58 protein-coding genes (1 of these 58 running past the window's edge) are annotated in these 57,671 nt (G+C 34.2%); 37 read left to right on the top strand and 21 right to left on the bottom strand.

What is annotated here, in order from left to right; translation table 11 throughout:
- The 7 genes from IHV10_RS19535 to merA form a co-directional block, all read left to right on the top strand.
- A partial coding sequence (locus IHV10_RS19535; RefSeq protein WP_197133441.1) for a helix-turn-helix domain-containing protein occupies positions 1 to 277 on the top strand: 277 nt, incomplete at its 5' end.
- Between the two features lie 179 nt (positions 278 to 456).
- Positions 457 to 1,176: an alkylmercury lyase family protein gene (locus IHV10_RS19540; protein WP_197133444.1), complete on the top strand. Its 720-nt coding sequence runs from the start codon at positions 457 to 459 to the stop codon at positions 1,174 to 1,176.
- An 86-nt stretch (positions 1,177 to 1,262) separates the two neighbouring features.
- The gene (gene merR1 / locus IHV10_RS19545; RefSeq protein ID WP_197133446.1) at positions 1,263 to 1,661 is read left to right on the top strand and encodes a mercury resistance transcriptional regulator MerR1; all 399 of its coding nucleotides are present in this window, start codon (positions 1,263 to 1,265) and stop codon (positions 1,659 to 1,661) included.
- 15 nt (positions 1,662 to 1,676) lie between these two features.
- Positions 1,677 to 1,946, top strand: coding sequence for a hypothetical protein (locus IHV10_RS19550; protein ID WP_197133451.1), 270 nt, complete (start codon positions 1,677 to 1,679; stop codon positions 1,944 to 1,946).
- Positions 1,943 to 2,239, top strand: a complete 297-nt coding sequence (gene merT, locus IHV10_RS19555) for a mercuric transport protein MerT (protein WP_197133467.1) — start codon at positions 1,943 to 1,945, stop codon at positions 2,237 to 2,239. Before IHV10_RS19550 ends, merT begins: the two co-directional genes overlap by 4 nt.
- Before the next feature lie 23 nt (positions 2,240 to 2,262).
- Positions 2,263 to 2,637 carry a mercury resistance system substrate-binding protein MerP gene (gene merP / locus IHV10_RS19560; protein WP_197133470.1) on the top strand — a complete coding sequence of 125 codons (375 nt, stop codon included), beginning with the start codon at positions 2,263 to 2,265 and terminating at the stop codon, positions 2,635 to 2,637.
- A 21-nt stretch (positions 2,638 to 2,658) separates the two neighbouring features.
- Positions 2,659 to 4,317, top strand: a complete 1,659-nt coding sequence (gene merA / locus IHV10_RS19565; RefSeq protein WP_197133473.1) for a mercury(II) reductase — start codon at positions 2,659 to 2,661, stop codon at positions 4,315 to 4,317.
- Positions 4,318 to 4,727: 410 nt separating this feature from the next.
- Here the strand turns inward: merA and IHV10_RS19570 are convergent, their stop codons facing one another.
- On the bottom strand, positions 4,728 to 5,687 hold the full coding sequence (locus tag IHV10_RS19570; protein WP_197133477.1) for an Abi family protein: 960 nt from the start codon (positions 5,685 to 5,687) through the stop codon (positions 4,728 to 4,730).
- A gap of 327 nt (positions 5,688 to 6,014) precedes the next feature.
- Here IHV10_RS19570 and IHV10_RS19575 point away from each other — a divergent pair, with 327 nt between their 5' ends.
- The 5 genes from IHV10_RS19575 to IHV10_RS19595 all read left to right on the top strand — a co-directional run bounded on the left by IHV10_RS19575 (position 6,015) and on the right by IHV10_RS19595 (position 10,248).
- Positions 6,015 to 6,524, top strand: coding sequence for a hypothetical protein (locus tag IHV10_RS19575; RefSeq protein ID WP_197133480.1), 510 nt, complete (start codon positions 6,015 to 6,017; stop codon positions 6,522 to 6,524).
- Entirely contained in the window at positions 6,521 to 6,727 is a 207-nt protein-coding gene (locus IHV10_RS19580) for a hypothetical protein (protein ID WP_197133483.1), read from the top strand. The genes IHV10_RS19575 and IHV10_RS19580 overlap by 4 nt, the downstream gene beginning before the upstream one ends.
- Positions 6,728 to 7,041: 314 nt before the next feature.
- The gene (locus IHV10_RS19585; protein WP_231619635.1) at positions 7,042 to 7,680 is read left to right on the top strand and encodes a hypothetical protein; all 639 of its coding nucleotides are present in this window, start codon (positions 7,042 to 7,044) and stop codon (positions 7,678 to 7,680) included.
- 743 nt (positions 7,681 to 8,423) lie between these two features.
- Positions 8,424 to 9,260 carry an ArdC family protein gene (locus IHV10_RS19590; protein ID WP_197133486.1) on the top strand — a complete coding sequence of 279 codons (837 nt, stop codon included), beginning with the start codon at positions 8,424 to 8,426 and terminating at the stop codon, positions 9,258 to 9,260.
- 466 nt (positions 9,261 to 9,726) lie between these two features.
- Positions 9,727 to 10,248 (top strand): hypothetical protein, encoded by a 522-nt coding sequence (locus IHV10_RS19595; RefSeq protein ID WP_197133489.1) that lies wholly within the window; start codon positions 9,727 to 9,729, stop codon positions 10,246 to 10,248.
- A 277-nt stretch (positions 10,249 to 10,525) separates the two neighbouring features.
- Here the strand turns inward: IHV10_RS19595 and IHV10_RS19600 are convergent, their stop codons facing one another.
- Together IHV10_RS19600 and IHV10_RS19605 are read right to left on the bottom strand one after the other, a co-directional pair.
- The gene (locus tag IHV10_RS19600; protein WP_197133492.1) at positions 10,526 to 10,765 is read right to left on the bottom strand and encodes a hypothetical protein; all 240 of its coding nucleotides are present in this window, start codon (positions 10,763 to 10,765) and stop codon (positions 10,526 to 10,528) included.
- 1,454 nt (positions 10,766 to 12,219) lie between these two features.
- A complete protein-coding gene (locus IHV10_RS19605) occupies positions 12,220 to 12,999 on the bottom strand; it encodes a hypothetical protein (protein ID WP_197133495.1) in 780 nt (259 codons plus the stop codon).
- Positions 13,000 to 13,468: 469 nt separating this feature from the next.
- Here IHV10_RS19605 and IHV10_RS19610 point away from each other — a divergent pair, with 469 nt between their 5' ends.
- On the top strand, positions 13,469 to 14,314 hold the full coding sequence (locus tag IHV10_RS19610; protein WP_197133498.1) for an STAS domain-containing protein: 846 nt from the start codon (positions 13,469 to 13,471) through the stop codon (positions 14,312 to 14,314).
- A gap of 255 nt (positions 14,315 to 14,569) precedes the next feature.
- Here IHV10_RS19610 and IHV10_RS19615 read toward each other — a convergent pair whose 3' ends face one another.
- Complete coding sequence (locus tag IHV10_RS19615) at positions 14,570 to 14,824, bottom strand: hypothetical protein (protein ID WP_197133501.1); 255 nt, start codon at positions 14,822 to 14,824, stop codon at positions 14,570 to 14,572.
- Positions 14,825 to 15,103: 279 nt separating this feature from the next.
- On the opposite strand from IHV10_RS19615, the gene IHV10_RS19620 reads away from it, so the two are divergent.
- Positions 15,104 to 15,430, top strand: a complete 327-nt coding sequence (locus tag IHV10_RS19620) for a hypothetical protein (protein ID WP_197133504.1) — start codon at positions 15,104 to 15,106, stop codon at positions 15,428 to 15,430.
- Positions 15,431 to 15,541: 111 nt separating this feature from the next.
- On the opposite strand, the gene IHV10_RS19625 is transcribed toward IHV10_RS19620, so the two are convergent.
- Complete coding sequence (locus IHV10_RS19625; RefSeq protein WP_197133506.1) at positions 15,542 to 15,907, bottom strand: hypothetical protein; 366 nt, start codon at positions 15,905 to 15,907, stop codon at positions 15,542 to 15,544.
- A 157-nt stretch (positions 15,908 to 16,064) separates the two neighbouring features.
- Here IHV10_RS19625 and IHV10_RS19630 point away from each other — a divergent pair, with 157 nt between their 5' ends.
- Positions 16,065 to 16,511, top strand: a complete 447-nt coding sequence (locus IHV10_RS19630) for a hypothetical protein (RefSeq protein ID WP_197133509.1) — start codon at positions 16,065 to 16,067, stop codon at positions 16,509 to 16,511.
- 183 nt (positions 16,512 to 16,694) lie between these two features.
- On the opposite strand, the gene IHV10_RS19635 is transcribed toward IHV10_RS19630, so the two are convergent.
- A complete protein-coding gene (locus IHV10_RS19635; protein ID WP_197133512.1) occupies positions 16,695 to 17,168 on the bottom strand; it encodes a hypothetical protein in 474 nt (157 codons plus the stop codon).
- 158 nt (positions 17,169 to 17,326) lie between these two features.
- Here IHV10_RS19635 and IHV10_RS22985 point away from each other — a divergent pair, with 158 nt between their 5' ends.
- The 3 genes from IHV10_RS22985 (at position 17,327) to IHV10_RS19645 (ending at position 20,122) form a co-directional block, all read left to right on the top strand.
- On the top strand, positions 17,327 to 17,449 hold the full coding sequence (locus tag IHV10_RS22985) for a hypothetical protein (RefSeq protein ID WP_255520112.1): 123 nt from the start codon (positions 17,327 to 17,329) through the stop codon (positions 17,447 to 17,449).
- A gap of 1,097 nt (positions 17,450 to 18,546) precedes the next feature.
- Positions 18,547 to 19,116 (top strand): sigma-70 family RNA polymerase sigma factor, encoded by a 570-nt coding sequence (locus IHV10_RS19640; protein WP_231618419.1) that lies wholly within the window; start codon positions 18,547 to 18,549, stop codon positions 19,114 to 19,116.
- Positions 19,106 to 20,122: a DUF4030 domain-containing protein gene (locus IHV10_RS19645; protein ID WP_197133518.1), complete on the top strand. Its 1,017-nt coding sequence runs from the start codon at positions 19,106 to 19,108 to the stop codon at positions 20,120 to 20,122. The genes IHV10_RS19640 and IHV10_RS19645 overlap by 11 nt, the downstream gene beginning before the upstream one ends.
- 258 nt (positions 20,123 to 20,380) lie before the next feature.
- Here IHV10_RS19645 and IHV10_RS19650 read toward each other — a convergent pair whose 3' ends face one another.
- Positions 20,381 to 20,863, bottom strand: a complete 483-nt coding sequence (locus IHV10_RS19650) for a hypothetical protein (protein ID WP_197133521.1) — start codon at positions 20,861 to 20,863, stop codon at positions 20,381 to 20,383.
- A gap of 316 nt (positions 20,864 to 21,179) precedes the next feature.
- Positions 21,180 to 21,503, bottom strand: coding sequence for a MarR family transcriptional regulator (locus IHV10_RS19655; protein ID WP_197133540.1), 324 nt, complete (start codon positions 21,501 to 21,503; stop codon positions 21,180 to 21,182).
- A gap of 505 nt (positions 21,504 to 22,008) precedes the next feature.
- Here IHV10_RS19655 and nagZ point away from each other — a divergent pair.
- The 6 genes from nagZ to IHV10_RS19685 all read left to right on the top strand — a co-directional run bounded on the left by nagZ (position 22,009) and on the right by IHV10_RS19685 (position 28,599).
- Complete coding sequence (gene nagZ / locus IHV10_RS19660; RefSeq protein WP_197133543.1) at positions 22,009 to 23,247, top strand: beta-N-acetylhexosaminidase; 1,239 nt, start codon at positions 22,009 to 22,011, stop codon at positions 23,245 to 23,247.
- A gap of 298 nt (positions 23,248 to 23,545) precedes the next feature.
- Positions 23,546 to 24,883, top strand: a complete 1,338-nt coding sequence (locus IHV10_RS19665) for a spore germination protein (RefSeq protein ID WP_197133546.1) — start codon at positions 23,546 to 23,548, stop codon at positions 24,881 to 24,883.
- The gene (locus IHV10_RS19670; protein ID WP_197133549.1) at positions 24,876 to 25,952 is read left to right on the top strand and encodes a GerAB/ArcD/ProY family transporter; all 1,077 of its coding nucleotides are present in this window, start codon (positions 24,876 to 24,878) and stop codon (positions 25,950 to 25,952) included. The genes IHV10_RS19665 and IHV10_RS19670 overlap by 8 nt, the downstream gene beginning before the upstream one ends.
- Positions 25,939 to 27,009, top strand: coding sequence for a Ger(x)C family spore germination protein (locus tag IHV10_RS19675; protein WP_197133552.1), 1,071 nt, complete (start codon positions 25,939 to 25,941; stop codon positions 27,007 to 27,009). Before IHV10_RS19670 ends, IHV10_RS19675 begins: the two co-directional genes overlap by 14 nt.
- Positions 27,010 to 27,289: 280 nt before the next feature.
- A complete protein-coding gene (locus tag IHV10_RS19680) occupies positions 27,290 to 28,210 on the top strand; it encodes a L,D-transpeptidase (protein ID WP_197133555.1) in 921 nt (306 codons plus the stop codon).
- 188 nt (positions 28,211 to 28,398) lie between these two features.
- Positions 28,399 to 28,599 carry a hypothetical protein gene (locus IHV10_RS19685; RefSeq protein ID WP_197133557.1) on the top strand — a complete coding sequence of 67 codons (201 nt, stop codon included), beginning with the start codon at positions 28,399 to 28,401 and terminating at the stop codon, positions 28,597 to 28,599.
- 514 nt (positions 28,600 to 29,113) lie between these two features.
- Here the strand turns inward: IHV10_RS19685 and asnB are convergent.
- Positions 29,114 to 31,015, bottom strand: a complete 1,902-nt coding sequence (gene asnB / locus IHV10_RS19690; protein ID WP_197133559.1) for an asparagine synthase (glutamine-hydrolyzing) — start codon at positions 31,013 to 31,015, stop codon at positions 29,114 to 29,116.
- Positions 31,016 to 32,321: 1,306 nt separating this feature from the next.
- On the opposite strand from asnB, the gene mntA reads away from it, so the two are divergent.
- The gene (mntA, locus tag IHV10_RS19695; RefSeq protein WP_197133706.1) at positions 32,322 to 32,729 is read left to right on the top strand and encodes a type VII toxin-antitoxin system MntA family adenylyltransferase antitoxin; all 408 of its coding nucleotides are present in this window, start codon (positions 32,322 to 32,324) and stop codon (positions 32,727 to 32,729) included.
- A complete protein-coding gene (gene hepT, locus IHV10_RS19700; protein ID WP_197133561.1) occupies positions 32,719 to 33,132 on the top strand; it encodes a type VII toxin-antitoxin system HepT family RNase toxin in 414 nt (137 codons plus the stop codon). Before mntA ends, hepT begins: the two co-directional genes overlap by 11 nt.
- Before the next feature lie 203 nt (positions 33,133 to 33,335).
- Here hepT and IHV10_RS23145 read toward each other — a convergent pair whose 3' ends face one another.
- Together IHV10_RS23145 and IHV10_RS19705 are read right to left on the bottom strand one after the other, a co-directional pair.
- Entirely contained in the window at positions 33,336 to 33,419 is an 84-nt protein-coding gene (locus IHV10_RS23145; protein ID WP_370629682.1) for a putative holin-like toxin, read from the bottom strand.
- A 98-nt stretch (positions 33,420 to 33,517) separates the two neighbouring features.
- Positions 33,518 to 34,378 carry an STAS domain-containing protein gene (locus tag IHV10_RS19705; protein ID WP_197133563.1) on the bottom strand — a complete coding sequence of 287 codons (861 nt, stop codon included), beginning with the start codon at positions 34,376 to 34,378 and terminating at the stop codon, positions 33,518 to 33,520.
- Positions 34,379 to 34,548: 170 nt separating this feature from the next.
- Between IHV10_RS19705 and IHV10_RS19710 the strand changes: the two genes are divergently transcribed.
- The 5 genes from IHV10_RS19710 to IHV10_RS19730 all read left to right on the top strand — a co-directional run bounded on the left by IHV10_RS19710 (position 34,549) and on the right by IHV10_RS19730 (position 41,515).
- Positions 34,549 to 36,015 carry a flavin monoamine oxidase family protein gene (locus IHV10_RS19710; RefSeq protein ID WP_197133565.1) on the top strand — a complete coding sequence of 489 codons (1,467 nt, stop codon included), beginning with the start codon at positions 34,549 to 34,551 and terminating at the stop codon, positions 36,013 to 36,015.
- Positions 36,016 to 36,215: 200 nt separating this feature from the next.
- Positions 36,216 to 37,724: a spore germination protein gene (locus IHV10_RS19715; RefSeq protein ID WP_197133567.1), complete on the top strand. Its 1,509-nt coding sequence runs from the start codon at positions 36,216 to 36,218 to the stop codon at positions 37,722 to 37,724.
- 14 nt (positions 37,725 to 37,738) lie between these two features.
- A complete protein-coding gene (locus IHV10_RS19720) occupies positions 37,739 to 38,845 on the top strand; it encodes a GerAB/ArcD/ProY family transporter (protein WP_197133569.1) in 1,107 nt (368 codons plus the stop codon).
- Positions 38,842 to 39,957 (top strand): Ger(x)C family spore germination protein, encoded by a 1,116-nt coding sequence (locus IHV10_RS19725; RefSeq protein ID WP_197133571.1) that lies wholly within the window; start codon positions 38,842 to 38,844, stop codon positions 39,955 to 39,957. The genes IHV10_RS19720 and IHV10_RS19725 overlap by 4 nt, the downstream gene beginning before the upstream one ends.
- Before the next feature lie 1,081 nt (positions 39,958 to 41,038).
- The gene (locus IHV10_RS19730; RefSeq protein ID WP_197133572.1) at positions 41,039 to 41,515 is read left to right on the top strand and encodes a hypothetical protein; all 477 of its coding nucleotides are present in this window, start codon (positions 41,039 to 41,041) and stop codon (positions 41,513 to 41,515) included.
- Between the two features lie 206 nt (positions 41,516 to 41,721).
- Here IHV10_RS19730 and IHV10_RS19735 read toward each other — a convergent pair whose 3' ends face one another.
- On the bottom strand, positions 41,722 to 41,934 hold the full coding sequence (locus tag IHV10_RS19735; RefSeq protein WP_197133573.1) for a helix-turn-helix domain-containing protein: 213 nt from the start codon (positions 41,932 to 41,934) through the stop codon (positions 41,722 to 41,724).
- An 855-nt stretch (positions 41,935 to 42,789) separates the two neighbouring features.
- Here IHV10_RS19735 and IHV10_RS19740 point away from each other — a divergent pair.
- On the top strand, positions 42,790 to 43,251 hold the full coding sequence (locus IHV10_RS19740; RefSeq protein ID WP_197133574.1) for a hypothetical protein: 462 nt from the start codon (positions 42,790 to 42,792) through the stop codon (positions 43,249 to 43,251).
- A 63-nt stretch (positions 43,252 to 43,314) separates the two neighbouring features.
- Here the strand turns inward: IHV10_RS19740 and IHV10_RS19745 are convergent, their stop codons facing one another.
- Positions 43,315 to 44,166 (bottom strand): STAS domain-containing protein, encoded by an 852-nt coding sequence (locus IHV10_RS19745; protein ID WP_197133575.1) that lies wholly within the window; start codon positions 44,164 to 44,166, stop codon positions 43,315 to 43,317.
- Positions 44,167 to 44,646: 480 nt separating this feature from the next.
- Here IHV10_RS19745 and IHV10_RS19750 point away from each other — a divergent pair, with 480 nt between their 5' ends.
- Positions 44,647 to 45,747: a tyrosine-type recombinase/integrase gene (locus IHV10_RS19750; RefSeq protein WP_197133576.1), complete on the top strand. Its 1,101-nt coding sequence runs from the start codon at positions 44,647 to 44,649 to the stop codon at positions 45,745 to 45,747.
- 179 nt (positions 45,748 to 45,926) lie between these two features.
- Here IHV10_RS19750 and IHV10_RS19755 read toward each other — a convergent pair whose 3' ends face one another.
- The 5 genes from IHV10_RS19755 to IHV10_RS19775 form a co-directional block, all read right to left on the bottom strand.
- Positions 45,927 to 46,643, bottom strand: coding sequence for a proprotein convertase P-domain-containing protein (locus IHV10_RS19755; protein ID WP_197133577.1), 717 nt, complete (start codon positions 46,641 to 46,643; stop codon positions 45,927 to 45,929).
- Positions 46,644 to 47,008: 365 nt separating this feature from the next.
- The gene (locus IHV10_RS19760) at positions 47,009 to 47,947 is read right to left on the bottom strand and encodes a nucleoside hydrolase (protein ID WP_197133578.1); all 939 of its coding nucleotides are present in this window, start codon (positions 47,945 to 47,947) and stop codon (positions 47,009 to 47,011) included.
- Between the two features lie 39 nt (positions 47,948 to 47,986).
- Positions 47,987 to 48,169, bottom strand: a complete 183-nt coding sequence (locus tag IHV10_RS19765; RefSeq protein WP_197133580.1) for a hypothetical protein — start codon at positions 48,167 to 48,169, stop codon at positions 47,987 to 47,989.
- 174 nt (positions 48,170 to 48,343) lie between these two features.
- The gene (locus IHV10_RS19770; protein WP_231618417.1) at positions 48,344 to 48,700 is read right to left on the bottom strand and encodes a helix-turn-helix domain-containing protein; all 357 of its coding nucleotides are present in this window, start codon (positions 48,698 to 48,700) and stop codon (positions 48,344 to 48,346) included.
- Between the two features lie 718 nt (positions 48,701 to 49,418).
- On the bottom strand, positions 49,419 to 49,871 hold the full coding sequence (locus tag IHV10_RS19775; RefSeq protein WP_197133582.1) for a hypothetical protein: 453 nt from the start codon (positions 49,869 to 49,871) through the stop codon (positions 49,419 to 49,421).
- 316 nt (positions 49,872 to 50,187) lie between these two features.
- Here IHV10_RS19775 and IHV10_RS19780 point away from each other — a divergent pair, with 316 nt between their 5' ends.
- Together IHV10_RS19780 and IHV10_RS19785 are read left to right on the top strand one after the other, a co-directional pair.
- Entirely contained in the window at positions 50,188 to 50,559 is a 372-nt protein-coding gene (locus IHV10_RS19780; protein WP_370629679.1) for a helix-turn-helix domain-containing protein, read from the top strand.
- Between the two features lie 450 nt (positions 50,560 to 51,009).
- Positions 51,010 to 51,858, top strand: a complete 849-nt coding sequence (locus tag IHV10_RS19785) for an STAS domain-containing protein (RefSeq protein ID WP_197133586.1) — start codon at positions 51,010 to 51,012, stop codon at positions 51,856 to 51,858.
- A gap of 89 nt (positions 51,859 to 51,947) precedes the next feature.
- Here the strand turns inward: IHV10_RS19785 and IHV10_RS19790 are convergent, their stop codons facing one another.
- From IHV10_RS19790 to IHV10_RS19800, 3 genes are all read right to left on the bottom strand, one after another.
- Entirely contained in the window at positions 51,948 to 52,397 is a 450-nt protein-coding gene (locus tag IHV10_RS19790; RefSeq protein ID WP_197133588.1) for a hypothetical protein, read from the bottom strand.
- The gene (locus IHV10_RS19795; RefSeq protein WP_197133590.1) at positions 52,369 to 53,163 is read right to left on the bottom strand and encodes a ParA family protein; all 795 of its coding nucleotides are present in this window, start codon (positions 53,161 to 53,163) and stop codon (positions 52,369 to 52,371) included. Before IHV10_RS19795 ends, IHV10_RS19790 begins: the two co-directional genes overlap by 29 nt.
- 851 nt (positions 53,164 to 54,014) lie before the next feature.
- A complete protein-coding gene (locus IHV10_RS19800; RefSeq protein ID WP_197133592.1) occupies positions 54,015 to 55,805 on the bottom strand; it encodes a hypothetical protein in 1,791 nt (596 codons plus the stop codon).
- Positions 55,806 to 56,216: 411 nt separating this feature from the next.
- Between IHV10_RS19800 and IHV10_RS19805 the strand changes: the two genes are divergently transcribed.
- Both IHV10_RS19805 and IHV10_RS19810 read left to right on the top strand, forming a co-directional pair.
- The gene (locus IHV10_RS19805) at positions 56,217 to 57,401 is read left to right on the top strand and encodes a DUF3800 domain-containing protein (RefSeq protein ID WP_197133594.1); all 1,185 of its coding nucleotides are present in this window, start codon (positions 56,217 to 56,219) and stop codon (positions 57,399 to 57,401) included.
- Between the two features lie 198 nt (positions 57,402 to 57,599).
- Positions 57,600 to 57,671, top strand: partial view of a hypothetical protein gene (locus IHV10_RS19810; RefSeq protein ID WP_197133596.1) — the start only. The gene runs 237 nt beyond the window's last position; 72 of the gene's 309 nt are visible here — the first part of the coding sequence; it begins with the start codon at positions 57,600 to 57,602; the stop codon falls past the right edge of the window.

Consider the following 57,671-nt stretch of genomic DNA (forward strand, 5'->3'; position numbering starts at 1 on the left):
AGAGAATCCATACAGCCAATTCTTAATTACTGTAATGGCTGGTGTTAACCAATTAGAACGAGATCTTATTCGTATGCGACAACGTGAAGGGATTGAGTTAGCTAAGAAAGAAGGAAAGTTTAAAGGTCGTTTAAAGAAGTATCATAAAAATCACGCAGGAATGAATTATGCAGTAAAGCTTTATAAGGAAGGAAACATGACCGTAAATCAAATTTGTGAAATTACAAATGTATCTAGAGCTTCATTATATAGAAAGCTATCAGAAGTGAACAAATAGCTAAACGAAATCATCCTTAATTTTTCTGTGGCGAAGCTCTGCTTCATGGATGTATAACGGGAAGTTTAAGAAGATAACAATAAATCACACTTGACCCTGTACTATAGTACAGGGTTTATCCTATATAAGACGAAAAATTACTGCAATATCATTGCAGATTAAATAGAGGAGGAGTCAACATGAATCAAAATCATATGAATACTTCGTTAAAGGACAAGATGTTACAATCACTTGGTTTGCCGGTAGGAGGATTTGAGGAAAAAATACGTTTATTGTCTCCTTCAGAGAATAGTATCCGTTTAGACATTCTTCTTTCCATGGCTGAGGGACAAATCCTCAACATCAATGATTTAACTGAAACAAAGGAACAAATTGATATCCAATCTTCTCTTCAGCGCTTAAGGGAGTTGGATTTAATTCACTGGGACCAAAACTCTGGAAATGTGACTGTGGCATATCCTTTTTCAGGAGTTCCGACACCACACCGTGTTACATTGGCTGGAATGTCGCCAGCTTATTCCATGTGTGCGATTGATGCCCTTGGCATTCCATCGATGTTTACGGATGCGGTGATTGAATCAGAATGTGCATTTTGCGGTGAAAAGATCACCATCAATGTGAAAAGAAACGTACCTGTTGCCAATCCTGATACCGTGGTTGTAGGCTTGGGAACAACGGATGCTGCCGATACCAACGCATGTTGCGATTCTTCTTCCGGACCGAATGAGCCGACACCTGTTGCCACCAGTTGTTGCCCAGCCATTCAATTTTATTGTTGTGAGGAACATTGGCAAAAAGCAAATGAAAAGAATTCAACAACAGCGAAAGACAAACTGACTCTTGTGGAAGCCTTTGAGGTTGGCGCTGCTGTTTTTGGCGGAACTCTATCTGGCCTCTAAGGCTGAGTAGAAACTCATAAATGAAGTACACTATATATTGACTCTGTACTTAGGTACGGGGTTTATACTATATGTGAGGTGAGCGTATGCAATTTCGTATCGGAGAATTGGCTGAGAAGTGCAGCGTTAACAAGGAGACCATTCGATATTATGAGCGTTTAGGCTTAATTCCAGAGCCTGAACGCACAGAAAAAGGATACCGAATGTATTCCCAACAAACGGTCGATCGATTGTATTTCATAAAACGGATGCAAGAATTAGGATTTACCTTAAATGAAATTGATAAATTGCTAGGTGTTGTTGATCGCGATGAAGCGAAGTGTCGCGATATGTATGATTTCACTGTTTTGAAGATAGAGGACATTCAACGTAAAATTGAAGATTTGAGAAGGATAGAAGTAATGCTGATGGATATTAAAGAAAGATGTCCCGAAAACAAAGATATTTACGAATGTCCCATTATTGAAACACTGATGAAGAAATAAGAGGTGAAACAGAAAATGAAAAACATATTTAAAAGCTCAGGTTGGTTTCTTGTCGCACTCATTACATGTCCGTGTCATCTGTTTCTACTACTTCCGTTGATTACAGGAACAGCACTGGGTTCATACTTCACGGAATTTAAAGACGTTATTTTTATCTTGATGGGTCTGTTGTTTGTCTTTGCTCTTTTCAAGGGTTGGAGAAAACTTGAACCAGAAACAAAAAAGGAAACCAAGAATGGTACAACAACACATGATTGTTGCAGCATGGAGAGGTTCAAGTCATGAAGGAAAAAGTTTCACAAGTAGCAACTGTGTTTTCAGCCTTTGTTATGGCGGGTTGTTGCCTGGGTCCACTAATCTTGATTCCCCTTGGACTCACTGGGTTTGCAGGCGCAATCGCATTCTACTCGTTGAAGTATCGGTTATTGTTCAGCATCGTTACCATTGTCCTCCTTGCGTACTCCTTTTATATGGTTTATGGAAGAAAGGGCAAAAGGAAAAGTTCGGTCATTGGCTTATGGATTACAACGTTCCTTGTTTTCGTCATGTTTCTTTTCTTATTTTTACTTGAAAGTTAACTATAAAAAATGGGGTGCTTTATATGAGAGTACAGATAATCAGGAATATGATGGTATTATCCCTTTTACTGGTGGTTAGTGCATGCAGTAACGAACAAGAAATCCAAAAAACTGAAGTATCCAAGAGTGAAGTGAAAACAACTGCTATGAATTCAGAGAAGGATGTAAAAGCTATTACTGAAGCTGAAACGAAGGGGACATTCATGGTTATGGCAGGGATGGATTGCTGCCCGCCATCAGTTGTAGAAGATGCCGTTGCACAGGTAGAAGGTGCTGGCAAAACAGCCGTTAAAGTTAATGGAAGGACCGCGAAAGTAACGGTTTCTTTTGATGATACGAAAACCAATCTAGACGCAATTAAGACGGCGGTTTCAGACTTAGGTCTTCCCGTAGAGTAAAAGGAAAAGAGGTAATTTAACATGAAAAAATATCGAGTGAACGTACAAGGAATGACCTGTTCGGGTTGTGAAGAGCACGTTGCTGTTGCTCTTGAAAATGCCGGTGCAAAAGCCATTCAAGTCGATTTCCGACTCGGAGAAGCCCTGTTTGAACTACCGCATGATGTAGACGTGGATATTGCGAAAAAGGCGATTACAGACGCAAAATATCAACCGGGTGAAGCAGAAGAAATACAAGCACAATCACAAGAAGAGGAAGATGTAAGTTTAGTTTATCAAAGTAACTATGACTATGATTACGTCATTATCGGTTCAGGTGGAGCAGCATTTTCATCTGCGATTGAAGCAGTTGCTCTCGATGCAAAAGTTGCACTGATTGAGCGTGGAACAGTGGGTGGAACGTGCGTTAATGTTGGCTGCGTTCCTTCTAAGACCTTATTAAGAGCTGGGGAAATCAATCATTTAGCAAAAAATAATCCCTTTATAGGATTACACACTTCTGCTTCAAATGTTGACTTAGCCCCATTAGTAAAACAAAAAAATGAATTAGTCACCGGAATGCGAAATGAAAAATATGTGAATTTAATTGATGATTATGGTTTTGAAATAATAAAAGGTGAAGCAAAATTTGTAAATGAAAATACAGTTGAAGTGAATGGCAATCATATCACGGCCAAAAGATTTTTAATAGCTACAGGTGCTTCTCCATCTGTTCCTAAAATTTCCGGATTAGACGAAGTAGATTATTTAACAAGCACTAGTTTATTGGAATTGAAGAAGGTTCCAAATCGTCTTACCGTTATTGGTTCAGGATATATCGGCATGGAATTAGGGCAACTTTTTCATAACCTCGGGTCAGAAGTCACTTTGATTCAAAGAAGCGATCGGTTATTAAAAGAGTATGATCTTGAAATTTCAGAAGCCATTACTAAAGCCTTAACCGAACAAGGAATTAATTTAGTTACAGGAGCAACCTATGAACGGGTTGAGCAAGATGGAGACATAAAAAAAGTTCATGTTGAGATAAATGGTAAAAAGCGAATTATTGAAGCAGAACAATTACTAATTGCCACTGGAAGAAAACCAAATACAGAATCATTAAACTTACATGCAGCAGGTGTTGAAGTTGGTTCCCGTGGTGAAATTGTCATCGATGATTATCTTAAAACGTCCAATTCCCGAATTTATTCGGCTGGAGATGTTACTCTCGGCCCACAATTTGTTTATGTAGCTGCTTATGAAGGTGGACTCGCTGCCCGTAATGCAATCGGAGGACAAAATCAAAAGGTGAATTTAGAAGTAGTGCCAGGTGTCACGTTTACTTCTCCATCGATCGCAACTGTTGGATTAACTGAACAGCAAGCAAAAGAAAAAGGATATGAGGTAAAAACTTCGGTTTTGCCGTTAGATGCTGTTCCAAGAGCACTTGTTAATCGAGAAACAACAGGTGTTTTTAAATTAGTAGCAGATGCGAAAACATTGAAAGTTTTAGGGGCCCATGTGGTAGCAGAAAATGCAGGAGACGTAATTTATGCTGCTACATTAGCTATCAAATTCGGTTTAACCGTTGAAGATCTACGAGGGACAATGGCTCCATATTTAACAATGGCAGAAGGATTGAAATTAGCTGCCCTTACGTTTGATAAAGATGTATCAAAATTATCCTGTTGTGCTGGTTGATTTAGAAAGTGAAAGTAATGATGGATTTGAAATTGAATATATAAATGAAACATCAACAAAAACACAATATAGTTTGTCCTCGTGAATATGCAAACATAAAAAAAGATTCAAGCTCAACAATGGAAATGTAAATCAATGAATTGCTGGAAATATTAACTTCATATCATTCTTAGTCCAATAGTGGGCACTTTTATGAAGGAACTAAAGCCTAATTTCTTGGTTGTAAGCAAGAAATTAGGTTTTTTCATTTCGTTTTCCTTAACGTTGTAAATCCGCATTTTCCTGACGTTACCCCGGATAACACCAAAAAGAGAGTATAGCATATAGCCATACTCTCCCCACATATGGAATATTTGGATTTGGGCATTACCCACGCCTTCCGGTGGTATATTTTAGTTGTACGCTATTTTTTAAAATTTATGTATATTATCGTATAACGTCTCCCAATTTTGGGGTAAAATATTTAATATATATATATTGAATTTAGTTTTACCAATTAGCTTTTTTAAATCATGTTTTAATAGTTCACTATCAACTGGGTCTAGGACTTTTTTTAAAGCATACATTCTTGAAAACAAGTCTGTATCATTTGGTAATGTTGTTACTGAATCAAATGTTTTATCAAGATGTACAATTGAAGATGTTTTTCCTGTTAACATATTATGATGTGAACAGGTATTCCTTAGATTTCTAATTGCAGAAATCCATGTATCCATATTCTTAGTATCCAGTTTGCTCATTTTTCTTGGAGAATTCGGATAGCCATAACTTAAAACTTCTTTTTTTAAATCTAATCGTAAATACGCATAAATATGTTCTATAGTACCATAGTCAAAATATGTGAAGGCTGTCCAAGCAGGTATTCTTTTTCTATATCTTGGTCCACCTCTTCTATAGTCCTTCAATTCAGGATATTGATGTGGTTTGGAAATTAATCTATTTTCAGCTTTTTTTAAATCTTGATAGAAGCGAGGATACTTTGCTTTATATCGATTTCTTTTAATCTTATCACTTTCACCCTGTGAAGGGGTGTAGGAATTAGAATCTAAATAAAAAGTAGGATCATTTAACTTTAATGATACTGCATTTGCAATATGGTTTTTTATTTGCAGTTCAGCTTTTTGAGTATATTTGAAAAACACAACTCTTAAAGCAACATCAAAATCATATAAATCAAGCAATAAATCTTGATCAGGCTTTGAACGTAAAACTGGTGTATAAGATAAAAGGTATTTTCCATATCTACTAACTCTAAAATATCCTTCTTTTTTTAAAACACGTCTCATTTTAGTTTTTTGCCTAAATATTACATATGTTTTCATTAATGTTACTTGATCTTCTAATGTTAATGGGGTATCTAAATTTGACATAATTTAACTCCTTTGGAGCAAAAAAAAAGAATGGTATACCATTCTTAATCCCGCAAATGGAATATTTGGATTAAGGCACTACCCATGCCTTCCAACGGTTACTTCTAGTATAATTAAGTTTTTATTACTCGTCAATATATGTGCGGGGCAAAAGTTATATAAAGTGGACTCATAAACACGTGAAACCAACAAAAATGAAAAGTAAATTCTGCGCCATTTTTTTGGTGTTTTTTTATTGCATAATTTAGTTATTTTTTGATCTTGTGTATACATTGTATACGAAATGATGTATCCTTAATGTACACAATGTATACAAGGAGGAGACTCATGAAACATACCACGAAAAAGATTGTAGATGTTTTTCCGGATTTAAGAATGCATTTTGATAAACGTTCTTATAACGATGATGCTGTTCTATCAACGCTGGAACCGGTGAAGCGAACGTTTTTACAGCTCGGAGGTTTTTTTGAACAGCCGGAGGAGGAGTTTAATCTTGCTCTTCTGTATAAGCATCTAGATAATGACTGGCTTGAATTTGCCCTGGAGTTAATAACGGAATATTTCAGAAAGGATACGTATTTGATTCAGAAGCCAACGTATTCTTTGATTCGTGAGGGATCTCACTACAAAAGCATGAGTCAGTTTGCGGACTACTTAAGTGAACAAGGGCTGCGGTACGATCGACAGAAGTTAAATTTATATTTTGAACGCGGGAAAGTACCCCATCCCGATCTTGTTGTAGGCGGAGTGAAGTATTGGTCCGATGAGACGGTTCAGACATATGCAGAACAAGAGATAAATCGAATGGGATCCATCCAACAGGAGGCAAAAAAATGACACTTGTTCAATACAATCAACGCTATGAAGAGATTATTCATGCCGACTGGCCCCAGAATAAAAAGGACAAAAAATTGGCCGAGCTCATGACAGAAATGGAGCAGGTGTACCAGATTCCCATGTTAAGAAATGAAGAATGGGAAAGAGAAAACAAACGAGTGATTGCCTTGTATAGAAAAGTGAGCTTATCAAGGTCCTTTTAATAAAAATAAATCGATCACCGGATTTACCGAAGATCGAATGTTTATCAGCAGGCGGTATTACGCCTGTTTTTTCTTTTTGTTTTTGAGCGGTATGCCCCTTTTTTCACTTTGTTCAATCGCTTTTTTTGCTAGTACCTGTGCTTCTTCTTTCGACATTTTCATTTCTTTTTCCCCTTTGCTAGTACTCTTAATAAAAGTATGGACGGGTTTTTGAAAATCTAAACATATCTATCCCCCATCCCCCATATATATAAAACAAAGTCTAGGACACTCTGACACTGTCCTAAGTGAACATGCGGAAAAGAGGGGTAGGAATGGAGAGAGTAGAGGGTGTTATGACGAGGAACAGGAAGAAAAGATCAGATGCAAAACGCGACATCAAGCCGACAATTTCTAGCAATCTTAAAGATTGTATATATAGCTTGTCTTATATCACACATACACCTGTAAAGGACGTAGCTGTTCTTTTGTGTGAAAAGGGGTTAAGGTCAAGAAAAGTCATTGAACACTTATCGCACTACTTCAGACGAGATTACCAATTCATGAGTACGGTGTTTATAGGGGAATGGGGAAGAGAATCGTTGCAGCGGAAATACCAACCAGGAAAAAACGAACGGATCACAGCGCGCTTCTCCCAAACGTCTTATGAGGATATTTACGTTTTATCTTCTGCTTTGGATGTTACGCCGTCCAAAGCAACAGCTTTGTTGTTGGATGCCAGTATACGCAATGTGAACTTGTTGAATGCTTTTGTGAAAGTATCCCTTCAGGAACATTTGGACGAGGCAAGAATGAAGGAGCTTAAACATGTGCTGAAATACATCAATAAAAATAATCCTTACAGCGAGGAGATATCTTGGTTTACCTTGATGGATATGATTTTTCAAGATATGAAAGAAAAAGCAGGTGATGTGAAAGGGATGGTTTCCCACTGGTTAGAGAAGTACAATTGATTGCAAACGTTTAACGATTCGTAGGAGCTGCATTGAAGGATCGTTTAGATTAATTCAGATATCTGAGGACTTATAAACTGGTGATTAGAGAGAAGGATGAATCCTTCTCTTTTTTTTGCTTTAAGCAAAAAGATTTGTTGTCATGACTGTATTCGCCTTTAGGCGGAAATTTGTCTTGAGAAAAGGATTTTGAACGATTTAAAACCTTTTCTTGAGCGGCTGCACGACAACCTGTAAAAAAGCAAAGAACGCTTTTTAACAGGCTGTAACGTGTCGCTGACGGCACTAAATGGCTCGATAACCACTGCTTGTACGGCTCATCCTTCGCCTACAATCTGTAGGTTCCTGATCCATTTGCCATTCTGGCCGTACCGCACGAGCCGTAAAACCTTAAACGAATAAAACCTAAAGTGGAAAGCAGCCCTACGGCTGCTATTGAATAAGATTTTGCCCTTTGCCTTCCGAATCGTACAATCACACAATCCGAGCTAACCTTCCAACAGGTCGAGCCTCCTAGGCTTTGCCCTCAACTTGCTGGAAGCTAAGTCGGATAGAAAACAAGTCAAGGGGCACAAAACTTTTTTATTAAACGCGCTTCGCAATATAAAAAACTTTTCCGCTAAGAGTTCCCTTGACTCCTTCTCTATGCTCATTGTTCGTTTCTCCTGTCAAAGGGGCAAAATCCTTCCCTTTGGGGAAAGCTTCCGCTTCGGAAGGCAAACATCAAAAGGAGGAAAAGCGAAATGAAAAAAAGCGTGTATGAAATCGTTACAGAGAAGGTCATGGAAGAGCTAGAAAAAGGAGTTGTACCTTGGCGCAAGCCTTGGATTAACGGGGGTGCGGTCAATTGGAAAACGCAAAAGGCGTATAGAGGAATCAATGTTTTTCTTTTAGAATCCGGAGAATATGCGACATATAAACAAATTCAAGAAGCTGGTGGAAAGGTAAGAAAAGGCGAGAAGTCGCACATCGTGGTCTTTTGGAAGTGGCTAGAGAAAGAAGATGACGAAAGTGGGAAAGTCGAAAAAATACCTTACCTTCGGTACTACCGAGTATTTGAGATCAATTCCCAGGTGGAGGGGTTGGAAAGTAAACGAAAAGAAACGTCATTCGATCATGATCCAATTGGGAAAGCTGAAGAAATTTATAAAGACTATATCAACGCTCCCGATTATACATTCTACTCAGGAAAAGCCGTTTACTATCCAACGCTAGATAAAATTAATTGCCCGCCATTAAAGGATTTTCCGAAAGTCGAAGAATACTACAGTACCTTGTTTCATGAAATGGTCCACAGCACAGGGCATAAAAATCGGCTAGCTCGTTCAGGAGTGACCACTCAAGATGTAGCATTTGGGGACGAAGTATATTCCAAGGAAGAATTAGTGGCGGAAATGGGGGCAACAATGCTTTGCGGTGTTGCGGGTATTGACAACAACACCATTAGTAATAGCGCTAGCTATATCCATTCATGGCTAAGGTCGTTGAAAGAAGACAGTCGTCTTGTGGTTCAAGCAGCTGCACAAGCCCAAAAAGCAGCTGATTACATTCTAGGAGAAGAAGAAACTGAAGGCGAGTAAACAGCAGTAACCTATACCATCACAAGCACAAAGGATCGGTCATCTTCCTGTCGATTAAGGAAGATGACCTTTTTAAAAAAAATCAAGCTTCTATTATTTATTTCCTAGTAATTCCTAGAATGGCCAACTGGGAATTAAAACGGAAAAAGGAGGAAAGATGATGATCGTAAGAAAAGAAGGACATTTTTTAATTCGTAAGGATGGAAGTAGTTATTATCGTGATACCGAAAAAGAACAAAGGTAGGATCATTTCTTCATTTAAGTCGAGCAACTAACTATTTTTAAGCAAGATTACCAAGAGAACGTGAGGTGTACCTAACTAATAAATTGTTAAAATAGTGAATAAATGGTGTAATTTAGATAGTTAGAACGTATAGAAACAGGTAAATTTCAATGATATAAGTCATAAGCACTGAGTTATAAATAGGTGCTTATACGTTCAAACATTGAAGGGAGTAAAGTTGATATGAAAAATCAAAGTGTGATGACTTGTCCTTATTGTGGTAGCGAACTGGTGCAGCAGCAGCGAGAATACTATTGTAATTTTTGTGTAATGAACGTTCCAGAGACGCTTGTGCAACGCAATCATGCAAGAATTTCAGTTCGTGTAAGAGATTTTGCGCTAGAAGTCTATCTTGAGAGGACAACGCCTGAAATAATGACACTATCGACCTTCGAATTGCTTAGTTTATTGAAATATGCACGAGCTGAAAGAAATTCGTTATATCGCTATCTTAACACCTTTTATAAGGCTCGCAAGCACGGTAATACGGATGAGTTTAAAGAGTCTGAAGAATACAGTGGAACGGAATATGAAAAAATTACGCGTAAAATGTTTGTTCTAGAAAACATTATTCGTCAGCGGTTGGGGTATGTTCCGCATCGAATCACGGAAGGATATTTGGCAAAATACGTAGACTACATGAAAAAGGATAAGCATAAACCAATGGTAATCCGCCAGCAGAGAAATGAAGAAATGAAAGCGTGATGTTTTTTCTTCAAAACCTGGGGGGAATTAGGTAAAGTACTCGTAAATACTCTTTGTGCTTGAGTATTGTATGTTACTGAATAGCTCCGGTTGATCTCCGAAGTTATTTGATTGCATCAATAGTGTTTAAATGGTCAAAAGTATTAGGTGTTCAACATGCAGTTTATTAGAATAAGACCAAAGTAAATTGAATGACAATAAAAAAACGACCAGATTCTTCTGTTCGTTTACTTTGAGCTTTCTTTAGCAATCGCCCCCAATCGTGCAATAACTTACTTTAAAAATCGTCCATATTCCAGTTCCATTTTGCATTGATAGTATCTAAAAATTCTTCGATTTGTTCTTTTGATAAATCCTTTTCCCCAGTTAACTTATTAGCGTAAGATTGTAAAATCCAAGTTTCACCATAAGGTTTATCAGGTGCTTTCCATCTCACACCAAACCTATAATCATTTCCATCAATTTTTACTTCAACTGATAATATATCTATATGAAGAATAAAATCTCTCATTTCCATTACTCTCAAGCCTCCTTGTTAATTATCGTGCTTGTTTATTTAATAAATTCCTTAAAAAGTACGTTAATCCTTCATGGATTAACGTCCCTATAATCGAACAGTGTGATGCATTATAGTTCTGTTAAATAAGGGCTTGTTTCAATACAAAAATTATCAAGCCACAAACTACCGTTACTCCTAGGAATGTCCCGAAAATAAATACGGGTGAGACTGATCTTCTGAACTCCACTTCTTTGGGAAGATTATTTACACTCTCCCACGCACTATCTATATCTGGGACATATCTTTTGGTCTTTATGTATCCAACTACCAACGTAATTAGAAAATAAATCAAATGAACAATAACAGAACCTATAATTGCTTGAATTATTGTACTCAATCCTTCACACCACCAATATAGAATTATATTTAGTAAAAGCTGTATTTCTATAAAATTTATTCCATTAAACTTCCGATTGCTGAATAACTGATATTTCCATTTTAACATAGTTGTCCCATCTACCATTTTTAGCTCTTTTGCCAAAAATGGATACTGAAAGTATTGATTCACACACCATTCAACGCGCTTCTGCTTTCGTCATTTTAATACTGGCCTCCCCTTCCGGTAACCCGAGTATGGACAACGGTAAAACATATCTTTTCCCCATCCAAAATATAATACATAGAAATAAATCTAGGACACTGTCCTAAACAAAAGTAGAACCCAATAGGGAAAAATTAAGGGGAAAGAGGCATTGGAAACCAAAACGAGAAAGATTCGCTCTGGCAAAAAACGAGACGGTCAAACCGACACTATCTAGTCATCTCAAAGATTGTATTTTTCGCCTATCCTACATACGCCGGTAAAAGATGTGGACGAAACATTATGTGAAAAAGGACTGCAATTGAGGAACGTGCTGGAATATTTATCTCAATTCTTTCGGTGAGACTTGCAGTTTGTTAAGACCGTTTTATATGGGCGATTGGTGCCGGGAATCATTATAAAAGAAAGTACAATCAGGGAAAATGAGAGGATCACTATTCGATTTACAAAAGCATCCTATTCCCTGTCTCGTGCATTGGACGCGACTCCCTCGAAAGCGACAGCTTTATTGGATGGATAAATATAAATAATGATTTTTAGTTAGAAAAGGATAACCTTTTCATTAGAAAATTTTGACGTGAAACCCACTCTATTAAATGTTTTCTATATTTCTAAGTCCTTGATAATTTATAAGTAACGGCTTTTTTCTTTTAAATAACCAACAGATACATGAATTTAAAATGAACCTACTATTTTACTAAAATAGTAGGTTCATTGAGCAGAAGTGTAAAACCTTCAAGCAATACTTACATATAAGTAGAGACATTGGCTGTTCGTTTTTTGTTTTAAATGTTTTTTTTTGTTTTATGAGCTTACCGACATCATCAAAGAAAATTCTTAAATTTTACAGCCTTAATTCAACGTCCTTACATCATTGGAATACTCCTGGTGAAGTGTTTACATCATCCTCGTAGTTACAATCCTTTTCCATCGAATCTAGATAATGCTTCCATGTATCAGTTAATACTGTTTTATAATTGATAATAAAATTTTCTATAAATTGAATTTGCATCGAGGTGTTTTGTGAGTAGAATTGCGGGGAGTTTTTAAGCATGTATTTCAATATATGCCAATTACCCGTAGTCAACCGTTTAGGATTATCAGTCTCCAAAATAGTTATTTCATATAAATAATCTCTAACTTCTTCTTTAATAGTATTTAAACTACATACCTTATTCAGCATTGGACAAACATTCAGTTCAATTCCTTTATTAATGTACTGAAGGGGAACATCTGAATGAATGTCATATCGTTTAAGTTCAAACTGATTGAGATTAAGCTGGTTACGCAACTCAGAAGGTATCGTAACGTATTTTTTTAAAGTATTAAGCATTCGATATTTTACCACCCAAGGTGTTCTTAATTGTGTGAATAGCTCTCTCGAAGAAGAGATTAGTTGGGTCTTTTCGTCATAAAGCTTTAAATTACAGATCTGACATTGGTTTTCATTTTCATAATAGAATGCTTGATAAGGTAAGTATCCATCAATTAAATTGTACCCGTCACCATTTTGTTTTGGTGATACTGTAAGCCTTGAATTGAGAAAATCATTTGCTTTATAATATTTTAAATTTTTCTTTAAAGTAAACTCTGAAGGTTTGTAATAATAAAACAAGTCAATATCTTTTAAAGGGAGTAATATCCTGATCATAGATGTCATCGCCTCCTAACTCTCTTTAACGTATGTGTTAGGATAAATGTCCTATGACTATTTAGAAAGTGTGAATTTCCGATAAGTGTTCTATAAACTAACTTTCGCTTATAACATGCTAATTTCATGCAATTGAAATGCTTTGAAGTGTTTGAAAGATGGAAAGAGTGCCTCATTTGGTCACGAACGGATGCCGAACGATTTAATTTATATCTGAGATAAAGAGTGTCCGGAAGCATAATCCAGGAGTTGTTCGAGAGAATAGAATGTTAAGATGAAAGAAAATAAGCCCCCCTGGGGAAGAGGCTGAAGCTTCCTACTAAATAAATGTTAAAGGCTGCAAATTTTTCTTATCAGGTCTTTTCTAATTTAACGTTAACTCTAGCCATACACTTTGATAACGATTTAAATAGGCAACCTATAATTGGTAGAGTATACTAATTAAAGCAGAAGAAAATAGGGGGATATTATGAAGAAAGAAATAGAGCTTCTTGGAGAAATTATTTTAAACCGTAAACATGAGATAGCAGAGCAGGTGCATTCGGACAGGATGGCTGAGGTAGTTTTGACAGAACAAGAGAGGAGAGAGTTTGAGTTGATAGAGCCCAAAATCATGGAACTTCGGGCTTCGTTCATCACTCTATTTGGAGAAGCGTTAGTTGATTTTCATAGGGAAGAATCAATTGAGAAAATCGCCCGATGGGGAAGAGAGACTGGGGAATACCTGTTCCAATTAGGTGCACCTCTTGATGAAGCGTTAAAAGATACTAGCTTTTACAGAGAATACATATGGAAAGCGATTAAAGAAGAAGTGATTAAGAAAGACATGTCTACTTCAACGATCTTTGAAGTTATTGATACGCTCGATCCTCTTCTAGACCATGCCGTTTATTGTTTTAGTTTAAACTATGTCCAGTCTTATCAAAAAGTCCTCGAACAGGCAAAGTCTGCGTTCTTAGAACTATCCATTCCTGTAGTGCCATTAACGAAAGGGACGGGAGTGTTACCACTGATTGGAAACATCGATACAGAGCGAGCTAAGCTGTTGATGGAAGAGACGATGAACCAAGCTATCAAATTAAATCTACAGAATCTAATCATTGACCTATCCGGAGTAATGTTTGTTGATACGATGGTGGCTGATCAGCTGTTTAAAGTCGTAGAAGGGCTATCTTTACTAGGGGTAAAGACTGTAATGACTGGTATTCGTCCAGAGGTCGCACAAACCATGGTTGCATTGGGTCTGAACATGCATAAATTGAATATAAAAGGTAATCTCCACCAAGCATTCAATGAAATACAAATGCATAGATAAAAGCATCTGACCTGAATTAATAATCCGAAGCTCATAAGAACACCTCTTCAGACTTACGAAGAGGTGTTTATTTGATCTATTCGTTAATTGCTGCCATTCTTCCGAAGTTACTCATCTTTAGTATTTCTTTTCGCTCTACAAAAAGCTTAATATAGGTTTGTTCAATAAGTTCCATAATAAAAGCGTTAATCCTTCTTTGGATCAACGCACCCGATTGTTTAATAGTAATACTTAGTTGGCAAAGTATGATCTTATCTAGAGTTCTCGAAAAAGTTTCCTTTGTTTCATATAATCAACAGCCTTTGTTTTATTCTTTTGCTTCAAAATATGTTCTTCTTCGTTTTTTTCTCTATAATAAACATTGAATTTATCTTTAGAATGGATATCTTCCGATATAGCAATTTTAACTGCACAATGTGGCTCTTTGGTATGAGTGCAATTAGTAAACTTACAGCTTCTAGATAAATCTATTATGTCTTCAAATACAAAATCAAATTTATTTTCATTCATTTTACAAACCTCACTCGATCTAATTAAGTTATGTCTTCTGTTATTCCACAATCCTGCACGTTTGTTCAATAAGTTCCATAATAAAAGCGTTAATCCTTCTTTGGATCAACGCACCCGATAGTTGAAGAAAAAACTTATAAATTGAATAAGTATAATTTATGGTGCTTATGATATAAGAAAGAACAAAATAAGGAGGTGACTACACTGTCCAAGATTTTCAAATCGTTTACCCTATTGTTAAGTCTATTTCTTTTATCATCTTGTAACTTGATTGATTTAATGAATGTTAAAGGTGAAAAAATTTGGGTTACGGGACATCAAAATGAAAATAAAACGCTTAAGATAAACTCAGTAACAAAAAATGATAAGCAGCTAGAAATATACTCAATTATAGATGTATATAATAAACAGGGCATTTTTGAGTACACCTATATATTCCAAATGCAAGGAGAAAAAGAAAAAGGGATTACTATAAATAGTGACAAACCACTTACTATTCTTACTAAAAGAATCGGCTTAAATGACAACACTAAACTAAAATTGAATCAGAATGAAAGAAAACAAGTGAAGAAGTATGTCTTTTCAAAAATGAAATTACTGCAATGATTTATTTTCCCATAAATTACTCCTTATTCCAAAATCCTGCACGTTTGTTGAATATGTCCAATAAAAAAAGGATGCTTTTCCTTCCTAAAGAACAAGCCCGAAAGTATACAGTTACTTGAATAAAGATTTTAGTCCTTCAGAAACAATTACTACATCCTGAATTTCATATTTATCGTTAGGAGTTAAGTTAAGTAGAACCATTTTTCCATTATCAAACTCTAACAGCTGATATGTTTTATAAGTTGTACCCGCACTCATTAAGTCATTGATCTTTTTAAAATCTTCATCCTTCATTTGTTTCTTTCGGCCTTCGGCCAAAAGAGTTCTAACAAGATCGTAATTTTTAACACTAACTGCTTGTTTGAATGCTAATCCTACATCAACAGCCTCTTTTTTAGTTACTTCATTATAAATATTAATCCCTAACACGAGATTTAGACACACAGATAAAACAATTACAATGCTTTTGAGATTCATATTTCCACCCCTTTAATTAAAGGTATTTAAACCCTAAACTTATAATTACTATTCGTGTTCGAATCCTTTTTTACTGTAATTGCCCCGTTACAAGACAACAATAATCGAAACTAATACTGCTTTGTTTTTTGGGGACAATACCTTTGAGGTGGTTGAGGTGATTAAAAAGGCATTAGTATCTATTCTTTTCTTCCAACTAATTTCAACAAACGCTATTGCTCAAACGAATCAAAATCAGCAAATACAAATATTCGATTTAAATAAAGGCAAGGTTATAAAAGTTGTACCGATGAAAACGGATTTACAACAAGAAGCAGAAAAGTTTATTGAAGGCATAACAGGCGTATATGTTAAATATAATCCTATTCCCAAGAAAGGATACGTGATTAGGATGCCACTTGAACCTACTATTAGGGTTGAAAATCAATGGCTTGAAGACCTTGTTGATGAGGTATCAATTCTATATTCGGATCAAGAAAAGCCGTACATTATGGTATTTGACGAAGAAAATAAAACGTATTTCTTTACGTTCGAAGGGAATACAGATCATTTATTGCGTTTATTGAAATTTAATCCTCAGGTCAAACATGAATATTTTAAATAGGTTTGTGTTAAGTCAACCTTAAGATATTTTAAGCATACCAGTTTTTTTTAACTAATACCTAGCGTCTTATAAAAGCCTTCATTTCCAGTGGTGGAGATCTCAATACATGAGAAATATCTACATCGTAACCGCCTGCGTTAAAAATTCATCGGTTCGGAATAAAAAGAAGCATGTTGACATCTTCTAGTAATAGAGGTGATCAACGTTTTTTTTATGAACTAGAAAGAAGCTCAACCTGTTTATTTCATTCCTTTGAGCGAACACCCACAGCATAAGTGAAATACTGCTCATTACAAGTAATGCTATTGGCAACAAGAAAAACCAGTCAGGATGATAATGATGGACGATGGTGTAGTGGCCAACACTAAATCTTTCCGTTACATAAAAAAGCTCAGTGATGAGGTTTCTTTTTTGTGTTACCCACTCATCTTCTTTAAAGAAGTAAAAGGATTCTGAAGTGTGAAATTTCTCGTTCATCGCACTTACCATTCCTTTAATTTCAGCCAAGTCTCCGTCAGAAGGTTTACTCACTTCAAGGCGTTCCAGAAAATGATTCCTATCTAATTGGTATTTATCACTCATTGAATCAGCAACACGCAAGCTTATTATGCTTGTAACTAATAAGAATAAGGAGCACCAAAACAATTTTGTTTTCAATTTGCATCTCCCCTTTCATCGTTTTTTCTATTTGTACTTCTCTTTGTACTCGATCATTTCCTTCTGTTAACTATACACAATCATTATGTAAGGATAGGACTAGTTCTCTTTTTTTTCATATAGTAGAGTAAAAAAACTAGTTGTTAGGAGGGTTTTATATGAATCATCGGTTAAATCGAATCATTCTCTTAATGACCGTCATGTTTCTTTTCTCAGTGTACCTGTGGAGTTATGCACCCTCCGAATCTGCTCCTATTTATCTGTTGACTGAAGAAAAGTAAGAATTCATAGAAAAGCATGAGTTACGTAGTGCGATAATTGTTATTAAAGATATCTACCTTACAGATAGTATTAGCAATCATAGACCTAGAAGTTATGTATAATCGACTATTCCTAACTTATTAAAGTGAGTGATAAAAATTGGTGGATGACTAGCGTTGAGAGCGTGAATATGTATAGTATAGTGTATTGATATTGATATTTATATTGATATTCTTTTATTATATAGCACCGTTAACATATATGTTGAATTATGTTCATTTAAATATTAAGTCCTTTTATTGAATTGACATTCTAAGAGATCGGAAAAAAAAAGAAATGAGAAAAGGGGAAACTTAAGGCGAAGAGGAAAAAGAAATGAAGGTCCTTTACGGGTTCTGATATGTAAATGTGTTTGACGTATCAAATACGGATGGTGAAGAGCTTACCTCCCCCCGATGTAACAACATTGACGGGGATTGCTGCAGGAATGGAAATGTTTTGTTCTTGAAAATATCATCATTCGTGAACGTATGGGATATTATCCTAAAAAGTTAACGGAATCCTATTTTCAAACCATGGTAGAACGAACAGAAGAATCTACTAAGAAAAATATGATAATTCAGCAACCTAAACCATCAGAATTCAATTCAAAATAGTAATAAATTATTTAATGACATATGCTTATATGTTGTTGATGTTGAATTCTCATTCTGTTTGGTACTTGCTATTCTTTAAAAGAGTGTTTTTGATTTTATCAATGCGTAAATAAAATCGTATAGAAGTAGCAAAGGATTTTTGCGTTCTTCTGTAAAAATCATTTAGCCTTTATTAAAAAGGAGACACAGTTTTGCGCCATTAGAAAGTACACTTATTTGAGCGATGTTGTTTTAACAACATTTTATTTTTTCTATACTAAATGATCGCATGTGGTTGATATATACTCTTTTATCTTCTATTGATCATACTATATCCTCCTAGGAGACTAAATACTAAAAACAGCGTCACCCGGTGTCGGAATAAAGTGGCTTCTGTCTATTAATTTATATGAATCAACTTTTGAGAAACCGTCTGGTGAAAGTGTCGTCTAATAATGTATAGAAAAGGAGGGACGACGATTTTGATTAATAAAAAGAAACATCCAGCTGAAGAAAATCAGACCACATCAGAATTTGCAGATCAAGATGAACTTTCTCTTCTGATGAGAGAATACGGACAAAGAGTATTATGGCTTTCTTACTCCTATGTTAAAGACAAAAATTTGGCGGAGGATATTACCCAAGATGTGTTTCTAAACTGTTATGAAAAACTAGGAACGTTTCGTGAAGAATCATCAATCAAAACATGGATCTATCGAATCACGACGAACCGGTGTAAAGATGTGATGAAATCAAGAGTATATAAATATAAGAAAGTAACCCAGTCCTTATTCGATCAATTTGTTTCGAAAGATGATACACCAGAAGTCGTTCTAATGAGAAAGGCGGAAGAAAAAGAGCTTTCGTTAGCCGTTCTTGCATTACCTCTAAAATACAGAGAGGTCATCTTTCTATATTATTTTGAGAACTTAAAAGTTGATGAAATCAGCAAGTTATTATCAATAAATGCCAACACGGTAAAAACAAGACTGTTCCGAGGCAGAGAGCTTATCAAGCAGATGTATGAAAGAGGTGAGGAGAATGGAAGATAAATTGAAAAAGCTGAGAGGAAGTATGAAAGCTTCTATTCTCAATGACATCACATTTGATGAGACTTTAGAGCAAAAGATACACGACCGTTTAAAAAAGCGAACCATTAAAAAGAAAAACCAATTCCTCTATACAATGAGTGCAGCTGTTTTACTGTTTGCTTTATTTATCGGTTCAGCCTTCGTTTCACCTGCAATGGCAAAAGTGGCATCTAAACTTCCTTACTTAGGACAGTTCTTTGAAACAAAAGACATCGTTATGGTCATGCATGAAGACTTCGTAGATAAAGGGTATAAGGTCGCGAGTGTAGGTGTTTCATATCAAGGAAAGAAAGAAGTATTGATCGTGATAGATGGGTCTTCTTCCTATTTTGACAAGGTAAAAGGTGGTGTGGAATCAACAGCATCAGAGCTTTTGAAGAGTAGAGATTATGATGCTTATTCGGTTGTGGTATCAAAATATGAAAATGATAAGGATGAAACAACTCCAGAACAGGAAGAGAGATTCAAGAAAGAAAGTGAGCTGTTTACAGCTCTTGATGGTGTATATAAAAAATACCAACTGACGGGGCTTAGTCTTAACTCTGTTAAAAAAGTGGTAGAAGTCGAGATACCTGATACAAATACAAAAATGTCTGAAATTGAGCAACAAGTTCAAAGTGTGATAAGAACAAAGACAAATAAGATATACACTGTAAAATTCAAAAAAGTAAATATGAAAAAAAGAGACCAAGATAGAAGATGGGCAGAAATTCTAGGCTTGGTCGGAGATGAGTTGATGGGGAAAAAAGTGTATAAGGTTACCGGATTAGGGTACTCCGTATATCCATCGCCAGAGATTATCTTCAAGACTTCTTTAAAAGAATCTGTTCCTGAAGCGGAAAATCATGCAAAAGAACTGGAGAAAGTTATTGAAGAGTTTCTGAAAACAGAAAAAATGCAAGCGAAAGTAAAAGGAGATTCATACAAGATAACAATTCGAAGTGAAGACTATAAGAAAATTAATTAGTTTTGAAATGGAGTTTAATTGTTACACAATATTATTCAATTTAGCAGCATCGTTCTTTTGGAAAGATGTTAATCAAGCCATCAAAGACATCATTAACATATATGTTAATGATGTCTTTGATGTATAATTTATTTATTTATAAACACATAAAATTACCATGTGACCGACTTCAGAGGGAACTTATTAAAAAGAGCTCTGATTTAAAACAGAGTCTCTAAAATAGTAAGATTCATTCAGTTACAGTAAATTAAATGCCCCCTACTTATTTAATGGGAATTCAGCAACTTCTTTAAGACCATCGAAAATAATAACCGTACTGTCCGTAGCATATTCTCTTACTTTTACTAAGTCAGTATTTTTTTTAATTTCGTATTCTACACTAAATAACACCTTTTTTTGCGTCCTTAGATCACCATTAGAAGACCCTCCAACTGGATTCAACTTAAATGTTGAAGATTTCGGGAATCTGCTCATTACTGAAGATAGTTTTTTTCCCGGAATAACTGCAATCTCCATGGAAGGCTGAGGATAGTAATGTCCACGGAATTCTGGATGTTTTAAACCTTTGGATGATGGCGTGTTATTAGTGATTAGAAAATCATACCTTAACACGTTGGGGATACTTAAAACATTGATTTCAGACTTTAAGATCTTATACTTATTTTCAGATGCATCTACTTTTATCCAAGTAGTATGAACAACAATAGTAATTATACATATAAAAAAAATCAGTTTTTTCATAGGTCCTCCTAAAATGAATAATCGTTATAGAATAACCTAGTTAAGTTTCTCTTAGCATCTTATGGAAGTTTATTTCTAATGATTTTCATTGTGAAATCATTGTATCCGGCTCTTTCCACCAAACATAGCTGCCATAAAAAAATAACCCACCCTGCTGGCCGCTGGTGATAGGTTACTGTTTCGTATCTTCTATTTATTTAAACCACCGCATTACTTACACAAGAGTCGTAATAAGGGTATCGGTAGGTGGCCTATGCTCTCTTTTATACTGTTCTATCTAATTCAATTATAAACCATTTTTCTATTTAAAGAATGTTTATTTTGGATAGAATCTGGTTGAAAAAATCCTTTCTTCTAATGTTATTATATCTTCTCTTTCCTTCATGATATTTTCAGTCTTTTTCTTAAGCCATATAGCTTTTTCTATACCTAATTCTGACAAGTTTATGCTTACACTTCTCCGATCAAGCGGGTTGTACTTTCTTTGTATTAATTCTTTCTTTATTAGTTTAACACTGAGAGCAGATATAGATGGTTGCCTGACATTCATTTTTAGTGCTATTTCAGTAACAGTCATGTTTTTATAAGTTAACACCGGTTTACCTAATACATCTTCTTCTACAAAGTTAGAATAGTTCAACCCACTTTATTGATTCCTTTGTGGTTCAATTTAAAGATATAAGTAATGCGTTTACATATATCGAATAACAAATTGATACGCCTATAATGCCTATGTTAAAAAGATGTCTTATATTCACGACAACCAGCACTATCAGTCAAATAAGTTAATTAGGAATTTTTCAGGAAGGTCATTGTTCTCTTCGTTTCTAACAAGAAATCGAATCATTTAACCCAAGGGCACAAAACATCTCAACAGATTGGAACAAAATATCCTTCGTCAACAAAATTACAGGAGCCCTCTCTCAATACTCTTCAGCACTTACAGAAATCACTTATTTTTTTTGTAATACATTCCATAAAACTTGGAATACTTGAACTATATGAGTATGGCTTAACCGAGTTTAATTTCACCCTTTATAAAAATGATTATGATGCACAAACTCGTTAAAAGTCGTACCAAATAGATATCTTTGTGTGTGAAGGCTTGAACAAATTCATATAAACTTCTAAGGAGACCAAACATCATGAAAAAGTCAATATATTATAGTTTAACCATAATCGTGGCATTGTTGTTAAATGGATGTGGTTTACAAAACAATCCTAATCAGGAGGGTAAACATCCTTTAAAACAAACAAATAGTTCTGAACCTCTTCATGTAAAACAAGAAAGTAGAACTGACCCTATAAAAGAACAAATAAAACACATGACGTTAGAAGAAAAAATAGGTCAAATGATTGTTAGTGGTATTGAAGGAACATCAATGACAACCAATACAAAAGAACTTATTAACAAGTACAAAGTTGGTGGTGTAATTCTATTTCGTCCTAATGTTAGTAGTGCAAACCAATTGGTTACATTTACAAATAATCTAAAGAGGCAAAATAAATTAAACAAAGTGCCATTGTTTGTATCTGTGGATCAAGAGGGAGGCAGAGTGAATCGGATGCCGCTTTCTGTAATCAATACTCCTAAAGGAAGAGAAATAGGAAGAATAAACAGAGAAAAGTATAGCTATGGTATTGGCAATGTTATTGCGAAAGAGCTTAGACTGTTCGGATTCAATGTGGATTTTGCACCGGTTTTGGATATTCAAAGTAACAAATACAATACAGTAATAGGCGACCGTTCATTTGGTTCCGATTCTTCTATTGTTTCACGCCTAGGAATTAGTATGATGAAGGGTATTCACGACGGAAATGTAATACCTGTTGTAAAACATTTTCCTGGACATGGCGACACTTCAACGGATTCTCATTTAGATTTACCTGTGGTCAAACATGATATGTCAAGACTCAAGAAAGTCGAGTTAGTGCCTTTCAATAAGGCGATTCAAAACAATGCTGATATGATTATGGTTGCACATATACTTGTAAAGAATCTCGATAAGAACTATCCTGCTTCAATGTCCAAAGCAGTTATGAGTGATTTACTAAGAAAACAAATGGGGTACAAAGGAGTCGTTATAAGTGATGATATGACAATGGGTGCGATTATGAAGCATTACTCGTTAAAAAAGGCTGTGGTCCGGTCTGTTCAGTCAGGTAACGATATTATCTTAATCGGTCATGGGAAACAACACACAATAACAGCAATTAACGCACTAAAACAAGCTGTAGGAAATCACCAACTTTCAGAAAATACAATTGATCAAAGTGTTTACCGGATACTATCTTTAAAAAATAAATATAAGTTACAAGATAAAAGTACCCCTTTTGTTGATGTCCCAAGACTAAACGCAAATATAAGAGCTGCCATAAAATAAATTTGCACCGTAAAAAGAGGAAACCCTTTAACTTTAGTTTACCCACAATAGTTATACTTGCTGTCTAATAATAAATTAGATGGCATTTTTCATTTATAACCTCGTCTCTTCATCGGGTATCGTAAACCGTAAAAAATACGCATTAAGTTCATTCCCCTGCTACCCCTAACATCACCCCATTTTTTGCAAATCAATGAAGGATCATTTACCACTGTAGAAATAACACATACATTTTGAATATAAATATGTGTTATTGGAAACAATTGAAACCATTAGATTAGTTATATGAGGGATGAGTGTGACTCAAAAGTTAAATGAAATAAAAAACTCTTTTATAAATACGAACGATTTTTTTGAAATCAAACTGGAAATTGAAGGTGTTCAGTTAATTTTTCTAGGGCTTCGAAGCTTAATTGATGTTGGGAAAACGACCATCGATTTTAAGAGCCAATTTCTAACACAAGGACTATGCAGAGACGACTTTATTAAGAGCTTAAAAGACAGTGCTACTTTGGAAAATTCAGAAAGTAACTATGCTTCAAAGGTTTTGGGTGGTAAGCTCATTGTTTGGTTTATGTTAGACACAGAATACGTAATCGTTACAGAGTCATCACCAAAAACATTAACCAGAAATATTGAACAGCCCACGAATGAAAATGTTCTTCAAGGAACACTATCCTCTTTCATTGAGGATATCAATATAAATATAGGATTGATCCGTAAACAGATTGTTACGGAAGATTTACATGTTCGGAGCTTTACTGTAGGGAAGAAGCAGAGCAGAATGATCTCACTGCTATATGTTAATGGACAGGTATCAAACGATTTGCTTCACAGAGCAATAGACCAAATAAATAAAAATAAAGAACGTATAGTTCAAAACATGCAAGATGTAAACCGGATAATAAGTATCTCACCATGGAGTCTAGTGACACAATATAAAACCACAGAAGTAACACATGAAGCAGCAAAAGCGATATCGCAAGGAAAGCTTGTTTTATTTGTGGATCAAATACCTTTTGCATTTATTCTACCTAGTGTGTTATGGGATATGTTTGCAAATGAAAATGATAATAACTATACATATCCCTTGATGATCGCCATCAGATCGCTTCGTGTCATTGGCTTTTTGTTAACTCTGATCGTACCTGGCTTGTATGTAGCCCTTGTTTCTGTTAATCCCGAGGTGCTCAGAATAGAACTCGCATTATCAATAGCTCAAAGCAGAGAAGGAGTACCTTACCCCGCAATAGTAGAATTAATTATTATGCTTGTTATTTTAGAGTTAATCATTGAAGCAAGTGTAAGATTGCCAAAAAGTGTTGGGCCAACCATAACAATGGTTGGGGGTATTATTCTGGGACAAGCTGCCGTAGAAGCACAATTGGTGAGTAATTTACTGATTATCATTCTAGCTGCTACGACTATTGCAAACTCTACAATCATCGGATTTCAAAATTCTCTTTCTATTCGGCTATTTAAATATATGATCATCATACTCGCTTCAATATTCGGGGTGTTAGGGATAATGGCTGGGCTTTTTCTCGTATGTCTATACTTTTCCAGCATTTCCACGCTGGGTATTCCATTTGTTAACACAAACTTATCGAAAGAGAGATATGTTGAAAATGAATAAAAGTTTAAATATTGTTTTAACATTCATTTTAACTCATTTAGGTCTCATCTACTTCTTATACCCAGGGAACATTATTGCGAGTACGAGTGAAGCTCATTGGATTCCAATTGCAATTGGGCTAGTAGTACATTTGACACTTATGATCATATTCTTTAAAGGACTCAGTTTTTTCCCCCAAAAAAACTTGATTGACATCTTACGTTTAGCTGGAAAAAGAGTTGCTTTTATCATATTAAGCACTGTCATCATATCAATTATCTGTGCAATCATTGTTGCTTTGGTTTCAGGAACCGAGGTCGTAACGATTGTTCTTCTTTCCAATACTCCCCAATGGACGGTAGCACTATTACTACTTTCTTTATCGAGCTATTTATCATTCTTTTCATATGAAGCTATCTTTCGCACAGGGTTTTTGGTTGCTCTTCTTTTCTTACCGCTCATCCTGATTATTACTTTTGTTTCGTTTCAAAACGCAGATTGGTATTATCTGTTTCCACTTGTTAATAAGGATTTCACTTTTTTTTCAAAAAACACTTATTTAAGTAGTTTTTATCCTGTTTTTGGTGGTTTCTTATACTTAGGCTTTATACAATCCCATATTTATTATGATAAGAGAAAAATTATCTATGCAACACTCATTATTGCACCGTTTTTCTTTATTGCCGTTTATGGACCATTGTTAACATTTGGGCAAGCGACTGCGTCTCGGTATCTATATCCCTTCATTGCAACTACAGATACAGTAAATTTGAACTGGCTCGTATTTGACAGGGTTACTATTTTTTTCCTAGCCTGTCTTTTTGTTTTTCTCATGCTTTTTATTTCAATAGGGATTCGAATGATTATCCAAGTCACAAGCCATTATCTACCTAGATTTCCCACATTGTATACCATTTTTATTATTAATGTCGTAATCCATCTATCGTGTACTTTTTTTAGAGATTGGAATAACGTGATTCATTTTTATAAATGGGCTTCTTACTTAGGTCTTTTAGTGGTTGTTACAGTCACTACCTTTATTTACTTTATAGGAATAAATAATAGGAGATACAGCCATGACGAAGTTTAAGAAAAAGTTAATTATTCTTTTATTGTTACTACCATGTCTGAGTGGTTGTTGGGATAATAAGGATATCAACCATAGAATTATGCCATTGGTTTTGGGAGTTTCGAGAGAGGGGCAGGAGCTTAAAGTCATCTTACAAATTCCTAAACCCGCTAAAGACGTTACTGAGACTTCTTTGGTGATTGGAAGAGGTGAAACGGTTAACCAAGCAGTTGAAAACATTAGTCAAAACATGGAGAGCGAGATAGACTTACTGCATGTGAAAGTTATACTCGTTGAAAAGCAATTGGCAGAAGAGGGGTTAAAGGATCTAATCGGAGGGTTTATCAGGTCACGAGATATCTCTCCTAAATCCATTATTGCTATAACTGAAACAAAAATAGAAGATATCTTTGAAAAAGTAAAAGATGATAATACGACAGAAGGGTCACTCTTACTTGATCATTTCGAAAAAAATTCAGGTTGGAATCCTCAGATAGCTTTAACAAGAATATGGGAAGTATATAGAAGTATCCATTCCTACACAAGAGATGTAGCTATTCCCCTTATTAAAGTTGGAAAGTCAACGTTTATTGAACAAATAGGGTCTGCAGTTATAAAAAATGGAAAGATGGTAGGGAAGATAAGTCCAGAGCAAACATTAATATTTAATGTGATTAAAGGGGAGAGCGCACGAGGGAAAATAGAAGTTTTTAATGAGGGAAGCGTCCTTATATTGCAAAGCCATACAAAACAAAAGAGTCAATTTTCAAACGGAGTTCCTTCTTTGCGCTATACGATAAACCTGGATGTGATGATATTAGAAACTAAAAATAATCCAACAACAAAAGATATCGAAAAAGGAGTAGAGATCCTTGTTACCAACGGCTTTGATACCATGTTCAAAAAGTTAAAAAATGAAAGAGCAGACATAATAGGATTTGGTCAATATTTTCGTTACCATATCCCTAGAGAAGAACTCAAGCAGTGGCGATCAAAGTACTTTACTGATTTACAAGTAAGCTTTAATGTAAAAGTAAATATATCTAATAAAGGATATCTGAAATTCCCTTCTAATTAATTTAATTGAAAGAAGTTTACTCTGTATGGGAGGACTCTTAAAGGACTTTTAAGGTCCTTTTTAATTTGTATATTATTTAATAATCTTAGCTTATTTCAATAATATGTTAACTGACTTAAAAATTACTGGCATTTACATCGCTTAATATCCAGCATTCAATTATGATTCCAGGTACCCAAAAGTATCCATTAGACATAACAGTTTTTGTAAATTATGATAAAAACGTAATTTACTTTACTATGTTAAGTAAATTCGCATACCATATAAAGGGGTCATAATTATGAAAGGAAAACGTTTATATTTTTTATTAGCTTTCTCCTTACTCATTAATTGTATTTTTGTTCCTTCAGTAGTTAATGCCACAGATTCAAAACATGTTAGTAAGAATCGACTAATTTTAATCAATACCTCTACAAACGATTTATTCTTTCTAAATGGGAGTGTTGTAAAACACTTTAAAGTAGCAACGGGATCTTATAAAACTCCTACTCCTGTAGGTTCGTTCAGAATAGTAAATAAAATTAAAAACAGGCCATATTACAAATTAAACATTCCTGGAGGTTCTCCAAACAATCCATTAGGTAACCGTTGGTTGGGTCTTGATGTTGGAGGTACCAATGGAACAACTTACGCCATTCACGGGAACAACAATGAAAGTCAAATTGGAAAAAGTGTATCTCATGGCTGTATTCGAATGCATAATCGAGATATTCAATGGCTTTATGATCATGTTGAAGAAGATATGAACGTAGTCATAAACCGTTCAACTTCTAAAACGAGATTATTGGCTAAAGAAAACGGATATCAGCTGGATACTGAAAAGCATCATTCAATTAAAGCAACACCAAGTCCTACTCCTCTTCCAAATCTAGAAATGTATACGGGACACTTAATTATTATTAACAAATACGCACATTCTATAGCCTATTTTAATGAGTCAAGACTATCACATATTTATTATGAATTAGAGTCGAATCAAATACCCGATGGTAGATATATTACTCACTTGAAAAATGATAGAGAATATGAGCTTACCGGATTTGTTCACAAGAACCTGGAAATTTACCACTCAACCGTCGGGTCTATCAATACCCCACTCTTAAATGAAAATTACGAAGGTTCACCCGTAATCGTAGTTAACAGGAATGATTCATTCAAATTAATTACGCAAAATTATCATTATAATATGTTGGTTTTTTGAGATTTTAGCTGTTGCAGATCCCTGCAGCAGCTTCTTTAAATTCCCAAAAAAATTTGAAAAAAATAGCTAAATCCTATACGTTTTACTTTGTATTATTTAGTATGTACAAGCACTTTCTCATTCATCGCATAAAATATGAGAGTCGAAGTATACTTCGATATCTTAAGGGGGGCTATTTATGCGTTGGAATGAACATTCTTCAAGTAACCATTGTTGCGGTTGCCATATCAAAGATAATTGTAAACATCATGATTGTGGCTGTAACAAAAAAGACGATACTAAACATCACAAATGCGACTGCTATGAAAAAAGAAATAAGTGTGACAAGTGTAGTTGGAAGAAGCATCGAAATGATAATGAATGGCGAAGACGTTGCAGAAATAGGTTAGAAAGAGTTCAAGTAATTTCAAAAGTTAACAATTGTGATTCAAAACATAATTTGTATAATGGGACTGGCCATGAACAAGGAGACTGTAACCACAAAAAGAGAAAGAAAAGATAATCTGCTCGTATAAATGAAGAATTTTCAGAAAATATAAAGCCATGAAGGTGCCTATTTAGGTACCTTCATGGCTTTATTTAATAGAAATCTGTGCTACGCACTTGACCTTATTCCTTTCAATAATAAAAGTTAATAGTCTTTAAATGAAAGGTGTAAGTACGCGATACTCGTAAACATGTTTGTCATTGCAAGAACCGTTCTGCAAAGGATGTAACTTGAGGTTTTAAAATTAAAAATAACCGCCACAAGTTAGGCTCCTAACCAGATTTCTCTCATAAATAGCCGCTGTTATTTATTTAAGACCCTCTGCAATTTAACTACATAAATCATCAGTATACATAGAGGCATGTTTTCATCTAACTTACAAATAAAGAGGAGATTATAGACAGCTCCTTGGTTATTTAAGTATAAAAGACTGGTTTGTCTGTTTCTAATGCTGTAGTTTGAAAAGTATATTTGTCTTCAACGAATATTTGGTGCCAGATCATGAAGGTCAGTATGGTCCATAGCTTCCGGCTGTTATCACGCAATCCTTCCTGATGTTCTTGTAATAGATTAAGTACTATACTCTTATTAAATAAATAATCAGTTTCGCTTTGCTCAATTAATTCAGTTGCCCAAACTAACCACTCATTACGCAACCAATGACGTATGGGTACCGGAAAGCCTAGCTTTCTATTGTAGAGCACAGAGTTTGGTACGATTCCTTCCATCGCCTTGCGAAGCGCATACTTAGTTGTTTTTGCCGTAACGGTCTGTGAAGGATGTAACCGGGATGCCACATTAAATACTTCTTTGTCTAGAAAAGGAACACGAAGTTCCAGAGAGTGGGCCATCGTCATTTTATCTGCCTTGACTAGAATATCTCCGCGTAACCATGTGTGCATGTCGATGTATTGCATTTTATGAACATCATCATAATGCTGTGAATTTTCATAAATAGACTTCGTCACATTCTTAAACGACCACTCCTGGTTATAATCATTGAGAATTTTTTCCTTTTCATTTTCAAGAAAAATCTTTGCATTCCCTATATATCGCTCTTCAATATCCATCGCTCCTCTCTCGAGAAAACTTTTACCTTTCATTGCATGAGGAAGAACGCTCGCAATTCTTGGAAGTACTTTTCTGAAAGTAGGAGGAAGAGAACGAAAATACCTTAATGAGCGAGGTTCATTATAGATTGTATAGCCACCAAACAGCTCGTCCGCTCCTTCCCCCGATAGAACAACAGTCACATGCTTTCTTGCTTCTCTTGCCAAAAAATAGAGAGGAACAGCTGCAGGATCAGCGACAGGTTCATCCAAATGCCATATAATCTTTGGAAGTTCCTGAAGAAATTCCTCCGGTTGAATGACGTAGTGTATATTTTCTACATTTAATTCTGCTGCGGTAGTTTTGGCAACATTGATCTCACTAAATCCTTCTCTTTCAAATCCAACAGTAAAGGTTTTGAGTGCATCGTGATGCTCTTTTGCAAGAGCAACGATGCTTGAGGAATCGATACCGCCTGACAAAAATGCTCCGACTGGAACATCACTTCTCATATGGAAACCCACCGACTCTCTCAAGACGTTACGTATTTCTTCAATAGAGGTGTTTAGATCTTGAAGTCTTGGTTTAAAATGCGGCTTCCAATACGAATTGATCTCTAGTTTCTGACCAATTTTTTTCTTAAAATAATGTCCCGGTTCTAAGCGCTTGATCTTTTCAGAGAGCGTATGGGGTTCCGGTACAAACTGAAACGTAAGGTAATGGTGCACACTTTCATGGTCGAGCTTTCCGCCATCAGATGCCAATAGAATGCTCTTTTTTTCAGAGGCACAGTAGAAATGGTCGTGATCATCTAGATAGAAAAAGGGTTTAATACCAAAATGGTCCCTTGCTCCGAAGAGTTCTTGTTCCTTTTTATCCCAGATAACAAAACTATACATTCCTCTTAGGTCATCCAAAGCCTGTTCACGTTTATAACTGTAAAGAGCGATGAGCACTTCAGTATCTGACTCTGTTTGGAAGGTATAGCCTAAGGCTTGCAATTGTTTTCTGATTTCAAAGAAGTTGTATATTTCTCCATTAAAAACCATCCAATACCGGTCATCTTCATAACCAAAGGGTTGTTTTCCACTTTCAATATCAATGATGCTCAGTCTTCTGAAACCTATTAGCACATGATTATCGATATAGTAGCCTGTATCATCGGGACCTCGATGCGAGATAATATTTGTCATCTCCTTGAATACTTCAATATTTTGTTCAAAAGTGTTCAGTGGAGAATGACTGAAGACACTAATAAATCCGCACATTTTATCACACTTTCCTTATGATTAAGATAATTCTGCTATATTGCATATAACATAATACCTATATACACCAATTTTTATTGTATTTAGGAGTCTAAATCCCTAATAAGTATAAAAATTTCGAAAATTTTAGTCAACTGGAAATGTTGTCCTTATACTAATGGCTATTATTCTGTTAAGAGGCAAGGCATTTTAGAGGGGAGAAGATATCTATTTGAATTTTCAATTAACATTTTTTTCATGAACATAACTATGGTTGAATCGTAATTTTAAGTTATTTTGTAATTCTTATAAGTATCTCTTAAGTTAGTAATATTCAAAGTACTTAGGAATGAAATTAAAAACATCGAATTAGTTATTGTTTTTATTTTGATATTTTTCCGCAAGTAGTAGGAGCTTATCCTCAAATTTGAGCAGAAAGAGGGCATATGCAAACATAAAAAGCATTTTACTCCACATTTGAATACCAGTTTCATATAAATGGAGTAGGGGATTCATTAATTTTAATCCATTAATAATACCAATTATTATCGAGCAAATTATATTAAATTTTATTGTTAATTTAAGTAATTGAATAATGGTTATCTTCTCCTTGTAGCATAGGACAAAATTTTTCTTATTTTGTATGCATGTTTTTATCATTAATTTCCATTTCGGAAGAATTATATTCGTTCATAGTAGTGAGGATAGTTGTATTAAATGCTAAAGTGTCATTTTGTTTGGCTAGTTCTATTTCTCAAATCTTTAGGGAGCGTTGTTATATGCCGCTCATCGACTTAAACAACGGTCCGCCACTACAAGAGTTTATAGTACTGGAATTACAGCACAATGATTTATGAGATGGTGCACTCTACCTGGCTGAATGTTAGTGTAACGAAAAACGATTGTCACTAAACACTTCGCTTTCGTTGATGAAAACTATTCAAAAGAGGAGATTGTTGTTGAGATGGGAGCGGCAATATGCGTAGTACATGGTTTTTATAGCACGATTTTAATCTCAGAGATTTATTTTGAGAGTTGGCTAAGACAACCACTTTGCCGTCCATACTGCATCACAAGCACAGTAAAGGGTCATTATAATATTGGAACGGAGATAGAGAAAGTGAATAAAGCTTTTACAGGATTTTTTTACGCATAGGTAAAAATGTTGTTTGTTCTTCGAGCCTGCAAAAGGAGATAAATAGAGATGCTCTTTAAAAATTAGGTGAAGGCAATAGTTTAGTTAAAGATTATTCATGTTATACTTTTGTATAAGAAATTGTTTATTGAAATTGACTTATGCTGTATTATGGTTTCCTTGGAGGTGTTGATTGTGGAACGGAAAATAGAGCAACAAGTTATTACTTTTTTAAGGGAAAAGCTAGATCCTTATCTAATTGTTGTATTCGGTTCCACGGCTAAAGGTACGGAGCGAGTAGACAGTGATCTTGATCTTGCGTATTTAAGCAATCATAAATTAGAGAAGTACGATCGGTTCATGGTAAGCCAAGAACTCGCAGCTTTGGTTAATAAAGATGTTGACTTAGTGGATTTGAATCAAGTCTCTACGGTTTTCGCAGCTCAAATTATACAATCAGGTAAAACCATACTATGCATAGATGATAAACGTAGGATGGAATACGAGATGAAGACGTTAAAAATGTATGCGAAACTAAACGAAGAACGAGAAATCGTGATGAAAAGAATTGAAGAGAGTGGATCTATCTATGAAAAATGATGTGATTTTGAATAAGATTAGCATCATCGAACGATGTTTAAAACGAATCAATGAAGAGTATGATAACAATCCATTGAATTTAGAGAATTTTACGAAACAAGATTCAATCATCTTAAATATCCAACGAGCTTGTGAAGCGGCGATTGATTTGGGCATGCATGTGGTCGCAGAGAAGAAACTAGGTATTCCACAAACAAGTCGCGAGACGTTTGATCTTCTTCAAAAGAATAACATCATTACAATGGATTTATGTAAAGGACTAAAGGCTATGGTTGGTTTTCGCAATATCGCTGTTCATGACTATCAGGAAGTGAATCTTGAAATTGTCCAGAAAATCATTGAGAAGCATTTGATTGACTTTATGCTGTATACAGAACAAATTCTTTCCTACAAGCATGTTTAGTGTGTGACTAACTTGAAAATGACTTAAATAAATTATATAATAATTATGATAGAACTTGCATTTGCACATACTATAAAAAGAACCCTGATGCGACAACATCAGAGTTCAGCAGTTACACCGCAAGAAGAGCGGTGGCTCATATCGACTATATATTAAAAAAGTAACCTACCCTTCTAATTTTCGTCTGGCCAGACGCAGGGTGGTTACTTTTTTGTGTTGGTGATGATTATTACAACTAATGTTGCGAATGCGATCATTAAAGTTAATGTCTCGTAAGTTGTCATCATCGGCTACACCCCCTTTCTATCGGGGATGCCACCGCCACCCTGCTTATGTAACTGTATGATTATTATAACACAATATGTTCTTTTAGTTAGGGATTGGTTCAGTTCGAGGTTGAACCCAAAAGCCCATTCTGTGTTTTATTTTGTATAGAGCGAAACGCAAGGTGAAGACTTGAATACGTTGAAATATTCCTGAAGTTTATTCCTAACTGAACGATAGTTTGAGCTATTTCTGCCCGTATACCTGATAAACATACCGTTATTCCTACCAGGTTCAATGCTTCAATTACTTTAAAGATTTGATCTGCCACCATCGTATCAATGATAGGAACACCGGATAAATCAATGATTACGTGCTCAAGTCCATATTTAATACTTTGCTGCAAAGATTTTTCCATTAACTCATGAGCTCTTTTCGTATCTAAGTCACCAACGAGTGGGATGACACCAATCGTCTCAGTAATCTTAATTACAGGTATGGATAGTTCTAAGGAAGTTGCTTCAGCAGCTCCTATTCGTATAGCATACATCTCAGCATACGACATACTTAACCAATGAACAGCTCGGTCCACTACTGAATCAAATCTAGTTATGACTTCGTAAAAAAATTCAATTGAAAAATCTTGTGCTATAGCCTCATTTTTAATCATTTCCCCAATAGTATTTCTATAAAAACGCACCTCTTCGATTGCGATGTCGAGAGGAATAGAAAGCTCAACTAGTAAGTTTACAGTATCGTTTCCCCACTCTTTTAAGTTTTCGTAAGAAACGTCCAAATCATCTGAAATAGCTTCAGCATAGATTTTTATGAGTTTGATGCGCCACGAGAGAAGTTTTTCATTATTTGTATCAGTATAAACATTTGCATCAGCAGAAAATCGCTGATCCGCTAGTTGTTCTATTTGATGAAGAACGCCTTCACTAATTTGCTTTGTTAGTTTATTCTGTAAAGATGTGTTCAAGTTTTTTATATCCCCCTCGGTTAGATTATACGCCTATTTATTTTATCACAGATTAGTAATTAAACTGTTCATTAATCAAGAGATGAATATGTTTTAGTTATATATTTGAGGTTAGGCTTCTTCTAAGGCATTATCTGTATACATATCCTTATAGGGGAGGGATTATAGAGATGAGGGAGTATAGAGAAGAACTGAAATATCCAGAAGACATGCTTTTAATCATTAGAAACGGTCTAATAAATCAGGCAAACAACCCTAAGACAATATTAATCGTTGGTTCGGGAATGACGGGTTTAGTTGCAGGTTCCCTATTAAAACATGCGGGTCATAATGTGATTATTCTTGAAGCCGATCAAAGGATAGGTGGAAGAATATATACGGTTAGACAGCCGTTTACCTCAGGCAATTATATGGATTTCGGAGCGATGAGAATTCCTAACAACCATTTGTTGGTTATGGAGTATATACGATTATTTAATCTCACTTATAACTCTTTTTTAAACTCGACACCTGATGATCTTATCTTTGTAAATAACATCCTGACGAGTAGAAAAGCTTACGATGATGATCCGAGAATTTTGCGTTTTCCAGTAGAAGATAGCGAAAAAGATAAAACAGCAACTGAGCTTTTTATTGAAGCAACAAAACCATTTATTGATTTGTATAAAAGTAGTTCCCCCGAAGAGAAAAAGTTGCTGGAAAGAAAATACGAAACGTATAGCATTGATGAATTTTTGCAGAACAATCCTTTTGGTAGGCCACTATCTCAAAATGCGATCAGAAGCATAGCTGTCATGTTAGGGATTGAAGGTTTCCCTCAATTTTCTGCAGTCGATATACTCACGGATATTGCATATCCTATCTTTAGCAACGAGGTAGAATTTAATGAAATACAAGGTGGGAACGATAGACTTCCCTATGCATTTCTCCCATATCTTAATCAAGAGATCAGATTAAACCAAAGGGTAGAGACCATCCATCAATCAGAGTATGGAGTTACGATACAAACTAGAGATCCGAACACCAATCGTTCTTTTCAATATTATGGAGATTACGCACTTGTTACAGTTCCGTTTTCGGTACTACAGACCATTGATCTTAAACCTTATGATTCTATCTCTTTTAAAAAATGGCAAGTTATTCGAGAACTGGTTAATGTACCTGCTGTTAAAATTGGCATAGAGTTCCGAACGAAATTTTGGGAAGTAAACAAAGTAGGGAATGCTGTATCTGACCTAACAAGTAGATTTACATATGTTCCGAGTCATGATGTGGGTAAAGCAGGTCCTGGCGTACTGGTGGCTAGTTATTCATGGGGGCAAGACGCACTTCTTTGGAGTTCTATGCCGCCAAAAGAAAAGACGCGAATCCTACTAAAGGATCTTGCAAAAATCTATGGTGATGTTGTGTATACTGAGTATATTCAGGACGTTTCGTTTGATTGGAGTTTAAATCCCTACTCTGCTGGATGTTTTACACTTTTCACGCCGGGTCAAGATCAAAAATTTGCGGAGATCATGCGTCAACCCGAAGGGAGAATTCATTTTGGAGGTGAACACACCTCTTCTTTTCACGGTTGGATTGAGGGTGCTGTGGAATCGGGTATTCGTACAGCTTATGAAATTAATAATCGATGACGATAATGTGATCATTGAAAGAGGCAGGGATTTATCCCTGCCTCTTACTATTTGCTAACCACAGGGTTACGGTCACATATTATTGAATTCGGTACTAAGAAGTGGACGGTGCAAATTTAGGTTATCACTCACCATGGTACACAAATCAAAACCTGTATATTTTTAACTTTTGTGTTGAAACTAAATGCAGAGGTGAGGTTGTGTTTAAAAAGAGAAGGACCACGAAAGTTGACCCTAACGATTCCATCCGTTCAGTTGAAAATGAATCGTGCGATGATATTCCAGTTGAAGCTGCGCAATTATTATCATTAGTGCAAAAGAAACTACACCACACATCAGATCTCAAAGTGATAACACTATTAAATATAACGTTGTTCTACATAGAGAACCAAGTAGATGATCATGAATTTAATCGAAACATAATAGGTAGGTTAAAAAGAGAAGAGTATTCCACATCAAAACAAATCATTCATGACATAGCCGTTCATGATGTAGAAAAATCACCCGACTTTGAACATGCTATTATCATGGTGCTTAAAGGGAGTGTTGGAATCCATGTGCAGGGTGCTAAAGAAATAATTCTTGCAAAAATACCTCTGAATAACCACCGTTCCCTTAGTAAACCTGAAAACGAATCTCAAGTTATAGGTCCTCAAGTAGGTTTTAATGAAAGCCTTTCAACAAACGTTTCTATAATTAGAAGGACACTGGTAACTCCCGATTTAAAAAATGAGTTATTCATTATTGGCAAAAGAACGCATACTGCCGTTTCAGTTCTATATATAGAAGGACTTGCTTCAAAAGATCATGTATCAAGATTAAATGAAAAAATATCATCCATTCAACTCGATGGCTTACTTGATAGTGCAGTTTTAAATCAGTTAATAAACGATAATGCTCTTTCAATTTTCCCTCAAATGCTATTAACTGAAAGACCAGATCGTATATGTGATGGCCTTCTAAATGGTAAAATCGCCGTCTTAGTAGATGGGAGTACAATGGCAATTCTTTGTCCACTGTCTTTTATTGAGTTTTTTGAGAGTCGTGAAGATTATAACGTTCGTTGGCCGATCGCAACGTTCATACGGTTGTTACGTTTTATCGCTATGCTTCTATCCGTATTTTTTACGGCACTATATGTCGCAGCTCTCACTTTTCATTATGAAGTCATTCCACAAGCTTTATTAGTTCCTCTAGGAGAATCAAGGTCTAGGGTTCCTTTCCCACCATTATTTGAAGCTTTGTTGCTTGAATTTATAATCGAACTTCTTAGAGAAGCAGGTGCTAGATTACCTACCAAAGTGGGACAGACCATGGGTATCGTTGGCGGTATTGTAATTGGTACAGCAGCTGTTCAAGCCGGTTTTACGAGTAATATCCTGATAATTATCGTTGCATTAGGTGCTCTAGCATCATTTACAACTCCAAGTTATACGATGGGTAGTCTTATCCGAATCATACGCTTTCCAATTCTATTCTTAGCAGGATTTTGGGGTTTTTATGGTATCATGTTTAGTTTTTGCATCATTTTAATTCATTTGTTAAGACTATCAACTCTTGGAAGTCCGTATATGGCGCCTTTCTATCCTCCCCGATTTAGAGATTGGGCTGACAGTATCGTGCGGCTACCATTTACAAACACGTTTAAGAGACCAACTTTATCAAGACCACAGGACAAAACAAAATACAAACCGGATGAAGTAAATTAAAGGTGGGTTGAGTTATGGAAGTACTTCAAAGAATAAAACCAAACAATATGGTCAATGCGTTTATGGTGTTCTTTGTTGTCCATGCTACCCAGATTGGAGTAGGCCTTCAAGGTTTTCAGCGTATCATCTACCAAGATGCACAACAAGATGCATGGATTTCTGTATTAATATCTGGTTTTGGTACCAATATTCTTGTTTATGTGATAATCAAAACCTTAGAGCTGTATGATTCTTCAGATATTTATGGTATACATCATGATGTATACGGAGTACTACTAGGTAAGCTGTTTAACGTTGTTTATATCTTTTACTCACTTCTTAGTTTTTTTGTGGTGCTACGAAACTACATAGAGGTCATCCAGGCCTGGATCTTTCCTGAGTTGCCGCTATGGTTTCTATCTTTTTCCATGCTCTTGCTTGTGATCTATGGAATCACTTCTGGTGTACGAAGTATTATCGGTATCTCCTTCTTTAGTGTAACTCTTTCGCTTTGGCTACTCCTCTTCTTAATGTATCCTTTGCAGTATGCAAGATGGGATCAAATGCTGCCTTTATTAGAGGCAGATATCGCATCCTTATTAAAAGGGGCTTTTAATATGACATTCACGGTGTTGGGGTTTGAAATTCTATACACCATCTATCCTTTCTTAAAAGAAAAGGAAAAAGTACAAAGGTTTGCTCAATATGGGTTACTATTTACTACATTAATTTATACAACCCTTATGATTGTAGCAATTGTTTATTTTAGCGGGACACAACTAGAGAGAACTGTCTGGGCAACATTATCCTTGTTTAAAGTTGTACACCTGCCTTTTATTGAGCGTTTTGAGTACGTGGCGATCACATTTTGGATGTTAATCATTCTACCTAATCTCATCTTCTATATGTGGTCTGCATGCCAAGGAATCAAACGGATGTTTCAAATAAAAGAGGAAAAAAGCATTTGGTTATTATCTGTAATTGTTATGATTGGAGTGCAACTTATCGTTACGCGAAATCAAGTGAACATGCTTAACGATTACTTTGCAAAATGCGCTTTTTATGTTGTATTTTGTTATCCGTTTTTATTATATGGTATTGCTTGGGTTAAGAAAAAAATTAGTTCAAGGAGCAAGTCATGAAATTGAAACGTTCTATACCTCTAATCATTACATTAATTTGTACTTTATTACTTACTAGTTGTTCAGATAAGAAGATACTTGAAGACATAGGATTAATTACTACTGTGGGATATGACTTAGTTGGTAAGAAAAAAATAAGTTCTACCATGGTGATCTTACAGATTGATCCTGAAGCAGCTAGAAATATTGACGTCATATCAAGTGAAGCTCTTACTAGTAAAGGCGGAAGGATAAACGGAAATTTAGAAACCTCAAAAGTTTTAGAATCTGGACAGCTTCGTGTCGCTTTGTATAACGATAAAATTGCAAAAAGGGGAATTAGACCATATGCAGATACACTTGCTAGAGATCCTTCTATTAGTGATCTTACTTATCTTGCAATAGTGGAAGGTTCCACGAAATCTCTTTTGGAACACCAATATGAAAATATGCCTGATGTTGGACAGCATTTATATAATCAAATTCAGCAATTAACAGATAAGGAGCAAATTTCTAACGCCACACTTCAAGAAGTACAACAAAGTTATTACTCGGATGGTATTGATCCTATTTTACCTCTGGTTAAACGTGAGGGCGAGCATATTCGTATTTCTGGCAATGCTATCATGAGAAACGATAAGATGGTTGGTAAATTAACAGCAGAAGAGAGTTTTTTTGTGAAGTTAATACGAGACGAGTATCGTGCTGGCAGTATTGAATTAACTTTTGAAATGAAAGATGAAAAACAAAAAAAACATAAAATAACAACTGTTATTGATACGATCAAAAGTTCACGAAAACTTAATCTTGTTGAGAAGAATGATCCTAGGTTCTATCTTGACCTTAAAATACAAGGCCGGTTATTGGAATTACAGGGTGAAATAGATCTGATTAATCCACAAAATGTAGAAGCTTTAGAGAAAGCGATTAGTCAAAAGATGAAGAAAGAAGCTCAATATGTTATTTCCTATTGTCAAGAACGAAACTCAGATGTTTTTGGTTTTGGTGAAGTGTACAGAAGCTCTGTTAGACATTCAAATTTGTCAAAAAGAGAATGGCATCAAAAATATAGAAAGATTACCTATGATATGGAGGTGGATTTTTCACTTATAAGAACGGGTATTACAGAATAACTTCTATGCAATCTACCTGCAGAAAGCTTATTTAAGTTATGTCTTCTGTATTTATAATTGCACATTTGATTAATAAAAGTATGATTTTTATCCCGGAAAATCGTTAAGTAATATCAGGAAATTAACTACTTTAGAGGTTGCGTCAGGAAAATACGAGATTACAACGCCATGGAAATTGAAAAACCCGATGACCTTAATGGATCAAAGAGAACTGGGCTTTGGTTTAATTACAAAGCATTCTAAAACTATATATAGCGTATATCAAAATAATTTACGTTTTTATACGTCTGCTTAAAATTTGAAGAATCATCTTAAAAAGAGATTACGCGTAATTTTATTCGCCATGTGTTAAATTTTCGGTTACATGATGGAATTATCTGAGGAAATGAATATATTCGAGTTTAAAGATTTTTGCTGAGGAATCATTGTTTTAAAGAAGATTCAACAAAGCCGATAATGCTCGACAGATTGCATCCTCCTGTATAAACAATATGTGTTCAGGTATGTCACGGAATACTTCTTCAATTCTCCCTTTTTAATAAAATTTCGATATTGCACTTCACGCTTGCGCAGCGTGATGATATAAATTGGAGTGTTGTCCTTTTAATTCATCTAAAACAAGTCAGAAATATATGCTGTAAGTAATACGGACTTCACCTTGCTCAGTTATTACAATCTAAGATTGGAATTTGTCTTTGCTTATGAGATTTATAAGATTCAAGTTTTTAACATTAGTGAAGGGGAGGAGCGAATATTCGAAATTAGTTTTCATTTTACTTGGACAATCAATGTAAAGTTTATTAAAGATCTAGAGACGAGTAGGGATCTTTTTTAGTACTAATTATCTATTGCTTTTGTATACTTTCATTAGGATTAATAAAATAGACCTATTAGCGGATTACTCTTTTCGCTGTAAGCATTATGTATCATAACCTTTCAAAGCAGCTGTATCTAGACCTATCTGGAGTAACGTTTATTTCGTGTAGCTTAGGGGAAAACATGGTGCTACAAACCAATTATTGGTATGATGTAACTATAATTTGGTACTAATTACTTACTAACATGTGATATGGAGGCTAATATGAGTGAACAAAAACAGATTGAATTAAAGAATGTGTTAAAAAAAATGATACGGTCTTATGCAGCAGAACATGGAGAAATGATCTTTAAAGTAGTAAAAGTAAAGGATCAATACTTATTTAGTGCTGCTAACACCAAACTCCTACAAGCAATAAATCTTAACGAGAAGGATGTAGTGGGAAGTTCAATCTATAACGGCAGACTTCCTGCAGAAGATATGAAATACGCATATGATATAGCATTTAATGGGCAAGAAATTTTTTATTATTTCTTTCCACCGTTAGCATCTGATATTTTTTTAGTGGTTTATTGTGAACCTATTTTTTTAAATGGAAGTGTTGTAGAAATTAAAGGACATTGCGCTTCATTAAAGAATGAAAGTGACGGTATAATTGGAGAATTGCTGCATTATTATAAACCCTTTAAACTTATAAATCCCTTACCTAAAGAAGACAAAGGAGAAATTAAAGATAAATAGGTGAAACTTGAAAAACGATAAGCTTCTTAAAGATTGAGTTTCAAAATATTGTTCAACAAAATTAATTATTTATCTTTAGTGAGGGTTAAATTCCTATTTAGGCTGGATAAAAGAAACTGTAAGGAACAAGGAGGGAACTGGAAAACTAATCTGTGCGAATTAGTATACATTACTAAAAATACTGAATGAATCCTTCTGAACTCATATTACTCTGTAAACTCTACGATATCTCCAGGGTTACAATTAAACGTTTGACAAAGCATGGCTATAACTTTTAGGCTAATAAATTCGTTCTTGTTAATTTTTAGTAGTGCGTTTGAACTTACATAAACTCTGAGATCTGTTAGATTCATAGAATGATGTTCTAACAAATTCCATAGTCCATTATAATTTGGCTTTAACTTTAGATTCTGAGACACAATAACACACCTCTAGTAATTTATTTGATGGATAACAGTATATATTAGTGAGTAAAAGGGTTATACACATTCTCATTATTCCGGTTAAAAATATTTAATTTTTCAATTCTACATTTTAATTAAGACAACTTATATGGATATTTCGAATTATATGTTTTTGTTAATATATATGTTATGTATGATGTATAATATCATAACTTTAAGATGAGTAGAGTTTTAACGTAATTCAGGCTAACTTTATACCAGCTTATTATTCTTGAAGTGAATAAATTTATTAGTATAAAAAGATGGATTTTTCTAACCTTTAAGGCTTTAGTAATAGGTTATTCAAGTAGAAAATCTCACTATGATTTATTTTTTGAAAGGACTCTTATTTAAAAAACAACAAATTCAGACACTACTGATATTTGTTTTTTTAATAAATGTACTACTGATTCGACCTGTAACATACTGTAACATATTTAAATTTTCTCTTGGCTAATACTTGTTTACTGATTGAGGCTATAAACATATTAATTGCGTTAATATCAAGCTTAGGTTCTTTACTCATGCTCACCTCCCCTTAATATACTTGAATATACTACTAGTACATCATAATAATAGTTCTTTAACAACAAGCCTGATTAATATGCTTACTTTGATGTAAGTAGAATATTTATCATACTTCTTATATGAAAATTCTAAGTAAGAAAGTAACCCATTTAATGAAAATAAGGTGAATTTTGTTCGTAAGGTTATAGAAATTACAACAATCATATTAATAATCACAAAATGTAAAATATTGAAAATATTAAGTCCGAAAATTGTGATGTATAATATAAGTATGAACATATTCTCGAATAATTAGGTGGTTTAATGGAAAGAAAAGTAGAGTTAAATTCAATTATAAAAAAATTAATCATCAAGTACGAACAAAACCATATTAAATCGACAGTGGTTTTTTATAAGGTTGGGGAAAGTTATATTTTTAAAGATATAAACCAAGAACTTCTTGAAGAACTCGGGCTTAAGAAGGGTGAGATTATTGGTGAAAAATTAAATTTCTTTGATGTCAATCAAAAATTTGTGGAGAAACTAAAAAAACTATATGACACAGCTTGGGGAGGGAAAGAAGTAATTTATTTCTGCGACTCTCTCGTACATTACGATTCTATTTTGGTTATTTTTCTAGAACCACATCAAGAGGGCGGACAAGTTAACGAAGTTATTGGACATGGTGTTCCTATTAAGAAAAAGGATTTACAGCAAATATTAGAAATGCCATCAGCTATTGAAATTTTTGAAGGAATTACAATTTTTCCTAAGTGGAAGTTGTAAAATGAATTTAAAATGTTAAGACTTCATAACCCTTCAAGGATGTGAAGTCTTTTTTCAATACTATTATATTTTTAAAGTTCTTCCATATCCCAAAATTTCTAGTGCTTGTTTTAATGAGGCCATTGTTTGAATTCCTGACATTTCTGATTCAAATGATAAAGCTGTAAGAGCGATATCAGGACGAACTCCAGTTAAAATAGTTTTTACACCCAGTAGCCTTAATGAATCAATGAGCATAAACAGGTGTCTTAAAACTTCTGGGGTTAGAGAGGTTACTCCGGATATATCAATTATCAAAAAGGATAGCTTTTCCTTTATACACTTTTTCAGTGTTATCTCTCTTAAAATATCGGCTCGATCATCATCAATTTCACCAATTAATGGTAGCACGCCTAAGTTATGAAAAAGAGGTACTACAGGGACAGACAAATCAGTGATTCTTTTCTTTTGTTGTTGGTTTATTTCGTTATAGTTTTTTACGTAAGTCTCATTAAATGTATGAGTAGCAAGGTCTATATTTATATCCATTTTTTTTATAACCGCTAACAAGGCATTTATAGAGAGCTCTTCACTATTAACATCTTTAGAGATTAAATCTAACATCGCTCTTCGTATAAATGGAAGTGGCTGCATTGCAATATCAAGAGATTGACCGTACTCGACTGCGAAAAGAGCTGTCTTTTTTGCCCATTCCATTAATACTAACTCTGCCTTCTCATCTTCCATACTTAGTGATTCGCCAAGTAGTTTTATGAAACTCACTATATAAGAATAAGATTTTTGTTTATCATATGGTTGGTGAAAGACTGTAGGATATCTTGAGGATCGTTCTTCTAAAACACGATGTGAGATTGTTTCCGCTTGCATAATAAGAGCTTGTCCGATTTTAGTAAAAGAATTAGAGCTATTCAACATCTTTTATTTCCTCCAATGTAAAAGATTTAGTAACAACTTGTGAAATTATTGATTTTGATGCAATTAGCTCTTGAATTATAAAAACGAGTGTATTAAGTCTTGATTAATTATAATGCTTTTATATTGAAAATTCTATAAAAGACAGGTTTTGAACTTTTTGGTAATTCTTATCATTTAAATGAAATCGGAATATTTATTCTGCTTCAGCCATAAAATTAAGCTTCATATTATAATTTCACGTATCGTTAATCTGAATTAACACTATTCAAATACAAGCGAATAGAACAATCATTCCTGTTACCGCTTATTATTTATAATCAAGATAAGTAAACATTATCTTGATTATAAAAATAAATTTACATTATATATGTAAAAAGTAGTTTATTAAGTTAGTTGTAGTGTTAAAATAAGTTGAAGACTTAATGAATAATACTAAATAAAGATAAGCTGATTCTATTTTCATTTTGAGAGGAGAGTCACATGAATAATCTTGAAATAACAAAAGAAAAAAGTAGAAGTGAAGAATTAACAGAGTTGATACAAAATCTGGAGAATAAAAAATTTTTAGATGAAGATCGAAATCTCAATTTGAGAGAAGCAAGCGAACGGGATTTTATCGAGATGTTCTTTTTTGCACGTGTTTTTCTAAAGGGGAAGGAGTTCTCCCATCATACGAAGCGAGCGTATCGAGCCGATGCAAAAACGCTACTTGATTATTTAGCTGAAAATGAACTCTCTTTTTCAGACATCGGATATCCAGAAGTAAAAGCGTACAACGAATACATCTCAGAGAAGTACGCTGCTAAGACAGCCATCCGTAAATTAGAGTTTTTTCGCAGACTGCTGGATTTTGGATACGACACCAAGTATTACTCAGCACTTCTCTCTCGTTGGATTCATAAACCTTCAATAAAACGTGGCCATTATTTAAATGAAGATAATAAGAACCGTGTGCAGTTACGTGAATTAAACCAGGTAGATGCGGAAAGGTTGATAGAGTACTTTCCACGAGTCGTGAGAACCAAACATAAAAAGAAACATCTGCAACAACGAAACTTACTTCTAGGTTATCTGCTTTACACGACGGGACTTCGTGCGAGTGAAATCGTTAATTTGAACAAAGGAAGTTTTTGTTACCGGAAAGATGAACTATGGGTGAATGTGATTGGTAAGGGTGGTAAACATCGTGAGGTTCCCATACGTGAAGAAACGGAAAAAGAACTTATTCGTTATCTTAATATGTGGGAAGGAAACACAGATATAAATATGAATGATGAAACACCTTTATTTTATTCTCTATATAATAAGGAAGAAACTCGTCAGAGAATTACTTATAATCACCTTTATAAGATTGTAAAAGAGGCCGTACGGATAGCTGGTGTGAACACAAAAATTAGTCCACATTGGTTTCGTCATACGTTTGTTACAACGATGCTTGAAAATGAAGTACCTCTTATTGATGTAAAAGAGTGGGTCGGTCACTCTGATATATCTACCACAAACCTATATTTAGAGCGAGTGAATAAAGGAAAGAGTTATCAGCGCTTAAAGAAAGTTAACTTGTTCGAAAATAGAGTATGAGAATCATAGTGCCGTTATCTTGTTAACTTTTAAGATGATTTGTAGATGTGTTATTAACTTGTTATAGAAGTGGTGATCTTTGTAAAATATGTAAAATAGTGCACCTTTTAAAGGTGCACTTCTTATTTTTTCTACACATAATTCTTGCCACTACTACGGGATAGATCATATAGTATGCCTTAGGATTCACAAGAAGTAATATTAAGTGTCCAACCACCGTCGATTATTCCTACATCACCACCGACAAAATCTTGAACATATAGACTCCAAGCACCATTGGGATTCGTTCCATTGAAGGCGAGTAATTGTGATCCGAATGGTGGCGTAGGTGCGGAAAGATTGTAATTTCGGTTACAGAACGCGCTAGGTTGGAACGTTCCGGAAACTACAGGTCCTACAATTTGACTAGGTGCATTATCATCAAAGGTTAGTGTGGCGTTTACAGCATTCGTTCCACCACCTGCGCAATCCAATAGATCTACATTTTGGCCACCAGGCCCAACTAGTAGGATGCCTACGTCATCTGGAAAGGTGTGACTAAAATTATTGATGACAACGGTTACTTTAAGGATATTACCATTTAATCCCGTGACGGTAATTGGAGAAGGATAAGGTACACCTTGAGATAAATCTGGAATTGTAATTGAGGTAGGATTGGTGAAGCTTGATGTTGTTTCAACACAAGAAGGTGTAATACCAATAGAACATATACAATCGCAGTCGATTATAATTGGTGAATCATCCCTAATGCCAATTATACAATTATCAATAAACTTATCAAATGTAATTCGAAAAGGTGCTGATGCACCTTTTAATAAGAGTAAAAGGGGAGTACCTTTACATAAACCTTTAAATGTTTGACATACACAACTATTATCTATTTTAATTACCTCCATAATTTTAGGTAAAATATATTATGTATTAAAACACATATTTGGTTAGACTCATATATTAATAAGTTGTATGATAAATTCGCAAGTATATTATATACATAAATATATGTCGTTGTATATGTCAATTTTAATAACAATAATTGCGTATAAATTAAAGTTGTTGTTAATAATAACAGAAAATACAGTATTTTTTTCACTACAAACATATATGGACGATTTGTAGATGATAGTCGAAATTACAGAATATGAGGTATGTAAAAAGCACTGCATTGCAGCGCTTTTTTATCCGATATTTTTTCATGTTTGACGATCTATAATGGATCCATTGTATGAAATGTAAGGGAAGCATAATTTTTATTGATAAACTATTATCTTTCTGTATTTACCATTACATCAATAAAATCTTCAATAAATAATGAATAATTTAGTTTTGTCGCGATTCGAGTTTTACCGTTCTGACCTGTTGGCCTTAGATCTATATAAGAAAGTCCCTTAGCTTCCCCAGCACCATTGATTACTTTAGCATCATAAAATATATAGTTAACTATCGAGGGGTTATTAATAAGCATTATGGCAAGTAGATCATGAATAGGTGCACCATGAATGCCGGGAATTAACTTTTGATACGCCTTGTAATAGTATAAAAATATGGGTTTCAGTAAATCTCTAAATGGTGAGGTTGTTTGTTGTATAACATGTTGTATAATTTGCTCGGTTAAGATGGCATCCTGTGTGGCATTTAAAGGGACGATTGTTAAATTGTGTGCATACTTTAGCACATAATTACTCGAGGTTGGATCTCCATAGAAATTTGCTTCAGCTAAAGGGGTGACATTACCTGGCACAAAAAAGGCACCCCCCATAATATAAAACGCTCCAACATTCGTAATTTCTTGGTTGTACAAGATAAAAGCTATAGCCAAGCTCGTAGATCTCCCGGTATCCACTACAATTAATTCTTTTCCGTATTTATTGAATAGGTATCTTATTGTATCAAATGGATAAATTTGATATTTCATATCGCTTTGAGGCTGAATCGGTCCTATTCCTCCAGCTCCATGAATTTCGGGATAATAGGTGACAGGATCCTGTTGAACAGGATTAGCTGCACCTGGAATAATGGGAATATGTTCTTGGTTGGCTAGTTTGAGTAAATAGTAGGCGTTTGCTGTAGCTTGTTCCTTAGTAACGTTTCCGTAGCTAGTCACAATACCAACTAGTTCAAGGTTAGGGTGTAAGAGTGTATAAATTATAGCCAAGGAATCATCAATACCTGGATCGCAAAAGAATAGTATCTTCTTCTTCAAAAGTAACCTCCTTGAACAAATTATTTGAATTAATGACCATTATTCATGTTCTAAACATTTATTTAATAAATCCATCATGTTATCGAGAGATAAATCTATTTCTTGTTTCTGTAGTTCCTCTAACTGTTTGATAAAATCGGTAACATTTAGCCCTTTTCTTTCAATCTGTTGAAGCACTTTTAAATATTCTACACGTATATACCGGTTATTTGATTGAGGCATTAGTTTCATCACCTTTAATTTAATCTGTGAGTTTGATTCAGATACAAAATTTATATAGTATATGTTCTATGTTGGCGTTTGAAACCAATAAAACATAAAAAACGCAAAAAATACCAATTGATTAGATTGGCTTGTACAAAAAATCATAATTTAATAATAAATTGATAAATGAGGTTAATCTTTTTCTCTAATTGTCTCCCTTAATTTTCTAAGAATTGTAATAATAAAATCAGCTTCCTTTACTGTAATATGCATTCCATCTAAAGTGAAATTATACTTTTCTGCAAGTTTTTCGCTACTGAGTTCAAGATCTTCTATTAGTTTTTCTTCTTCATTGGAATAGGTTTTCTCATCAAGAAAATATGAGATATTAACATCATATACATCAGCAATTCTGGATAAGAGCTTAATACTTGGATTTAAGAGACCGCGTTCTATTTTTGATAAATTGCTAAAATCATATTTAATTTTACTTGCAAGTGTTTTTATTGTGTCACCTCTTTGTTTCCGTAATTGCCTAATTTGGTACATCAGGTAGGCACCTCCTTAAAGATTGGAGAGAGTTTTTAGAGTTGTAGGCTTTCTAAATGACTATTTAGAAAAAGAGCTGCTATCATTATTAGCTCTTGTTTAGAACTAAAGTTAAAATTAATCACAAATATAGTGATGCGGATAAAAAGATGTAAAAGCCACATATAATGTAGAAATTAACCTTCGTAATCTTATTTTTATTCTGTTGTACTGTAAACTATGCTTGTAACAAGTGATTTGAGGGAAGGAGGACACTTTACAAATAAGTAAATAGAGTGTCAATTTTTTCTCTTTATAAAGAACTGAACATATTTTTGAGTTTCAGATTAAGGGAAGGATTTCAAATGAATTGAGTTATTATTTATTAAAGACATATGGAGAATAATAAAGGATAATTCTGAATGGGGAAAATTAACAGTATATCTCATGTATATGTGGTAGGCGTATAACTACTTTATTGATGAGATTACGGATGATTATTGTTTGAAGGAGCATTTCACCTTTTCATCAAAGTTGTAAAGGTAGACGGAGAGCTCTTTAGTACAATTTTGACTCAAAGACAATTGCAAGGTACTAGGATGATTGTCGATGTATTTGTTAGATTTTCGGATTTTCGGTTAGAAGTCGAAAGATAATAACTTAATAATTCAATTCAAACTGAAAACACCACTTATAGTGTGGCTTAACAGTCATTGTAAAAAATGCATACTATTATTAGCTATTCTATTGGCTCATGTTCACTAAAGTGATCGAGTAATCCAACTTTTACCTCATGAAGCTCCCTTTTGTCTATTGCCACACAATGGGCATCAACTTGGTATATATTATTATCTTTATCCGACTGAGGTTCTAATGTTATGATTAGGAATATATCTGTATTCGTTGTAGGTGTTAGGTAATAGAACACGGATCGTCCACTCCAGGCCTTCTCATAATTGTTGTATACCTGGTTGTATGTGTCACCGATAATCTGTTGTTTATTATTTATGGCTTGATTAATAACATCCTCTTTTTGTAGTCGGCAAACCTCAAGTAATTTATCAGTGATTTCTGTATAGATGTAAGCACCATTTCTCTTTATAAATGAAAAAATTAATGCATCATGTTTTGTTTCGTATTCTTTAATTAGTTTACGTATTAAACTAATTAGTTCAATAGTTTTTTTATCCATATGAGATCTCTCCATTTTTATTTTTCATTAATATGAATTCTTTCGAACCATAATATTTATATTATAAATAAAAGCATTTAACATGTATATGCATATTTAGAAGTGAAAACAATGAAAGAACTCCTGCAATAAAACAGGAGTATCAAAGGAGTGATATCGAGCTACTTAATAGCTCTTAATTCACTATATGCTATATAATTTATTTGGTGTCAGAAACCAATAAATATTTTATTTGCTTTATACACCAACTAATACAATTAAATTTACTAATACAAGTACTACGATTTAATATATAAATAAGGCACTAAATTAGGAAGTGAATGTATTGAAGCTGAAAATAAAAGAATTGCGTAAATTAAATGGAGATACTTTAAAACAACTTGCTTCAAAGATTAATTATGATTACAGCAATTTATCAAAAATTGAGCGAGGGATTTATTCGCCCTCTTTATCTTTATTAGAGAAAATAGCTAATACTTATTCTGTTGAAGTACATACTTTGTTTGAAGCTCAAGAAAACTATACTCAGGAAGAAAAAAGCTTAATAAAGGACCTAGATATTTCATCTAGTGAAATTTCTAAGAAATACAACATAGAGATTGATGGAGAAAGAATTACTGAAGACGAACTAAAGTTTATCATTGGTACCATTAGAATATTAAGAGATACAATACAGAATGGGAAATAAATGATACTTGCATCGATTGTGTTTTTCCTTTAAAAAAATATATATCTTTCAGGTATATTTTGCTTCGTTTCTCGTCCATCTCATCTTTTGTTCATTATTATTTACTCCATATCTTAAGTAACCTCATTACAACATGGGGTTACCACCTACTTTTAATTGCTGCAAATTTTTTCGCCACTTACCGTTATTTCTGCATTTAAATATCCTTCATTTATAGTTGATAGAATCCTATATTACAAGATTTGTGTTTGCACCTTGATATTTATGGGAAAAGAAATATACTTTATAATCTTAATAACTCTTTTTGAATAAATATCAGCATACAGGGAGTAATAGTGTAAGTCCTAAAGACCGTTTCAAATTTATGTTAGTATGTTATTAATAGTAACTAAAAAATACCAATATTTGATAATTTTAGGTATGATATTCTGTAAGGAGTTAAGAAATTATATGAACAAGGATGATAAACTGCTTCATTTTATGTGTGAAAAAACAAAAGAATTGACAGAGAGTTGGTATAATTCTCTAGATAAAAGTGATCCAAATGGTATATATTCATCTAATGATCCAGCTGTAATTAAGTCGATTAAGCAACAAAACTATGAGTTTCATAAGCGATTCTGTACACTATTTGATCAATCAATTACAGAGAAAGACTTTTTAGAAAGTTTTGAACCATGGGTTGTTAGTATTGCTAGAGATAAAAATCATTTAGAAACGCCAATTCATCTTGTACTAAGAGAACTATTTAGAACACAAGATCAATACTTAAAACTGTTAAATGAATTCGTTGAGAAAAAGCCAGCTGAATACGATCGCGAAACAGAAAATCAATGGAGAAACAGTATTATACAAACATTCGCAAAAGTTTTAGTTTGGTTTACACAAGAAATTAACAATTATGCCGCGTCTCAATTGGAAGCCCAAAAGGAGATGATACTGGAACTAAGCTCTCCTATCATTTTACTTAATAAAACTACTGGACTCCTCCCTTTAATCGGTGAGATAGATACTGTTAGAGCGAAGCATATACTTCAACACACTCTAAACAGTTGTTCTGAAAAGGGGCTAGATCATCTTTTTATAGATCTTTCTGGTGTATTAATCATAGATACTATGGTTGCTCAGCAAATTTTTCAATTAATTAATACTTTAGATTTGTTAGGTGTAAAAAGCACGCTTTCCGGTATTAGACCAGAAATAGCACATACAACTGTTCAATTGGGATTAGACTTTAACGACATTTCTATTACTTCAACCTTAGAACGTGCTATTACTTTAAAAGCACCTTTAAAATGAGGGATTACATAATAGAATATGCCACCATGTGTAATTAATTATAAACAATTCAAACTTGTTGTTTCTCTTAACGAATAAAAGCCGCTAAGTTAGCGGCTTTTATTCATGACACCATATTGTTCTAACAAACTTCTAATGGCTTTGTTAATTAGTTTTGACTTATCCCCCTTTTCACCACGTGAAGCGATGTTATCTACCTCAATAGCAAGATCAGGATCCATGTAGAAAGAAGTGAATACTTTTTTCCGTTTTTGCTTTTTAACTTTGTTACCAGATGCAAGCATTCGAAGATAATCGTCATCTTCATCCGCATCAATGTTATTATTATCATTAACATCGTTGTCATTGTTGTTGTCGTTAATATCATATATTTTACTAGCTATTTCATCATCGTTGACGATGACATCTTCAACAACTTTTTCAATGATATTATCATTTTGTTCTACATTTTTATCATCAACATTGTCATATGAATTAAAGAAGGCCTGTGTGGCATTGGGTTTTTTTATCTTATCCTTGAGGTTGCTCTTTTTTGACACGTTTCTTCAGCTCCTTCACAAATGGAATATAGTACTCAAGCGCATTTTTTAGTTCGGGATTCTCATCAAACCCGGTAATTGCCAAACGTCTAGTTGCTGCTTTTCTTTTAATAATCGTCTTAAAGCGAACACCAGGGTAATCTTCATCGACGGATTCTTCCATAATTTCGTTTTCTTTTGCTCGTGCATCAATAAGGGAAAATAAAATGCCAGCTGTTTCAAGATTTGGGTTGTACCGTTCTTTTGCACCTTCAATGATTTCCAGAAACTTAGGAATGGCATAATAAGCAAACATAGAACCATCGAACATGACAACCGCGTAACTTCCTCCTCTTGTGTATGTACTTAAAGGCATTACAGTATGTTCCGAAAGTGCAGGTGGAGTATCTATTATGATCCAATCGTAGTCTTCCATTACAGGTTCTAAAGCTTTTTGCAATGCATCCAATCCAAGGCCATTTTCATACATCATACGCGGTAAAGTAGCGAGAAAGTCATTAGACGGTATGAGATCCAAGTTTTCCGAAATTTTAATAATATATTTCCTTGCATCACCATCAATGATAGCTTCAAGCACAGTTTTCTTTTCAAAGACATTGCAGATATCATATTCACTTGTTAAGAAACTTGTTAAGTTACCTTGTCCATCCATATCAACTGTAAGCACTCTGTCTTTCTTGCTGAGCAGGTATGATGTGATGCCACTACTAATCGACTTTGAGCAACCACCTTTGCTGATTCCAAACGTAATGATTTTTGCTGTCAAAATTAACACCTCACAATTGTTCTTCAATTTGTTACTTTTCATTTTATCATCAAAATAGTCAAAAACCTTTAGAAAGTTATCGACAATAATACACAGTATAATGCGGCAACATTGTGTATTTTGTCGACATACTCAATCATAAAAACAATAACAATTATAACATATTGATGTATTTATATGTTGTTAAAAATAATAATAACATGTACAAATATATCATATGTATCATTGTTGACATATGTTTAAGCATTCATAAATTGCTTTTTTTAGTACTATTAGGATCAAAATCAAACTATTTTTATGTATGTTAATACATTTATTTAGATCTGGAAAAACGTATTAAAAAATTGAGTTTAATTGTTAAAATTGTACTTCCTCATTCAGGAAAACCTTTCTCTGTTTGTTCATATTAAATGGCAAAAGGGGTCAGAGATTCCATTGCTCATAATATTGAATAGTATAATGTTGACTTTGATAATAATGAATACAATACATTCAAAAAATATCATGATACTATTGATAATAATAGATTTATTGTACTATCACATGTTAAATTCAATTATGTTGTTTATTATATTAATACCGTTAATAATAGTATTAAAGTTAAAGGTAATATCTACATTAGCAATGTTCACACGATTAATTTAAAAGATAACATTGTTGCATTATTATTTGTATAAAATAATGTGTATTTATAATATAATACATATGTTGTAAATAACATATGTATTATATGTGTATATGATTGTTGTTAATGTGATCATATATACATCGTTTGACCTTGTTTCATATTTCCTAAATACGTCTTAACTTAACAATGACAACAACATAAATGTTGTTGTCATTGTTAATAGTTACATAATACTTTTTTCTTTTAACCAGTTGAGCATCTTTTCGTCATTATTTTTGTTTTGACGTTTATTTTCTCCACGTAAGTAGCGTGAGAGGGTAGTGTGAGCGATTCCTATCTCACTTGCTGTCTGGCGGATACTGACATTAAGTGAATCAATCATGTTCTTCATGGTTTCAGGTGATAAGATGATTTCTTGACTCTTTGTGAACGAAACATTACCTTTTACTAAATTTGTATAATCCACTGTAACGGCTGTCTCTTTCTGAACGGTTTTCCATGGAGAATTATATGGTATGCTTAAAGAATGTCCGTCATTCATCGTCGTGGCTTGTGCAATAATCTTCTCATCGTAACTAACTGCAGAAGAGGAGAGTAAATTCTTTTGATTCTCTTTCACTACAGAATCGTTTGGAAGAATTAATACGTTAATCTTAGACCAATAACTAGTGACCCACCCTTTCTTTCCAATGATTTCTTCATCAATCTCCTCTGTATACTTCCAACTTTTAATCACATCGTCCTTTTGAAGCTCATCGAGTACATTCTCAAACTTGTCTCGTACCTGAACGCCATTATAACGAGAAGAAATGTCCATAACTTTTAAAAGGGTAGCCACTTTAAATGGCTGCTGAAGAGATCGACGCATTGTACGAATCTTCCATTGAAGGTTCAAATACCGACCTAAACGTTTCTGCTCTCTTTGTGTATAGTGACTATACTGAAAAATCTTTAAGTCGAGAATGCCGATTGATCGATTAGGTCCTTCTAAATACGGTGTAAGGATGGAAGTGGGTTTCACCTGAACCGCGTAGATTCCTTTGGCTTCATTCGATTTCTTGTCATATGCTACACGAATCTTTCCGATTTCAAACATACGTTGAAAGTCTATGAATTTATAAAGTTCATTATCTTCCATTTCTTCTGCATTTATAACTTTGATCTTCTGTTCCCCCAGAGATACCCAAATGGAAGAGAGAGCTGCTACACGCTTCATGATATTAAATCGGTCTTCTTCACGAAAATCAAGCTCTCGACCTTTAGATGTGCGCTTCTTTAGGTTTCTTAGACGTAAGGCATCATTACTATGGAATTCTATGTACCCTTCATTATCTCTCGGAGATACCATCCAAAGATATGTAATAAGATCAAAAAGATCAGCTGTCATCTCATCTAATGAACTAAGTGTAGATTCAATGAGTTCTAACCACATTTCTTGTTGATCAGCTGCTAACTGGGGAATGTTAGCATCGTTTGGCCTGAGCTCGGCCATTCCTCTAACTTTTCCTTTGTTATCAATAATCTCAGTAGTAAGATATCCTGTATCACTTGGTTTATACTCTTTTTTCTTTGTAACAATATCACGCATCAAGTGAAAGTCCATATCCATGCTAGAATAGATGTAATCCCTATCTATAACTTCCTTAATTTTCTCTTCATTTAAACTGCGTTTAATCTCAACATTAGGAAATTCTTGTTGAAAATGACCGGTTAATAATATTTTTATCGTATCTTTGTAGCGTTCCACAGCTTCGCGTATCATGAGCTTCGTAATATGTTCTCCAAAAAATAGAGACTGAGTAAATAGAGAGAATAGAGCGCGAAAACTAGAACACATCGCTTCACAGGGTACTTGACTTGTAGTCTCCTCATTTGTCATATCGTATGCATCTTTGTGCCATTGTTCTATCACGTATGGACGATCTTCAAATAAATGCTTTGTTTCTTCAAACATTACAATTTTTAGATACCTATAGTTTAATATTAACCGATCAGGCATTTCTTCATAATTCAATTTAGAACACCCTCTCTGTGTTTTCTTAGATAATTACTATCCGCGTATTAAGGCACCATCTATTTTTTATTATAACAACATTTGCACCACTTATAGATGAAAAATGCACCAAATACCATAGTTCAAGCAATAAAATGCACCATTATTGTATTTTTGAGCGAAACCTGTTTACTATTAATGCACCAATACAAGCTTCAATGTCACAACGACAAAAAATCGATTTCTTTGAACTAGTCACTTAGTAGTAAATAATTTTTATTCAACATAAGGGCTAGATTGTGGAATAGTAACTATTTAATTATTGTTAACCATAGACTTAATTAAACTTTAAATAAATTGTCATATTTTACGTTGTTAATTGAAGGGTTTTTTGTAAAAAAAGAGAAACTCCTTCTTTAGAGGTGGAGTAAAATGTTAGAAGAAGATTTGGAAGTTCTAGACCAGATTGAAAATGAAGTGTTAGATGATGAAGAGGTTGAAGTTTCTGAAGAGAACGAAAAAGAAGCCGAGAGAAAAAAGAAAGCAGATGCCTTATGGAAAGCTGTTCAAATGGGAGATGTTAAACATTTAACCACTAGGGTAGCTAGTATATTAAACAGGTACCCCGAAACGAGAAACTCGGATATTACCCTCCAAATAAAATACTGGCAAATTTATAATAATTTAACTTCAAATTTTGTAGATTTAACAAGATTATATACTCTGGAACGCTTAACATCTATCTCAAGAGCTCGTGCAAAAATACAAAACGAATATAAATTATTCTTAGCAGACACCGAGGTAAGACGTCGAAGAAGAACTTTAGAAGAAGATGAAAAGGAAGCGCAATTATTAGATAAGCCTTCTTATGGAACAATTAATGTTTTTGCAGATGAAACAGGTAAAACTGAAACATTTGTTATCGTTGCAGGAGTTTGGTTGTTGAATGAACAATTATCCGCAAGAGTTCAGAGAGATTTTCTTCAATGGTCCAGCAGAAAAGAAGCTCAAGGTGTGAAATTACCTGAAGAGTTTCATTTTAAGAATTTAAATAACAGGAATAATAAAGAATTAGAACTTTATAAAGAATTCTTTAATCTTATACTTCGCAATGGTGAAATGATTAGTTTCAAGGCTGTAGCTGTTAATAAGAGTAAAATTAATAGGATCCCTATATCTGATTTGATAACAAAACTTTTTTATCAGTTTATTAGATTAGGCGTTAACCATGAGATTAGTTCCAATAGAATTCAACTACCAAAAAAGATTAATTTAACAAAAGACGAAGAAGAAGGGGAAAGCGCCTTAATTCTTGAGACAGTAAAACAAAGTTTAGAAGACAATTTTAAAATTCATTATGAAGATGATTTGAAAATGGATCAACTAATCTCTATGCCATCACATGAACATATATTTTTACAGTTTGCCGATCTATTTGTTGCAGCACTTAATAGAAAGTATAATAATCCAGGGAACAACAATAAAGATAAACTGGCTGATTATATACTTGAATCAATACGAATCAAAGAAGTAAGATTTTCGGCAAGTCAAGTCGAGATTGATGAAGAAAAAGAATTGGAAGAAATTGATCATTCAATACTATTTATATTCGATTAAAAGGGAAGATACTTTTGAAAGATAAAAATCCGTGATAAAACCTAAAATGAAAACGCTTTGTCACCAAGCGTTTTTTTTTCTGATTTTAAAGTTAAAGTATTTAGTCTAGTTAAGAATTTAAAAAAAGTTTGTTATTTCCTTTTTTTCTAGAATTAAGGGTGAGAGAATGAACCTAAATAAAACAAATGAGGTGGTTATTTGGAGAAAATCTTTTATCATCCAACTAAATTTAAAGGAAAAAATATACCTGTTTTTTCAAGTTATTATCAA

Origin of the sequence: Fictibacillus sp. 5RED26 (assembly GCF_015903895.1) — a bacterium.
Classification (GTDB): domain Bacteria; phylum Bacillota; class Bacilli; order Bacillales; family Fictibacillaceae; genus Fictibacillus; species Fictibacillus phosphorivorans.

What these genes read in the sequence shown, in the direction of transcription:
- IHV10_RS19540 (WP_197133444.1), top strand. Translation starts at nt 457, where the DNA reads ATGAATCAAAATCATATGAATACTTCGTTAAAGGACAAGATGTTACAA.
- merR1 (WP_197133446.1), top strand. Translation starts at nt 1,263, where the DNA reads ATGCAATTTCGTATCGGAGAATTGGCTGAGAAGTGCAGCGTTAACAAG.
- IHV10_RS19550 (WP_197133451.1), top strand. Translation starts at nt 1,677, where the DNA reads ATGAAAAACATATTTAAAAGCTCAGGTTGGTTTCTTGTCGCACTCATT.
- merT (WP_197133467.1), top strand. Translation starts at nt 1,943, where the DNA reads ATGAAGGAAAAAGTTTCACAAGTAGCAACTGTGTTTTCAGCCTTTGTT.
- merP (WP_197133470.1), top strand. Translation starts at nt 2,263, where the DNA reads ATGAGAGTACAGATAATCAGGAATATGATGGTATTATCCCTTTTACTG.
- merA (WP_197133473.1), top strand. Translation starts at nt 2,659, where the DNA reads ATGAAAAAATATCGAGTGAACGTACAAGGAATGACCTGTTCGGGTTGT.
- IHV10_RS19570 (WP_197133477.1), bottom strand. Translation starts at nt 5,687, where the DNA reads ATGTCAAATTTAGATACCCCATTAACATTAGAAGATCAAGTAACATTA.
- IHV10_RS19575 (WP_197133480.1), top strand. Translation starts at nt 6,015, where the DNA reads ATGAAACATACCACGAAAAAGATTGTAGATGTTTTTCCGGATTTAAGA.
- IHV10_RS19580 (WP_197133483.1), top strand. Translation starts at nt 6,521, where the DNA reads ATGACACTTGTTCAATACAATCAACGCTATGAAGAGATTATTCATGCC.
- IHV10_RS19585 (WP_231619635.1), top strand. Translation starts at nt 7,042, where the DNA reads ATGGAGAGAGTAGAGGGTGTTATGACGAGGAACAGGAAGAAAAGATCA.
- IHV10_RS19590 (WP_197133486.1), top strand. Translation starts at nt 8,424, where the DNA reads ATGAAAAAAAGCGTGTATGAAATCGTTACAGAGAAGGTCATGGAAGAG.
- IHV10_RS19595 (WP_197133489.1), top strand. Translation starts at nt 9,727, where the DNA reads ATGAAAAATCAAAGTGTGATGACTTGTCCTTATTGTGGTAGCGAACTG.
- IHV10_RS19600 (WP_197133492.1), bottom strand. Translation starts at nt 10,765, where the DNA reads ATGGAAATGAGAGATTTTATTCTTCATATAGATATATTATCAGTTGAA.
- IHV10_RS19605 (WP_197133495.1), bottom strand. Translation starts at nt 12,999, where the DNA reads ATGATCAGGATATTACTCCCTTTAAAAGATATTGACTTGTTTTATTAT.
- IHV10_RS19610 (WP_197133498.1), top strand. Translation starts at nt 13,469, where the DNA reads ATGAAGAAAGAAATAGAGCTTCTTGGAGAAATTATTTTAAACCGTAAA.
- IHV10_RS19615 (WP_197133501.1), bottom strand. Translation starts at nt 14,824, where the DNA reads ATGAATGAAAATAAATTTGATTTTGTATTTGAAGACATAATAGATTTA.
- IHV10_RS19620 (WP_197133504.1), top strand. Translation starts at nt 15,104, where the DNA reads ATGAATGTTAAAGGTGAAAAAATTTGGGTTACGGGACATCAAAATGAA.
- IHV10_RS19625 (WP_197133506.1), bottom strand. Translation starts at nt 15,907, where the DNA reads ATGAATCTCAAAAGCATTGTAATTGTTTTATCTGTGTGTCTAAATCTC.
- IHV10_RS22985 (WP_255520112.1), top strand. Translation starts at nt 17,327, where the DNA reads ATGAATCATCGGTTAAATCGAATCATTCTCTTAATGACCGTCATGTTT.
- IHV10_RS19645 (WP_197133518.1), top strand. Translation starts at nt 19,106, where the DNA reads ATGGAAGATAAATTGAAAAAGCTGAGAGGAAGTATGAAAGCTTCTATT.
- IHV10_RS19650 (WP_197133521.1), bottom strand. Translation starts at nt 20,863, where the DNA reads ATGAAAAAACTGATTTTTTTTATATGTATAATTACTATTGTTGTTCAT.
- nagZ (WP_197133543.1), top strand. Translation starts at nt 22,009, where the DNA reads ATGAAAAAGTCAATATATTATAGTTTAACCATAATCGTGGCATTGTTG.
- IHV10_RS19670 (WP_197133549.1), top strand. Translation starts at nt 24,876, where the DNA reads ATGAATAAAAGTTTAAATATTGTTTTAACATTCATTTTAACTCATTTA.
- IHV10_RS19675 (WP_197133552.1), top strand. Translation starts at nt 25,939, where the DNA reads ATGACGAAGTTTAAGAAAAAGTTAATTATTCTTTTATTGTTACTACCA.
- IHV10_RS19680 (WP_197133555.1), top strand. Translation starts at nt 27,290, where the DNA reads ATGAAAGGAAAACGTTTATATTTTTTATTAGCTTTCTCCTTACTCATT.
- IHV10_RS19685 (WP_197133557.1), top strand. Translation starts at nt 28,399, where the DNA reads ATGAACATTCTTCAAGTAACCATTGTTGCGGTTGCCATATCAAAGATA.
- asnB (WP_197133559.1), bottom strand. Translation starts at nt 31,015, where the DNA reads ATGTGCGGATTTATTAGTGTCTTCAGTCATTCTCCACTGAACACTTTT.
- hepT (WP_197133561.1), top strand. Translation starts at nt 32,719, where the DNA reads ATGAAAAATGATGTGATTTTGAATAAGATTAGCATCATCGAACGATGT.
- IHV10_RS23145 (WP_370629682.1), bottom strand. Translation starts at nt 33,419, where the DNA reads ATGATGACAACTTACGAGACATTAACTTTAATGATCGCATTCGCAACA.
- IHV10_RS19710 (WP_197133565.1), top strand. Translation starts at nt 34,549, where the DNA reads ATGAGGGAGTATAGAGAAGAACTGAAATATCCAGAAGACATGCTTTTA.
- IHV10_RS19720 (WP_197133569.1), top strand. Translation starts at nt 37,739, where the DNA reads ATGGAAGTACTTCAAAGAATAAAACCAAACAATATGGTCAATGCGTTT.
- IHV10_RS19725 (WP_197133571.1), top strand. Translation starts at nt 38,842, where the DNA reads ATGAAATTGAAACGTTCTATACCTCTAATCATTACATTAATTTGTACT.
- IHV10_RS19730 (WP_197133572.1), top strand. Translation starts at nt 41,039, where the DNA reads ATGAGTGAACAAAAACAGATTGAATTAAAGAATGTGTTAAAAAAAATG.
- IHV10_RS19740 (WP_197133574.1), top strand. Translation starts at nt 42,790, where the DNA reads ATGGAAAGAAAAGTAGAGTTAAATTCAATTATAAAAAAATTAATCATC.
- IHV10_RS19745 (WP_197133575.1), bottom strand. Translation starts at nt 44,166, where the DNA reads ATGTTGAATAGCTCTAATTCTTTTACTAAAATCGGACAAGCTCTTATT.
- IHV10_RS19750 (WP_197133576.1), top strand. Translation starts at nt 44,647, where the DNA reads ATGAATAATCTTGAAATAACAAAAGAAAAAAGTAGAAGTGAAGAATTA.
- IHV10_RS19755 (WP_197133577.1), bottom strand. Translation starts at nt 46,643, where the DNA reads ATGGAGGTAATTAAAATAGATAATAGTTGTGTATGTCAAACATTTAAA.
- IHV10_RS19765 (WP_197133580.1), bottom strand. Translation starts at nt 48,169, where the DNA reads ATGCCTCAATCAAATAACCGGTATATACGTGTAGAATATTTAAAAGTG.
- IHV10_RS19770 (WP_231618417.1), bottom strand. Translation starts at nt 48,700, where the DNA reads ATGTACCAAATTAGGCAATTACGGAAACAAAGAGGTGACACAATAAAA.
- IHV10_RS19775 (WP_197133582.1), bottom strand. Translation starts at nt 49,871, where the DNA reads ATGGATAAAAAAACTATTGAACTAATTAGTTTAATACGTAAACTAATT.
- IHV10_RS19785 (WP_197133586.1), top strand. Translation starts at nt 51,010, where the DNA reads ATGAACAAGGATGATAAACTGCTTCATTTTATGTGTGAAAAAACAAAA.
- IHV10_RS19805 (WP_197133594.1), top strand. Translation starts at nt 56,217, where the DNA reads ATGTTAGAAGAAGATTTGGAAGTTCTAGACCAGATTGAAAATGAAGTG.